The sequence below is a fragment of the Micromonospora fulviviridis genome, assembly GCF_014648395.1.
Taxonomy (GTDB): Bacteria; Actinomycetota; Actinomycetes; order Mycobacteriales; family Micromonosporaceae; genus Micromonospora; species Micromonospora fulviviridis.
Window position 1 is genome coordinate 1 of record NZ_BMRA01000002.1, and the last position, 55,394, is coordinate 55,394.

The window sequence follows — 55,394 nt, forward strand, 5'->3', positions numbered from 1 at the left end:
CGGTGTGCAGGGCGCCCAGTCGAAGATCACCCTGAACGACGAGCAGACCGCCAACGCCAAGGCGATCATCGCCGCCACGAAGAAGGCCGGCCAGCCGGAGCGGGCCGCGGTCATCTCGATCGCCACGTCGCTGCAGGAGTCGAAGCTGGAGAACCTGGGCCACCTCGGCGACCGCAATGACCACGACTCGCTGGGTCTGTTCCAGCAGCGCCCGTCCTCGGGTTGGGGCACGCCGGAGCAGATCACCGACCCCGAGTACTCCACCCTGGCGTTCCTGAAGGGTCTGAAGCAGGTTGATGGTTGGCAGGACATGCCGCTGACCGACGCCGCCCAGACCGTGCAGGTGTCGGCCTACCCGGACGCCTACGCGCAGTGGGAGCAGCAGGCCGCCGACATCGTCGCCCACCACTGGAACAGCTGACCCACACAAACGAACGCTGGCCGGCACCCCGAGGGGGTGCCGGCCAGCGGCGTCTCCGGGTCAGGCCGGGGGCAGGACGAGGGTCCAGGTCGTGGTGGTCGTGCTGGCGGCCGCACCCACCGCGGCCAGGCCGCCGTAGGTGCCCGCCGGCACGCTGCTGCCCGAGTCGGCGAGGAGCCCGGTCACCCGTCCGCCGCCGGTCTGGGAGCTGTTGCTGCGTACCTCGACGCCGGCCGGCGGGGTGAGCGCCGTGGACGCCCCGTCCCCGTGCATCCAGTACGACACGGCCCAGCTCTGGTCGGCGGTCACCGGCGCGTACGGGGTGATCCGCGTGGCGGTGCTGGCCGTGTCGGTGGCCCGGGCGAAGACCGGTGCGCTCGGCGCGACCCCCCGGTACGCGGCCACGATCAGGTTGCCCTTGGACTGGGCGTCGAGGGCGACCCTCACCGCCGATCCGGCGTCTCCGGCGGCGGCGACCTTCCACCAGGCGGTGGTGGTGGCGAAGCCACCGTCGAGCCGGTCGAGGCGGGTCCAGCCAGTGACCCCGGTCGGCTCGCCGGTGCCGGTGTGGGTGTTCTGGCTGAGCAGGAGCAGCAGCGTGTCACCCGGTTGGACGGTCGACGGCACGGTCACCGTGTGGCTGGTCCAGTTGGCGTTGGCGGTGGCCTGCCCGACGAAGGAGATCCGCTCGGGCACCGGCGCGACGGTGACGTCGAGGGTCGCGGTGCCGGTGGCGCCCCGGTCGTCGGTGACCGTGAGGGTGACCGGGTAGGTGCCGGCCGCGGCGTACGTGTGCGAGGTGGTCGGTACGGAGACGGTGTCGGCGGTGGACCCGTCGCCGAAGTCCCAGCGGTGGTCCTGGATCGCGCCGTCGGCGTCGGTGGAGCCGGCGCCGGAGAAGGTGCAGACCAGCCCGGAGCAGGACGGGGCGAGCTGGGCCACCGGCGGCTGGTTGGCGGTGCCGCCCGAGCCCTTCAGGATCTTCACGTAGTCGATGTCGCCGGCGAAGTAGTCGCAGGTGACGTCCACGCCGTCGCACTGGCTCTTGCCACCGATGGAGAGCTGCTTGGTGTTCGCGATGGTGCCGGTCGGCCCGGTCAGACGGCTCATCCGCACCCCGTCGACGTACATCTCGACGTAGGTGGATGTGCGGTTGCAGGTGACGGTGTGCCACTGGCCGTCGTTGATGGGCACGTCGGTGTAGCCGGTCCGGGAGGCGCCGTCGCCGCCGCGGAACAGGCACTTCGGCTTGCCGTTCGGCGCCTCGAACTTCCAGTAGCCGCCGACGGTCCCGCCCTGTCCCTTCTGGAGGATGTTCCCGAAGGAGTACGTGGTCCGGTAGCGGATGGTGAACGAGAAGTCCCCTGCGTCCGGGTTGAACTCGGTGCTGTGCGGCACCAGGTTCACGTGGCCCGGGACGTACTCCTGGTCGGTGGGCAGGTGGGTGGCGAACCGGTGCCCGGTGGCGCCGTTGTAGAGGGCGCCGGTCACCACCTCCGCGCCGATGGTGCCGTTGCGGCCGTTGCCGCTGCTGTCCTTGAGGACGGTCGACCCGGCCGGCTCGTCCATGCTCCAGAACGCGACGGTGCGGGTGGCGGTCGCCTGCGCGGGCGCGGCGCCGAGGGTCACCCCCGTCGCCACGAACAGGGCGGCCACGCCCAGCCGGGCGGTCGTGCGCCGCCACCGTCCCTGCCTGACTGACCGCATACGATCGCCTCCCTGATCCACGGGCCCCACCCTGTCACGCGCCGGGCCAGCGGCTCCATAACCCGTTGGGCGGATCCGTACCAGGTCCTCCGTGCGGTCGGGCGACCGATGTGGCCAGTGGCCGGCGACCCGGTGGACGCCCGCACCGGGCGACCGGCCGGGCGGGTCCACCGATGTCGGCGGGTGCCGGGCCCAAGCGAGAAGGCCCGCCACCGCCTGCGGTGACGAGCCTTCGTGTCGCTCGGAAAGCTGGTGGGCGATACTGGGTTTGAACCAGTGACCTCTTCCGTGTCAAGGAAGCGCGCTCCCACTGCGCCAATCGCCCGCGCGCTCGCCGGATGAAAGCACCGGCGACGGTCGGCCCGCGAGGGGCGGATCGCGAGCGGACGACGGGATTCGAACCCGCGACCCTCACCTTGGCAAGGTGATGCGCTACCAGCTGCGCTACGTCCGCGTTGTCGCCGGCTCGCGTCGGCGACGGGTGCAACTGTACCCGACGACAAGATCGCCGCGCGTCGGGCCCCCGTCGGGTCCGCGGCGGCGACCGGGGCAGCCGAGGGGTGACCGCCGCCACAGGCGGGTGATTGCGCTGCTCGCCGCCGGGGTACTGACTGCTGCGACAGCACAACCGTCCCCCCGAAGGAGGCTGTCGTGGGTATCGGAACGAGTATTTTCCTGATCGCGGTGGGCGCGATCCTCACCTTCGCGCTGGACGCCAGCATCGGCGGGGTCAACCTGGACGTCGTCGGCTGGATCCTGATGGCGGCAGGTGTCCTGGGCCTGATCATGACGACGCTGGTCTGGGGTCGCCGCCGCGAGGTGGTCACCACCGCCGAGCCGGTCGAGTACCGGCGGGTCGAGGAGCGTCGGGACGTGGCCCCGCCGCTCTGATCCACAACTGAAGGGGCCGACGGAGCTGATCGGTCCCCGGTCGCGTGCGAAACGGGGGCGCCGCCCGGCGCCCCCGTTTCGCGTGCCCGGTCAGCGCATCAGGTCGTTCAGCGTGCCGTAGTCGAGCGCGTCGGCCAGGGCGCCGTACGTCCCGGCGGTGAACGCCTCCTCGGCGGCCCGCCGGGCCACCGCGTACGCGGCCTCGGCGACCGAGGAGCCGAGGCTGACCCGGGCCACCCCGAGCTTCGCCAGCGCCGCCACCGGCGGGGCGCCCGGCCCGGTCAGCACGTTCAGCGGGGCCGGGATCGCGGCGACCAGGGCGGCCACGGTGTCCGGGTCGACCACCCCGGGCACGAAGATCCCGTCCGCCCCGGCGGCCAGGTACGCCCCGGCCCGCGCCACCGTCTCCTCGATCCCGCCGACGCCGCGCAGGAAGGTGTCGACGCGCGCGTTGACGTACAGCGGGATCCCGGCCCGGTCCGCGGCGGACCGGACGGCGGCCAGCCGGGCGCACTGCTCCTCGACCGGGCGCAGCGGCGCGCCACCCTCGGCGTGGCGGGCGTCCTCGACGTTCACCCCGACGGCACCCGCGGCGAGCACCGCGGCCACGGTCGCGGCGACCTCGTCGGCGGTGTCGCCGTACCCGGATTCGATGTCGGCGGTGACCGGCAGCGGCACCGCGGCGGCGACGCGGCGGATGACGTCGACGGCGGTCTCGCGGCCGAGGGCGTCACCGTCCGGGACGCCGCGGCTCCACGCGACGCCCGCGCTGGTGGTGGCCACGGCGCGGGCGCCGGCCGCGGCGACGATCCGGGCGCTCGCCGCGTCCCAGGCGTTGACCAGGACCAGCGGCTCGCCGGGGACGTGCAGGGAGCGGAAGTGCAGGGCTCGGGCGTGGTGTTCGTTCACCCGGTCAGTCTCCGGCGGCGGCGCCGGTCGCCGTAATGTTTCAGCCCTGGCTGAAACGAAGGGGGGCGGCGTGGTCGCGATCGGGCTGTCGGCGGGCGGCGTGGCGCGGGTCCGCTTCGCGCTCTCCTGCCTCTGGGAGGTGATGGCCGGCGTCCGGGTGCTGCGCGACCCGGGCCGGCACGCGATCCACCTGCCGTGGGCCAACCGGGTCCGGCCGCGGCTGGCCGAGGCGGGGCTGCTCGACCCGGACGCCGGCCTGCTCCGGCAGCTCGTCCCGCCCGCGCCGGGCTACCTGCCGGACTTCCTCACCCCGCCGCCGGCCGGCCTCGCACCGGACCTGGACCAGGAACTGGCGGTGCTCCGCGCCACCCCGCCCGAGACGGTCCGCGGCCAGCTCGATCTCTGTCCCGGCCCGCGGCCGGCGGCGGTGGCCGCCCTGTACGCCGACCCGGACGCCGGGCTGCGCCGGCTCGCGGAGGAGATCGCTACGTACTGGCGGCTGGCCGTGGCGCGCGACTGGCCCCGGATCCGGGCCGTGCTGGACGCCGAGGTGTTCCACCGGGCCCGGCGGCTGGCCGAGGACGGCGCGGCCGGGCTCCTCAACGACCTGCACGAGCGGGTCCGCTGGGAGGGCGACGCCCTGCTGATCAACCAGCGCCACTGCGCCGCCCCGGACGTGCCGGACGGCAGTGGGCTGGTCCTGGTGCCCTCGGTCTTCGTCTGGCCGTCGGTGCTCAGCATCGCGGCCGGCGACGTCCCGCAGCTGGCCTATCCGGCGCGGGGGGTCGGCGGGCTGTGGGAGTGCCCGGCGGAGGCCCCGGACGCGTTGGGCGCGGTGCTCGGCCGGGGCCGGGCGCGGCTGCTCGCCGCGCTGGACGCGCCGCGGTCGACGACTGAGCTGGCCCGGCGTACCGGGCTGTCCCCGGCCGGGGTGTCGCAGCACCTCACCGCGCTGCGGGCGGCCGGCCTCGTGGTGACGCACCGGCAGGGCCGGTCGCTGCTGAGCAGCCGGACGGCCGTGGCCGAGGCGCTGCTGGGCGCGTCGGTGTGATCGGCCCGGGAAACGCCAGAGGCCGTGTCGATGATCGACACGGCCTCTGCGCTGGTGGGCGATACTGGGTTTGAACCAGTGACCTCTTCCGTGTCAAGGAAGCGCGCTCCCACTGCGCCAATCGCCCTCGCTCAACTGCCGAGGTGGAGACGGGATTTGAACCCGTGTACACGGCTTTGCAGGCCGTTGCCTCGCCTCTCGGCCACTCCACCGAGGTTGCCCCCGACATGCGTGGCGGCAGCTCCGAGCGGACGACGGGATTCGAACCCGCGACCCTCACCTTGGCAAGGTGATGCGCTACCAGCTGCGCTACGTCCGCGTGCCCCCGGAGTTATCCGGTGACGGATGAGAACTTTAGCCGAGGCCGGGAACGGTTGCCAAATCGGGTCCCCTTTCGGGCGCGTCCGGGTGACGCGGTTCCCGGCGCCCGGAGCTTCCTAGGAGCCTGGGTGGCAGGTGAGCGGGCGTCTCGCGGCCCGCCGACCTGCGGATCCACCCTCCTGACACGCCGCTGAGGCACTGTCCGGGATCCGACTGCCGCACGACGGACCGGCCGCTTCGGTAACTCCTCGTGGTCAATCGGATGGGCTACGGTAACCAGCGTGACGAGACGTGCCGCCGAGATCCGCCTGGACGCGCTACTGCGCACGGCCTGTGAGGTGATCGCGGAACGGGGTCTCGCCAACACCCGCACGGCCGACGTGGCCGAGGCCGCCGGGGTCAGCCAGGCCCTGGTCTTCTACCACTTCGCCACCAAGGACCGGATGCTCGCGCAGGCGTTCGCCTACGCCGTCGAGCAGGACCTGAACCGGCTCGACACGGTGGTCCGCTCCAGCGCCCCGCCGCTGACCAAGCTCCGCCGGATGCTCCGCCTCTACGCCCCGGCCGGCCGGTCGACCTCCTGGTCGATGTGGATCGACGGCTGGGCGGAGTCGCTGCGCACCCCGGAGCTGGAGAAGCTCTCCCGCCGGCTGGACCTGCGGTGGCGCCGGGACCTGGCCACGGTGATCGCCGACGGTGTGGCCGACGGCACCTTCGACTGCCCCGACCCGGCCGGCGCAGCCTGGCGGATCAGCGCGGTGATGGACGGCCTCGCGGTGCAGCTCGCGGTGCACGAACGAGTGATCACCCGCCGGCAGATCGCAGAGTGGGTCCGCCTCGTCGCGGCCCGCGAGCTGGGCCTGGAACCGGCCCAGCTCGACTGAACGCCCCGGGGTCACCCGGCAAGACGCTCGGCGGCCGCGGCGCGTCGCCGGCGCTCCCGCAGCCGGTCCCGGGCCGGCGGGTGGACGTTCGCCAGCTCCAGGTCGCCGCCGTAGTGGGCGAGCACCCGGTGGTCCATCACCCGCCGCCAGACCGGCGGCAGCAGCGCGGCGACCACCATGGTGGCGTAGCCGGCGGGCAGCTGCGGGGAGGCGTCGAAGCTGCGCAGCGCCTGGTAGCGGCGCAGCGGGTTGGCGTGGTGGTCGCTGTGCCGCTGGAGCTGGAAGAGGAAGACGTTGGTGACCGTCCGGTCGCTGTTCCAGCTGTGCCGGGGATCGACCCTCTCGTAGCGGCCGGCGGCGGTGCGCTGCCGGGCCAGCCCGTAGTGCTCCAGGTAGTTGACCACCTCCAGCAGGGAGAAGCCGACCACCGCCTGGAGCGCGAGGAAGACCAGCACGCCGGGGCCGAAGGCGACCGCCAGCACGGCGTAGAGCAGCACGGTCATCGCCCAGGCGTTGAGCACGTCGTTACGCCAGGTCCAGGGGGTACGGCCACGCAGGCGCAGCCGGCTGCTCTCCAGCCGCCAGGCCGAGCGCAGGCTGCCCCAGACCGTACGCGGCCAGAACGCCCAGAACGTCTCGCCCAGCCGGGAGCTGGCCGGGTCCTCCGGGGTGGCGACCCGGGTGTGGTGACCCCGGTTGTGTTCGACGTGGAAGTGCCCGTAGCCGGTCGGCGCGAGGGCGATCCGGGAGAGCCAGCGTTCCGCCGCCTCGCGCTTGTGGCCCAGCTCGTGGGCGGTGTTGATGGCGATGCCGTCGACCACCCCGACGGTGGCGACCAGGCCGGCGGCGGCCGGCCAGGAGAGCCCGCCGTACGTCCACACGGCGCAGCAGAGCACCAGGGCGGCGTACTGGGCGGGCAGGTAGAGGTAGGTGAGCCAGCGGTAGTAGCCGTCGGCCTGGAGCGCCGGGACCACCTCCTCCGGCGGGTTCTCCCGGTCGTCCCCGATGAGCAGGTCGACCACGGGGATGACGCCGAAGACCACCGCCGGGGTGAGCCACCAGGCCCAGCCGGCGCCGGTCGCGTGCCAGAGCGACCAGGCGATGAAGGGCAGCGCGGGAACGAGCAGGGCGAGCGGCCAGAGCGGCTTGCGGGTGTCCCGCCAGGGGACGGTGTCGGTGCCCATCGGCAGCCTCCGATCCGTGAACTCCTGTCCAGACTGTGGCAGGCGTCACGCCGTTTTACAAGAGGCCAGTTTTTGTAAACCAGTCACCGACGCGGCGACGGACGTGATCCCTACCGCCGGCGCCCCCGGGCCGGTGGCCGCTCGAACGCCCATCCCGGGTCCTCCGGCGCATCGTCGACCGGGCGCAGCAGGCGCCGCATCCGCAGCAGCAGCCCGGCGCCGAGGAAGACCAGCAGCCCGCCGAGGAGGAAGGCGCCCTGGACCACGCCGAAGCCGCCCGAGGTGGACACCGGCCGGCCCGCCGCGCCGGGCGGCGGCTCGACGACCACCGCCTCGGTGGACGGGTCGTCCGCCACCGGCTCCTCGGTGGCCGGGTCGGTCGGCTCGGCGCTGGACCGCGTGGGCTCCGGCGTCGCCTCGGTCGGGTCGGCCGTCGCCTCCGGCCCCACCACCCGGCGAGCGGCGGTCTGCCGGGCCAGCAGGCGCGACTCCGGGTCGTACGCCTCGGCGGCGAAACTCACCCGCCCGCGCGCCACGTCCTCGGCGAAGGCCACCCGGTAGCGGGCCGTGACGGTGCGGCCCGGGCAGAGCAGGCCCGGGTCCAGGTCGCGGTCGGTGAGCCGGGCGGTGTCCCCGTCGGCACGGATCTCCAGCGGGAAGGAGCCACTGTCCTCCACCCGGTCCACCTTGACCTGGTCCAGCCGCAGGCCCTGCACCCGCAGCAGCATCGACCAGCGCACCTTGACGCAGCCGCCCCCGTCGGACCGGGACACCACGGCGGAGAGGGTCTCCACCCGGTTCCCGGCGGTGAACTCGTCCGGCAGGCCGCTGAGCTCGGTCGAGAAGGCGGCCGCCGCCCCGGCCGGCACGGCCGCGCCCAGCCCGGCCCCCGCCAGACTGGTCAGCACCACCCCGATCCGCAGCGCGTACCGCCACCCGCTCACCACCGTCTCCTCCCGTCGGCCGCGTCCATCCCGAAACGCTAGGAGCCCCACCGGCGCCCCGGTAGACGGGCGTGTTCGCACGAACCGCCAACACGGGGGCCGGTTGTCACCGACGGTGGTGAACCGGTCACGCCCGCGCCGCGACACGCCCGGGATCGCCCGCCGGCCCTCCTCCGCCGTACGACAGAATCACCCGGTGTCCGACCTGTCCGCGGCCTTCGTCCGGCTGCACGCCCGACTCACCCCGGTCGCCTTCGTCCCCGAGGTGCGGCTGCACCAGGCCGACGAGCCGATCGGTCTCTGGGAGCTGACCGAGGGCGAGTTCCACAGCGCCCAACCGCCGCCGTTCTGGGCGTTCGCCTGGGCGGGGGGCCAGGCCCTCGCCCGCTACGTCACCGACCACCCCGAGCTGGTCGCCGGCCGCCGGGTGCTCGACCTCGCCTCCGGCTCCGGCCTGGTCGCCATCGCCGCCGCCCGGGGCGGCGCGGCCGGCGTCCGGGCCGTCGAGGTGGACGAGCGGGCCGTCGCGGCCGTCGCGCTCAATGCCGAGGCCAACGGGGTACGCGTCGACGCCGAACTCGGCGACATCCTGGACGGCGACGCCGGGGACGCCGAGGTGGTGCTGGCCGGGGACGTCTTCTACAGCGAGGCGATGGCCCGCCGGATGCTGCGCTTCCTGCTCCGGGCCGCCCGGTCCGGCGCCCGGGTGCTGGTCGGCGACCCCGGCCGGGCCTTCCTGCCCCGCGAGCGCTTCCACGAGCTGGCCGCGTACGAGGTGCCGGTGCCCGAGGCGCTGGAGAGCGTACGGGTGAAGCGCACCACCGTGTGGGAGCTGGACCCGGCTCCGCCGGGAGCCGCCCGCTAGCGTGACGCCGTGCTGTTCCGGGGCTGGGGGGAGTCCGTCGACGGACCGTGGCCCGACGCGGCCACCGTGGTCGACCACGTCGGCGTGCCGCACCTCGTGGTGACCCGGCACGCGCTGGTCCGGCGGCTGCTCACCGACCCGGAGACGTTCCGGCCGGACAACGCCCTCGACGCGGTGACCCCGATCCCGGTTGCCGCGCTGCGGGTGCTCGCCGGGCACCGGTTCCGGCTGCCCCCGACGCTCGCGAACAACGCGGCGGCCAGCCACCCGGAGATCCGCGCGATCGTCGCCGAGGCGCTGCACCCCGACCGGGTGGCCGCCCAGCAGCCCTGGCTGACCGGCCTGGTCCGGGAGCGGGTGACCCGGCTCGCCGCCGCCCTCGCCGAGGGCGAGCCGGTCGACCTGTACGCCGAACTGGCCGCCGACCTGCCGCTGCTGGTGCTGGCCCGGCTCGTCGAGCTGCCGGACGCCCCGGTCGGCGCGGTCAAGGACTTCGCCCGGGCGGCCCTGGAGTTGTTCTGGGCGCCGCTCGACTCCGCCCGTCAGCTCGCCCTCGCCACCGAGGTCGGCCGGTTCCACACCGTGCTGCGCGCGTTCGCCGCCACCGGGGGCGGGCTGGCCGCCCGGCTGCGCGCCGCCGGGCACTCCCCCGACGTGGTGGTCGGCGCGCTCTTCTTCCTGCTGGTCGCCGGCCAGGAGACCACCTCCCAGTTCCTCACCCTGCTGCTGCACCGGCTGGCCGGCGAGCCGGCGGTGCGGGCCGGCCTGCGCGCGGGCGACATCCCGGTCGCCGACGTGGTCGAGGAGGGGCTGCGGCTGGAACCGCCGATCGTCACCTGGCGGCGCGTGGCCGCGGTGGACACCACCCTCGGCGAGGTCGAGGTGCCGGCGGGCACCAGCATCGTCGCCTGGCTGGCCCGGGCCGGCCGGGACCCCGCGGTGGTGGCCGCGCCCGGCGAGTTCCGGCCGGGGCAGCGCGGCTCCCGCCGGCACCTGGCCTTCGGGGCCGGCCCGCACCGGTGCGTCGGGGCGCAGCTGGCCCGGATGGAGGCGGCCGTGGTGGTGGCCGAGGCCGCGCCGCTGCTCGACGGGGTGACCGTGGTCCGGCCGCCGTGGTGCCCGGACAACCTCACCTTCCGGATGCCCGACGCGTTCGTGGTCCGCCGGACCTGACGAAAGTCAGGGCGGACCGGTGCCCATCGGTGGCGGTGCGCCACCCCCTCCGCTCCCTACCGTCGGCGCATGATCACACTTCGTGGGTTGACGAAACGGTTCGGCGCGGCCACCGCGGTCGACGACCTGACCGTCGAGATCGGACCGGGGCAGGTGACCGGATTCCTCGGCCCGAACGGCGCGGGCAAGTCCACCACCATGCGGATGGTGCTCGGCCTGGACCGGCCGACCGCCGGGCAGGCCCTGGTCAACGGCCGGCCGTACCGGGAGTTGCGGTACCCGCTGCACGAGGTCGGCGCGCTGCTCGACGCCACCGGCGTGCACCCGGCCCGCTCCGGCCGGGCGCACCTGCGGGCGATGGCCCGCAGCAACGGGATCCCGGACCGCCGCGTGGACGAGGTGCTCGACCTCGTCGGGCTGGACGGGCGGGCCGCCGGCAAGCCGGGGCGCGCGCTGTCGCTGGGCATGGGCCAACGGCTCGGCATCGCCGGGGCACTGCTCGGCGACCCGCCCGTACTGCTGCTCGACGAGCCGGTCAACGGGCTCGACCCGGACGGGGTGCGGTGGATCCGCCGGTTCACGCGGGGCCTCGCCGACGAGGGGCGCACCGTGCTGATCTCCAGCCACCTCATGAGCGAGATGCAGCAGACCGCCGACCGGGTGGTGGTGCTCGGCCGGGGCCGGCTGGTCGCCGACGCGCCGCTCGCCGAGCTGATCGCCGCCCGCCCGGCCAGCCCGGTCCGGGTACGCGGGCCCGAGCCGGCCGGCCTGGCGGCGCTGGGGGCGCGGCTGGCCGCCGAGGGGGCGACGGTCGACCCGGACGAGGGCGGGCTGACGGTCACCGGCGTCACCGCCGGCCGGGTCGGTGACCTCGCGTACGAGCTGGGGGTGCGGTTGCACGAGCTGACCCCGGTGGCGGCCTCCCTGGAGGAGGCGTTCCTGGAACTGACCGCCGGCAGCGTCGAGTACGCGGCCGGCCCGACCGGAGGCGAGACCCGATGACCGCGCTGCCCACCCGCACCCCGACCCGGCCGGCGTCCCGGCCCGCCCCGACCGGTGGCCCGTTCACCGGGGCGGTGGCCGCCGAGTGGACCAAGCTCTGGTCGGTCCGGTCCACCTGGTGGACGCTGCTGGCCGGCGTGCTCACCATGGCGGCCACCGCCGGCCAGCTCGCCATCTACGCGGTGAACGCCAACACCGACGACGACCCGACCGTGAACCCCGGCGTCGTCGACGTCGGCGAGGTGGTCGCCGGCGCGCTGGAGCTCACCCAGTACGTGGTGCTCGCCCTCGGCCTCTTCGCGATCACCAGCGAGTTCGCCACCGGCACGATCCGCACCACGCTGCGCTGCACCCCGTCGCGGGGGCGGGTGCTGGCGGCCAAGGCGGTCGTGGTCGGCGTGGTGACGTTCCTGGCCGGGCTGCTGCTCGGCGCCGTCGGCACGGCGGTCGCCCGGCCGGTGCTCGGCGAGTGGGGTCGCGCCCCGCTGGGCGGCACCGTGGCCGACGTGGTCGCCTCGGCCGCGTACCTCGCGCTGGTGGCCGTGCTGGCGCTGGGACTGGCGGCGGCGCTGCGCGGCGCGGTGCTCACCCTGACCGTGCTCTTCGCGCTGCTGATGATCGTGCCGGTGTCGCTCCAGGAGCCGGGGATCACCGTGCTCACCCGGATCGCCGACGCGTTCCCCGGGGTGGCCGGCAACCACTTCCTCGCCGGGGACACCGAGCCCTACCCGGCGGTGGTGGGGCTGCTGCTGCTCGCCAGCTGGGCCGGGGCCGCGCTGGCGCTGGGCCGCTGGGCGCTGCGCCGCCGGGACGCCTGAGCGGGGCGGGGCTGGTCAGCCGGTGGGCGGGACCAGCCCCGCCTCGTACGCGAGGATCGCCGCCTGCACCCGGTTGCGCACGTCCAGCCGGGTGAAGATGCTGGTCAGGTAGCTCTTCACGGTGCCCTCGACGAGGTGCAGCCGGCGGGCGATCTCGGCGTTGGACAGCCCCGCCCCGACCAGGGCGAGCACCTCCCGCTCCCGGTCGGTCAGCCCGGCCAGCCGGTCCCGGGCGTACGGGCCGCGGGCCAGCCGGCCGCCGCTCAGCTCGATGACCCGACGCGCCACCCCCGGCGACAGGTACGCCCCGCCGTCGGCCACCGCCCGGAGGCCGGCGAGCAGCTCGCGCGGGTCGCCGGACTTGAGCAGGAACCCGCTCGCCCCGTGACCGAGCGCCCGGGAGATCAGGTCGTCGTCGCCGAACGTGGTGAGCATGACGGTGGCGGTCTCCGGCACCAGCCGCCGGATCTCCGCCGCCGCGGCCAGGCCGTCCTGCCGGGGCATCCGGATGTCCAGCAGCGCCACCCGGGGCCGGTGCGCCCGCACCAACTCCACGGCCGCGTGGCCGTCGCCCGCCTCGCCGACCACCGCGATCCCCGGGTCGGCGGCCAGGATGGCCCGCACCCCGGCGCGGACCATCGCCTCGTCGTCGGCGAGCACCACCCGCAGGGGGCGCCCGTGGTCGTCGGTCATCGCGCGATCTTCTCCTTGCTGACCAGCCGGCCGTCGGCGAAGCAGAGCCGCCAGGTCGGTTCGGCGAACGGGAAGTTCCCGTCGGTGTAGTACTCACAGCCCCCCGGCGCGGCCCCGGCCGGCGGGTCGGCCTGCCGGCGGGGCAGCCCGAGGGCGTCCCGCTCCTCCCCCAACCGCAGCCGCTCGTAGCCGGACCGGTCGAGGACCGCGCCCGCCGTGGCGAGCGGGTAGTAGACCAGCGCGAGCACCAGGGCGAGGCCGGCCGGGGCGCCGAACGCCACCAGCAGGCTGCGCCGGGCCCGCCGCCGCGCCTCGCCCAGCCGCCACGCCGCCTCGCCGGGGCGGTCGACCGCGCGCCCGGTCCCGTCGCCACCCGGGAAGCCGTCGTCCCGGAGGCCGTCGTCCGGGTCGCCGGGCGACTCGGCGAGGCCGCCGGACCGACCGGCTCCTGGTCCGGCGGATCGAGCGACGCCGGGGCCGGTCGCGTCCGGCACGGCGAGTCCGTCGGAACGGCCGGCCTCGGCACCGGTCGCGGCGGGGGCGACCGCCAGCGGCAGGTGCGCCGTCACCGCGAAGCCGCCGTTCCGAGGACCCGCGTCCAGCACGCCCCCGGCCAGGCGGACCCGCTCGCGCAGGGCCAGCAGCCCCGAGCCGTGCGACGCCGGCCCGGGCAGCGGTCCGTCCGGCGCCGGCCCGTTGACGACCGACACCGCCACCTCCCCGCCTGACCGGTCGACGGTGACGGTCACCGGGGCGGCGGGGGCGTACCGTGCCGCGTTGGTCAGCGCCTCGCGGACCACCCGGTGCACGGCGTGCGCCACGAGCGGCGGCAGCTCCCCGCCGTCCGCGTCGGCGTGCAGCTCGACCGCCATCCCGGCGTCCCGCGCGCCGTCGACCAGCTCCGCCACGCTCTCGCCGGCCGGCCGCAGCGACCCGGACCGCTCCTCGCGGAGCACGCCGATGACGTCGTGCAGCCGCTCGGTCGCCGTGGCCACGCTGGCCCGCAGCTCGCCGGCCGCCGCCCGGTGCGCGGGTGGCAGGTCTGCGGCCAGTTCCAGCGCGGCGGCGCGCAGCGCGATGAGGCTCAGGTCGTGCCCGAGCGAGTCGTGCATGTCCTGGGCGATCCGGGCCCGCTCGCGCAGCCGTACCCGCTCCACCGCGGCCCGCCGCTCCCGCTCCTCGGCCTCGGCGTGCCGCGCCCCGGCCTCGGCGAGCGCCCGCTGCTGCCGGCGCAGCCGGCCGAGCAGCCAGGGGAACACCCCGGCGAAGAGCAGCACCGAGGCGAGCAGGAACCAGGTGGCCGGGTTGGTGCCGAGCAGCCCCAGGTTGACCGCGGTGCCGGCGACCGCGACGGCGGCGAAGCCGGCGGCCACCCGGCCGGCGCCGGCGCTGCGCCGCCCGGCCAGGTAGCTGAACACCGGGATGGCGAAGACGAAGTTGCCGTCGACCAGCGAGCCGAGCACCACCGCCAGCAGCGCCGCGAGGGGCCACCGGCGGCCGAACACCACCGCGAGGCCGAGCAGCGCCAGCGAGCCGGCCAGCAGCGGCACGGCGTGGCGCGGCCAGGGCGGGGTGAGCCCGGCGTACGCCACCGGGGCGGCGACCACGGCCCAGAGCAGCAGGTCACCGGCCCGGCGCCGGACCGGCGGCGGGGTTGGCTGCGCTTCCACGGCGGCCAGGCTACCCACGGCCGGAAGGGCCGGACACCGACGAAAGTCAGGTGCTCAGCTGATCTCCTCGGCCCAGGCGCGCCAGTCGTCGAGGACGCCGTAGAGAGCCGGGGTGAGCCAGCCCGGCGCGGACCGGCGGAACACCCCCGGGTCCATCCCGCCGGCGCCCATGGGCACGGCGCCCAGCAGGTTCGGCACCAGGTCGGACAGGTTGAGCCAGTGCACCAGCTCCGGCTCGGCCGGCCAGGCGCCGATCACCACGCCCGCCGGAATGGCTCGGCGTTCCAGGGCCTCCAGGGTCAGCGCGGTGTGGTTGAGCGTGCCCAGCCCGGCGCGGGCCACCACCACGGCCGGCGCGCCCAGCGACACCGCCAGGTCGGCCACCGTCCAGGGCTCACCCGACGGCCGCAGCCCCATGGGTACGAGCAGCCCGCCGGCCCCCTCGACGAGCACCAGGTCGTGCTTGTCGGCCTCCTCGCGGATGGCGTCGACCGCGGTGTAGAGCTCCAGCGGCTCCAGCTCGGCGACCCGGGCCGCGGCGAGCGGGGCGAGCGGGTCCGGGTAGCTGGCCAGGGTCCGGCCGGTGAGCGGGGCGGCCAGCCGGGTCACCGAGTCGACATCGCCGGGGTCGCCGGTGGCCGTACCCGTCTGGCCGGGCTTGACCACCGCGACCCGCAGCCCGGCGGCCTGCGCGGCGGCGGCGATCGCCGCGGTCACCACGGTCTTGCCCACCTCGGTGTCCGTGCCGGTCACCAGCACCGGCCCGGTCCAGCCGTTGCCGTTCGTCATGAGCCCTCCTCCGTTCGCGACTGCGGGGCTCGCAAACCCGGCTCACTCCTCGCGCTCACCGCGGCACAGTCCACGATCACGTCGAGGGCCCGTTCGAAGTCGGCCCGGTCGACCCCGGCGCTGATGGTCAGCCGGAGCCGGGACCGGCTGTCCGGGGTGGACGGCGGCCGGAAGCAGCCCACCGCCACACCCCGGTCCCGGCAGTCGGCCGCCCATGCGGTCGCCGCCTCCGGACCGGGGGCGGTCACCGAGACCACGGCCGCGTCCGGGGCGGAGACCTCCAGCCCCGCCCCGCCCAGCCGGCGCACCGCGAGGGCGGCCCGCTCGGCCAGGTCGGCGCGCAGTCCGTCGCCGGCCCGGGCCAGCCGCACGGCGGCGCGTACCCCGGCCACCACGGCCGGCGGCGGCGCGGTGTCGAAGATGAAGGTGCGGCCGGTCTCCACCAGGTGCCGGACGAACTCCGCCGGCCCGGCCACCACGCCGCCGGCCCCGCCGAGCGCCTTGGACAGGGTCGCGGTCACCACCACGTCCGGCTCGCCCGCCAGCCCGGCCGCGGCCACCCCACCGGCCCCGGCGGGGCCGGTGACGCCGAGCGCGTGCGCGTCGTCGACCAGCAGCAGCGCGCCGTGCCGCCGGGCCACGGCGTGCAGCGCGGCCAGCGGGGCGAGGTCGCCGTCGACGGAGAAGACCGACTCGGTCACCACCACCGCCGGGCGGCCCGGGGCGGCGGCCAGCGCGGCGGCCACCGCGTCGACGTCGCCGTGCGGGGTGACGATCGTCTCGGCGCCGGAGATCCGGCAGCCGTCGATCAGCGAGGCGTGGTTGTGGGCGTCGGAGACGAGCAGGGTACGCGGCTGCACCAGGCCCCGGACGGCCGCGAGGTTGGCCAGGTAGCCGGAGGAGAACACCAGCGCCCGGTCGACGCCGAGCCATTCGGCCAGGTCGTCCTCGAGGGCGTGGTGCAGGTCGGTGGAGCCGCGCACCAGCCGCGACCCGGTGGCGCCCAGCCCGTACGCCGACAGCGCCCGACCGGCGGCGGCGGTGACCTCCGGGTGGGTGGCCAGGCCGAGGTAGTCGTTGCCGGCCAGGTCGACCACGGCGTCGCTGGCGGCGCGCGGGCGCAGCGTGCGGGTGAGCCCGGCCTTCGCGCGCAGTTCGGCGCGGCGGTCCAGGGCCGCCAGCCAGTCCGCCACCGTCACGTCCCTTTCCCCGACCCGTCGCCCCGCCCGGCGCTTCCGCGGGGCGAAGTTACCACCCGGCCGGACGGCCCCGGCGTGGCGCGGTCCGGCTCGCCGCGCCTGCTCGCGGGGGCCGGACGCGGCCGTTTCCCGGCCCCGGAGGGGCCTTGTAGGGTACGAGCCATGCCAGAGATCCTCGACCAGGCCCGGACCCAGGTGCTGGAGAACGGCGTCGGCCTCGACGAGGCCGGCGTCCTCGCCGTGCTGAACCTGCCCGACGAGCACCTGCCCGCCGCCCTCCAGCTCGCCCACGAGGTGCGGATGCGCTGGTGCGGCCCGGAGGTCGAGGTCGAGGGCATCGTCTCGCTGAAGACCGGCGGCTGCCCGGAGGACTGCCACTTCTGCTCGCAGTCCGGCCTGTTCACCTCGCCGGTCCGCTCGGTCTGGCTGGACATCCCGGCGCTGGTCGAGGCGGCGAAGCAGACCGCGGCGACCGGGGCCACCGAGTTCTGCATCGTGGCCGCCGTGCGCGGCCCGGACGCGCGGCTCATGAAGCAGATGCGCGAGGGCGTGGCCGCCATCAAGGCGGAGGTGGACATCCAGGTCGCCGCCTCGCTCGGCATGCTCACCCAGGAGCAGGTCGACGAGCTGGTCGAGATGGGCGTGCACCGCTACAACCACAACCTGGAGACCTGCCGCTCCTACTTCCCGAACGTGGTCACCACGCACTCCTTCGAGGAGCGCTGGGAGACCCTGAGGATGGTCCGCGAGTCCGGCATGGAGGTCTGCTGCGGCGGCATCCTCGGCCTGGGCGAGACGGTGGAGCAGCGCGCCGAGTTCGCCGCGCAGCTCGCCGAGCTGGACCCGCACGAGGTGCCGCTGAACTTCCTCAACCCCCGCCCGGGCACCCCGCTCGCCGACCGCCCCGTGGTCGAGGGCAAGGACGCGCTGCGCGCCATCGCCGCGTTCCGGCTGGCCATGCCGCGCACCATCCTCCGGTACGCGGGCGGCCGGGAGCTCACCCTCGGCGACCTGGGCACCCGGGACGGCCTGCTCGGCGGCATCAACGCGGTCATCGTCGGCAACTACCTGACCACGCTGGGCCGGCCGGCGACCGACGACCTGAAGCTGCTGGACGACCTGAAGATGCCGGTGAAGGCGCTCTCCGCCACCCTGTGAGGACGACGTGACCGAGCTTGTCGAGCCCGCACCCCCCGCCGATCCCGCCGCTGGCCCGCTTGGCCCACTCGACCGGCGCGAGCCCACCGCGGCGCCGCGCTGGTGCGACCGCTGCGGCGAGTCCGTCGCGGCGGGCCCGCACGAGGCGTGCGCGGCGGCCCGGGCGCTGGAGCCGCCACGCTGGTGCGCGCACTGCCGGCGGCGGATGAAGGTGCAGGTCGTCCCTACCGGCTGGTCGGCGGTCTGCGTCGAGCACGGCGAGATCCGGGGCTGACATGCTGCGGGGGCGGGCGGTGACGTTGCGGCCGGCGACCGACGCCGACGTGCCGGCGCTCGCGGCGATCCGGGCCACCCCGGAGGTGCGCCGCTGGTGGCGCGGCGGGGAAGACCTCGCCGAGGCGGTCCGCGCCGACCTGACCGACGGCGACCTGACCGTCTACGCGATCGAGCACGACGGCCGGCTGGTCGGCGCGATCCAGTGGTACGCCGAGACCGACCCCGACTACCGCCACGCCAGCCTGGACATCTTCCTCGACCCGGAGGCCCGCGGCGCCGGCCTCGGCGGGGACGCCATCCGCACCCTGGCCCGGCACCTGGCCGACGAGTACGGCCACCACCGGTTCACCATCGACCCGGCGGCGGCGAACACCGCGGCCATCCGGGCGTACGCGAAGGTCGGGTTCCGGCCGGTGGGCATCATGCGCCGCTACGAGCGGGGCGCGGACGGCCGCTGGCACGACGCCCTGCTCATGGACCTGCTCGCCGACGAACTCCCCGACTGATCCGGCCGGCACCGCCCCCGCTCAGCGGGTCCGGATCCAGTAGCGCCGGAGACGGCCCAGCTCGGTGTCCCGCACGTCCTCCAGCACCCCGCCGTGCCGCTCGATGGTCCGCGCCGAGGCGGTGTTGTCGACGTCGCAGGTGACCAGGACCGGGTCGATGCCCCGCCGGGCCGCCTCGGCGAGCACTTCGCCGAGCGCGAAGGTCGCCAGCCCGCGCCGGCGGGCCGCAGGCCGTATCCCGTAGCCGATGTGGCCACCGGCTTGGAGCAGGAAGTCGTTGAGGCGCAGCCGCAGGGTGATGGCGCCGAGCACCTCGTCTCCCTCGACGATCCACCAGTAGAGCGCCGGGACCAGCCCCGCCGGCAGCCGGGACTCGTCCGTGCCGTCCCGGAGCTGGCGTACCCAGGTCGCGAAGCCCTCCGGTGAGTCGACGTCGTCGCTCGGCCTCAGTCCGCTGCCGTCCTGGTGGACGCCCCGTCCCCAGTCGTCCCGGGCGGCCAGCCAGGACCGGTGCAGGCGGGCGGTCGGGGTGATCAGCTCCGGCATGCGGGCAGGTTAGCGGCGTGGTCCTTGGCTGGGCCACCGAGTTCCGGGCCGTCAGCCGGCCCAGAGCAGGTGGCCGTCGGGGAGGCGGCGGGCGCCCTCGGCGGGGCGGTGCGGGGTGAGCCGGCCGTCGGGCATGAGGTGCGCCACCGGCACCCCGCGACCGAGCACCGCCACGTCGGCGATCAGCCGCCGGTGGCAGCGCCACCAGACGCTCTCGCTGCACAACACCGCGGTCGTCCGGCGCTCGGCGTCGGTGAGCAGGTCGTCCAGCGCCGCGTCGAAGTCCGGCGTCCGGGTGTACGCGGCGTACGCCCGGAAGGCGGCGACGGTCCACCAGGTGTCCGGCTCCGGTTCCCCGGCGCGGACGTGCCGACGGCCGCCGAGGCGGGGCTCCCAGCGGTAGTCGATCCCCCGCTCCGGCAGCCAGCGTTCGAGCTCCTCCCGCCGCACGTCCGGGTTGGTCCGGCTGGCCGGATACCGCCGCACGTCCACCACCAGCGCGATCTCCGCGTCGGCCAGCAACTCCCCCAGCCGCTCCCGGTCGGCCGCCCCGTGCCCCACCGTCACCAACACGCTCCCCAGGTTCCCCCAGATCTTGGACACTTACCGTTCGACGCGGACGGTAGGTGTCCAAGATCTGTGGACGGGACGGCGGAGCCGCATCGTCGGGCGGAGACTCGGGCGGGTGGTGAGGGTGCTGCCCGCCGATGAGGCGGGGCCGTTGGAGTGGCTGGCGTTCGAGCAGGCGGGGGTGCTGACGACCGGCCAGGCGAGCCGGCTGCTGACCGAGGGCGTCGTGCGCGGCCTGGTCCGCTCGGGGTGCTGGCGCTCGCTGTGTCGCGGCATCCTGCTCACCGGCAACGGCCGGCTGACCCGTGACCAGCAGTTGTGGCTCGCGGTGCTCGCCGCCGGACCGCGCGCCGTGCTGGCCGGGGTGACCGCCGCGGCCGAGGCCGGTGTCCGCGGTCTCCCGCCAGAGCCGCTGCACGTACTGGTACCGGCGGATCGGCGCGTGAGGACGCTGCCGCGCCGGCTACCGATCGACATGCCCGGGGTCGTGGTGCACCGCTCGACGGTGCTGCCCGAGGCGCATCTCCAGCGCGCCCGTCCACCCCGGACCACGACGGCACGGGCGGTGGTCGACGGCGCGAGTTGGGCGCGGAGCATGCGGGAGGCCCAGCTCGTCCTGGCGTCCGCCTGCCAGCAGCGCCGAGTGCTGCCGGAGGAGATCGAGGCCGCGCTGGCGGTGCTGCCTCGGGCACGACGCCGCGACCTCGTCCGGCGGACGGTGGCGGACATCGCGGGCGGCGCGCTGGCGCTGTCGGAGTTGGACTTCCTGGCGCTGTGCCGCCGACACCGGCTGCCCCGCCCAGACCTGCAGGAACGCCGCACGGATCTGACCGGCCGGGTCCGCTGGCTGGACGCGTACTGGCGGGAGTGGCGTTTGCACGTGGAGGTCGACGGGGCGCACCACATGGACATCCGGCACTGGGCGGACGACATGCGCCGGCAGAACGACATCTGGACCAGCGGCGACCGCATCCTCCGCTTCCCCGCCTGGCTGGTTCGCACCCATCCGGAAGAGGTCGCCGAGTCGCTCCGCCGCGCCCTCCGTGCGGCCGGCTGGCGTCCGCCGAACTGAATCTTGGACAGTTGCCGTTCGGGATGAACGGCAACTGTCCAAGATCGCAGGAACAACGTCAGGACAGGGTGCAGGGGGAGCCGTTCAGGGTGAACGTGGTGGGTCTCGGGTTGGTGCCGGTGTGGGTGCCGTTGAAGCCGAAGCTGGTCGACGCGCCCGCCGCCAGGGTGCCGTTGTAGGAGACGTTCGTCGCCGTGACCGCGGTGCCGGTCTGGGTGAAGTTCGCCGACCAGCCCTGGCCCACCTTCTGCCCGCTGCTCGGGAAGGTGAAGGCGAGCGTCCAGCCGTTGATGCCGCTGGTCCCGGTGTTGGTGATGGTGATGTTCGCGGTGAACCCGGTGTCCCAGCTGCTCGTCGTCCAGGTCACGGCGCAGCCGCCCGTGGCCGGCGGGTCCGCGGTGGTGACGGTGAGCGACGGCGAGGCCGCCGAGACGTTGCCGACCGCGTCCACGGCGACGACGGTGAAGGTGTACGCGGTGGCGGCGGTCAGCCCGGTGACCGCCAGGGTGGTCCCCGTGGCCGATCCGACGAGGACGTTCCCAGACCGGTAGACCCGGTAGCCGGTGACGCCCACGTTGTCGGTGGCCGGACCCCAGGTGAGGGTGAGCCCGGTCGGGCCGACGGCCGTGGCGGTGGGCGCGCCCGGGGCGGTGGGCGGGGTGGTGTCCGGCGCCGGGGCGGCCGGGGTGGTCACCGTCAGGGCCGGCGAGGCCGCCGACCGGTTGCCGGCGCCGTCGCGGGCGCGAACCGTGAACTGGTACGTCCGCTCGGGCAGCAGCCCGGTCACCGCGAGGGTGTTGGTGGTGGCGTTGGTCAGCACGAGCGCGTCGCTGCCGGCCTGCGCGCGGGTGACCTCGTAGCCGGCCAGGCCGCTCCCGCCCGTGTCGGTGGAGGCGGGCCAGGTCAGGGTGAGGCCGGTGGCCGTGACGGCCGAGGCGACCGGGGTGCCGGGCACGGTCGGCGCGGTGGTGTCCGGGGTGGCCGGTCTGGGCTCCTCGCCCCAGACCCGCGCCCCGTCGGCGTAGAGCGGCACCTTCCGGTTGGGGCCGGCGGTGGCCTGGTACGACGGGTCGTTGGTCGGGTCCCAGGTGCCGCCCTCCGGCACGCCGACCTTGAACTGCACCTCCATCCGGTGCTGCGACTGCCCGGCGGGCGCGATGGTGTATCCGGTGCAGTCGACCTCGACGTACCAGATGTCGCCCGAGAACTGCTTGGCCGTGGTGGGTGACGGGCAGCCCTGGGTGTAGCCGGGGGTGACCTGCACGGGCCCGGTGCCGTCGGGGCGGAAGTAGTAGCGGAACTTCGCGGTGGTGAGCGCCCGGGCCGGGAAGGCCGACTTGTTGTAGACGATCGCCTTGAGTCCGGTGGCACGGGGCTCGGCTTGCATGACCGTGGTCTCGACGGTCAGCTCGTCCAGGTCGGGCTGCTCGGCCGTCGGGAAGCCGGCGAGCGGGCTGCCGCCGTACTCCGAGGCGAGCCGGGCCAGGGCGGAGGTGAAGCCGGCGTTGTAGTCGGTGGCGACCTCGTTCATGACGTAGTCGGAGCGGCTGTCGGTGTACGCGTCGTTGGCCGAGGACGGGCCGCCGACCAGCGCGCCGTAGAGCACGTGCCGGGTCTCGGTCGGCACGGTCTGGCTGTCCCACCAGGAGCCGTGCGCGGTGCGGTGGTGCGGGTTGCGCGGCGAGTTCGCCCCGAAGCCGATCACGTAGCTGGAGCTGCGCGGGTTGTCGCCGAGCGCGTAGTTGATCTGCCGGACGGCGAAGTCGTGGTAGCGGGCCTTGCGGGTGGCGTCGGTGGTCCGGTCGCTGTAGACCAGCGCGGCGAAGGCGGTGTTGGCGGCGTAGCGCAGGGCGCCCCAGGAGTCGAGGACGGCCATGCCGCCGGGCGAGTAGTTGACCCGGGCGCCGTTGACGCCGACGGTCCACCAGTCGAGCCAGCGGTTGGCGTCGTCGACGTACTTCTGCTTGCCGGTCAGGTTGGCCAGCAGCACGTACGCGCCGAACTGCTTGTTGTCCCAGGCGATGGTCCACTTGTAGGAGCGGGTGGTGGACTGCGGCTCGGTGCCGAGCCTGTCGTACTCGCTCTCCGCCTTGGTCAGGTAGGCGGGGTCGCCGGTGGCCCGGTAGAGCCAGATCGCGCCCCAGACGAGCTCGTCCTGCCACCCGCTCCACGACCGGTAGAAGCTCGTCGCGTCGGTGATGCACTCGTGGTAGCTCTTCCGCACCGTGTCGGCGAAGGTGTAGAGCTGCTTGGCGTGGCCGAGCAGCTTGTCGGCGTAGGCGGCGTCGGTGGGGCGGAACACCATCGACGAGGCGGCCATGGCGGCGGCGGTCTCCCCCGCCAGGTCCGCGCCACCACAGCTCGCATCGATCTTGTACGCGGGCCGCGCCATCGGCAGCACCTCGGCCGGTCCCCACCACTTGTGGTCGTCGTCGCCCTTGCCGACCTGGCCGTAGAGCACGTTGGGGGCGGGGTGCGCCTTCACGAAGTAGTCGTTCACCCAGCGCAGGTTGTTCAGCAGGTGCGGCAGTTGGCCGGAGGCGGCGTAGCCGTCGCGGTACTCGACCGCGCCCCAGGCCAGCATGGTGGCGCTGAACGCCATGGGGAAGCCGAACTTCACGTGGTCGCCGGCGTCGTACCAGCCGCCGGTGAGGTCGAGGCCGGCGTCCGCGCCGTCGGTGAGCGCCGAGTCGCCCCGCCAGGAGACCCGGTTCCAGGCCGGCTTCTTCCCGGACTGCTGCGCCTCGTAGAAGAACAGGGACTTCTGCAACGCCTCCGTGTAGTTGAACGCCGGCGCGGCGGCGGCCGGTGCGGGCGGTGGGACGGTGACGGTCGCGGCCAGGCCGGCGGCCAGCGCGGCGCCGGTGGCGAGCAGCCGGCGGAGCCGGGACCGGCCACCACGGGGTGGCGGGGTCGGAAGGGGCATGGCGAGCTCCTGTGGGTGGCGCCGCGCGGCAGCCGGACCGGACGGGATCGGTGGTCCGGCTGCCGGCGGCAGTGGTGGTGGGGTGGGCCCACAGAGACGCGGGAGCGCTCCCATGGATAGTCGACAATGTAAACTCGATGTCGCGGGTTTGTGAAGACGGGACCTGTCGCCGGACCCGGCCGGCCGGAGCGCCAAGAACCCCGTTCGCGTTACGCCGACACGCCGCGCAAGTGGCTCGATCTGGCCCCAATTTCGGTCCTCTAGCGGCACATCGTCGCAGCTCAGACCGTTCGTCCGATGTCGCCGGTCGGGTGCCGGCATGCGATCATGTGCCGTCCCCTCTCCCGATCTCGGAGGATTCCTCATGCCACAGCGTCGGCACGTGGCGCGCGCGGCCCTCACTGCAGCCGCCGCCACGGCCCTCCTCTCCCTCGCCGGCCCGGCGTGGGCGTCGAGCACCATCCCGCTCAACCCGGCGCACCAGGACCAGACCGCCGCCGGCTTCCAGCAGGAGTGCGACGACGAGCGGTTCGACGACCTCGCCGACAACCAGGACGGCTGGCACTTCGTCCTGCCGGGGGGCAAGGAGTCGGGCAACTTCGAGAGCCTGACGCTGACCTACAGCGACGGCACCAACCAGGTCGAGATCAGGGTGCCGGACGCCTCCGACGCCTACCCCGACCACCTCTACTCGACCGGCGGCAACGCGCCGCGGACCATCCACGCCTACGTCTTCACGCCGGCGGGTTGGACCCTGGTCGACGGCAGTGCCGTCATCAGCGGCACGGCCACCAAGTTCAACCTGAGCCACACCTGCGCCGGCACCCCGGCGCCGTCGGAGTCGCCGTCCCCGTCCGGGTCGCCGACCGGCAGCCCGACGCCGACCCCGACCACTCCGGGCGAGGAGACCCCGACCCCGACGCCGGGCGGCTCCGAGAACCCGTCGGAGAACCCGTCGGGCACCCCGACCCCGGGCACCTCGGTCGGCGGCGGCGCGGGCGGCGGCACCGAGGGCGGCCTGCCGCTCACCGGCGTGGCCGCCACCAGCATCTCGCTCACCGGCCTCGCCCTGATCGGCGGCGGTGTCCTCCTGATGTCGCTGCGTCGCCGCCGGGACAAGATCACCTTCACCAGCTGAGCCGGACTCCGGCACGGAACCGGCCGTCGGACCTCGGTCCGGCGGCCGGTTCCGCCTTTTCCGGGGCCACCGCGGCGGTCCGCCCTCGATATGATCTTGGGGTGGACGCTCTCGACCCGACCCGCACCGCCGTCGTCCTGATCGACCTCCAGCGTCGCATCGTGGACCTGCCGACCGCCCCGCACACCGGCCCCGAGGTGGTCGAGCGCTGCCTCGCCCTCGCCGAGGCCGCCCGCGCCACCGGCGCCACCGTGGTGGTGGTCCGCGTCGACCGGCCCGGCCCCGATCCGCAGCCGGCGGGCAGCGAACTGCTTCCAGAGGTGGCGCCCCGCGAGGGTGACCTGGCGATCGTCAAGCACACCTGGGGCGCCTTCCACGAGACCGGGCTCGACGCGGCGCTGCGGGAGCGCGGGGTGGACACGCTGGTGATCGGCGGGCTGGTCACCAACTTCGGCGTCGAGCAGACGGCCCGCATCGGCGACGAGATCGGCTACCGGGTGGTACTGCCGCACGACGCGATGTCCGGGTTGGACGCGTACGCCCACGAGTTCGCGGTCGACTACGTCTTCCGCCGGCTCGGCACGTTCTGCACGACCGCGGAGGCGATCGCCGCGCTGCGCGGTTGAACCGGCCGGGGGCTTGATCCGTACTGACGGGTAACCCGGTCGACGCCGCCCGGAGCTGGATCACATAATCGACAGTTTTCTATTTAATTCCCGCGTACCCCCAGGTCAGGACCGTGCCGGTCGGGCCGCGACGTGTCGCGGCGGCGGGACGGGCGTCCTGGCATACGAGCGTACGGTTGCCCGCGCGCTCGGCAGCGCGGGACAGTACGCGACACCAGCGGTGCCATCGACGCCGCCGCTCCCCCGGACAACCCTGAGGAGATCGCGATGGCTCTCAGACTCGCCGACGGCACCTCCTGGTCCGACACCCTCGCCCGCGCGGTGGCCGCCGCACCGGAAGCCTTCGGCACCACGTCCGACGGCGCCGCCACCCTGCACAACCTCGTCGAGGGCGGGTGGCGGGCGGTCGGCACGCCGAGCCCGGTACGCACCCCGGTCGACAACACCGTGCTGGTCAACCTGGCCCGCCTCGACGCCGAGGCGGCGCGCGGCGCGGTCGCGCACGCCGCCGCCGCGCACCGGGAGTGGGCGCAGACCCCGCTCGCCGAGCGCAAGGCCCGGGTCGACGACGCCCTGGACGCCCTCACCGCCCACCGCGACCTGCTCGCCATGCTGCTGGTCTGGGAGATCGGCAAGCCGTGGCGGCTGGCCTGCGCCGACGTCGACCGCGCGCTGGACGGCGTCCGGTGGTACGTGCAGGAGATCGACCGGATGCTCGCCGACGGCCGCGAGCCGCTCCCCGGCCCGGTCAGCAACATCGCCTCCTGGAACTACCCCATGAGCGTCCTCGTCCATGCCGAGCTGGTGCAGCTGCTGGCCGGCAACGCGGTGATCGCCAAGACCCCGTCGCAGGGCGGGGCGGTCTGCCTCACCGTGGCGCACGCGCTGATGCGCCGCGCCGGGCTGCCCGCCACCCTGCTCTCCGGCAGCGGCGAGGAGCTCTCCGAGGTCCTGGTCCGCGCTCCGGAGATCGGCGCGGTGGCGTTCGTCGGCGGACGCTCCAACGGCGGCAAGGTGGCCGCCGCGCTGCTCGACTCCGACAAGCGGCACTTCATCGAGCAGGAGGGCCTCAACGCCTGGGGCATCTGGAACTTCTCCCAGTGGGACCTGCTCGCCACCCACCTGAAGAAGGGCTTCGAGTACGGCAAGCAGCGCTGCACCGCGTACCCGCGGTTCGTGGTCCAGCGCGACCTGGTCGACGAGTTCCTCGACGTGTACCTGCCGGTGGTGCGCTCCGTCCGCTTCGGACACCCGCTCGCCGTCGGCGACGACTGGTCGGCCGGGGACCCGCTGCCCGAGCTGGACTTCGGCCCGCTGATCAGCGCGGCCAAGGCCGAGGAGCTGCGCCGCAAGGTCGACGAGGCGGTCCGCGGCGGCGCGGTGCCGCTGCACCGGGGCAAGCTCGACGGCGCGCCCTTCCTCGACGGGCAGGACACCTCCGCGTACGTGGCGCCGGCGGTGCTGCTCGCCCCGCCCGGACGGTCCCGGCTGATGCACGCCGAGCCGTTCGGCCCGGTGGACACCATCGTCGTGGTGGACACCACCGACGAGCTGCTGGCCCAGATGAACGCCTCCAACGGCGCGCTGGTCGCCTCCCTGGCCTGCGACGACGAGGAGCTGGCCGGCAAGCTCGCGGTCGACCTCCAGGCGTTCAAGGTGGGCATCAACAAGCCGCGCTCCCGCGGCGACCGGGAGGAGCCGTTCGGCGGCCGGGGCGCGTCCTGGAAGGGCGCCTTCGTGGGCGGTGACCTGCTGGTGCAGGCGGTCACGGTGGGCGGCGACGGCCGGCTCTACGGCAACTTCCCGGACTACAGCAGCTACCCCGCGACCTGAACCACGCCGACCGGGCCCGGACACGGACAGGGCCCCCGCACCGGGGGCCCTGCCGTGTCACCGTCCCCCGCACCGGAGGTCGGCCCAGGTGGCGCCGGAGAATCCGGCGCCGGTGCGCGGTCGCCCGCCGGCCGTGGTCCCGTGCCGCGCCGTTGCGGCCCGGGACGCGGCGCGACGCGCCACCGTGGAGTCAGTACGACCGACGTGACCGCGCGGTCACGTCGGCCTGCCGGGGCAGCACGGCCCTGCGGGGGGCCAGCGGCACCGTGACGGTCAGCACGCTGCCGTCCCGCTCCACCGACGTGGGCCGGTCCAGCCGGCGTACGGTGCGCAGCATCGGGGTGTTCTCGGCCTGCACGTGCAGCAGCGCGGCGGCGTAGCCGGCCCGGTCGGCGTGCCCGAGCAGGCGCCGCAGCAGGGCCGAGCCGAGGCCCCGTCGCTGCCAGTCGTCCCGCACCAGCAGCGCCGCCTCCGCCTCGTCCCCCTCGCCGAGCAGGTTGGCCATCGCCACGACCGGCGCCGCCGCCCCGCCGGAGCCGTCCGTGGCGACCAGGGTCAGCCCCCGGGCCGGTTCGAGCAGCCGGCGCAGCCGGGCCGGCGCGGGGTGCCCCGCCCCGCTCAGGTAGCGCCGCTGCCGGCTCCGGTCCGAGCACCCCGCGTGCAGCTCCAGCACGCCCGGCAGGTCGTCGGCGGCGGACGGCCGGACCAGCACCTCGGAGGTGTCGGGCAGCACCAGGGTGACCCGGTCGGCGTCCCGGCGGGCCACCGTGGCGGCCAGCTCGACCAGGGCCTGCGCCCGGGCGTACTCGGCCGGGGTGAAGCTCGGCTCCCGGCGTCGCAGCTCGTACGAGCCGCCGGCCGGGTCCGCCAGCAGCATCGTGGTCCCGTCCACCCCGCCCGGCGGGGCGGCCGGCGTCGGCCGCCAGGTCACCGCGTCCGCCCCGAGCAGCACGCGCAGTGTCTCGCCGGCCGCGTCCGGGTCCCGGACCAGGCGGCCGGCCAGGCCGAGCACCCGGGTGGGCTGGTCGGCCAGCCCGCGCGCCTCGCTGCGCGCCACCCAGCAGTTCCGACCGCGCCCCCGTTCGACGGCCGCCCGCAGGTCCGCCTCCGTGAGCCGGTCGGGCGCGTCGACCAGGAAGTCGTCGACCGCACCCACCTCGGTGGTGTGCACCTGCACGGTGAGGATGTTGACCCCGCGCAACGCGAGGCTCGCCGTGAGCACCGACAGGTAGCCCGGCCGGTCGTCCACGGTGGCACGGATCCGCCACAGCGCCATGGTTCGCTCCCTTCCTCACCGTCGACCCTGCCGGCCGCCTGTTGCGCCCCCGTTGCCCACGGGTGAAACGGCGGGACCAGTCAGGTGATGGTGGTCACGGGCGGGGCGCCGACCAGGTCCAGCCGGTCGCCGAGGATCACCGCACCGGCCCGGACCAGCTGGGCGAGCCGGTCCACCTCGGTGGAGTGGAACGCGGCCGCGGCGAGCGGCTCGCTGTGGTCGCGCGCCACCACCAGCACGAGGCCGGCCCGGCCGAACGGCGCGACCGCGTAGTGGTGCCCGTCCGGGGTCGTCACGGCCCGGGCCCGCAGCGGGGTGACCTCCGGCAGCCGCGGCGGGACCGGGGCGCGCCAGCTCGCGTGCCCGACCGTCGGCTCGCCGGCGTCGCCGCTGCGCGCGGCCCAGTCCAGCGGGACCACGGCGGCCACCGCCCAGTCCGCGGCGAGCAGCCCGGGCACCGCGTCGACCAGGGTGGCCACCCCGTCGGTCGGGTTCGCCGCGACCTGGGCGAGCAGCTCGGCGTCCTGGCCCGTGGTGGTCGGCGCGCCGATCGCCCGCCACACCCCGTCCACCCGGACGCCGGGGATCGCGGCCAGGCCGGCGAGCAGGCGCTCCACCCGGGCCGCGCCCGGCCAGACCACGGTGAAGTCGTCGACCGCCCGGCCGCCGAGCCGCTCCAGCACCACCACCTGGACGATGTCGGCGCCGGAGACGCCGAGCGTCCGGGCCACCTGGCCGAGCGTGCCCGGTCGGTCCGGCAGGGTCACCCGAACTCTCAGCAGCATTTCTGGTCCCTCCGCTCGGCGGGCCGGCCGTGGCGGCCGGCAGGCTGGGGCCCAGCCTGCCGGTTGACCATTTCGCCCCCGTTGCAGCGGCATGTCCCGCCGGGAACATCCCGCCTTGACAACAAAGCTGAGCTGCCATCAACTAACCGGATGACCGATCCGGCCGTCGACGCACCGCACACCCCGACCGGTTCGGCCCCGCGCGGGCTCGACCTCGACCGGCTGGCCGGACACCTGGCCGCGCACCGGCCGGAGCTGGCCGGGCCGCTTTCCGCGCGGCTGATCGCCGGGGGCAAGTCCAACCTGACCTACCTGCTGCGCGCCGCCGACCGCGAGGTGGTGCTGCGCCGGCCGCCACTCGGGCACGTGCTGGCCACCGCGCACGACATGGCCCGGGAGTACCGGGTGATCTCCGCGCTCGCCCCCACCGCGGTGCCGGTCCCCGAGGCGCTGCTGCTCTGCACCGACCCCGACGTGATCGGCGCGCCGTTCTACCTGATGGAGAAGGTCGACGGCGAGGTCTACCGGCGCCGGGAGCAGACCGACGCGCTCACCGCCGGCCAGCGGCGCGACCTGGCCATGGCGATGATGGACACCCTCGCCGAGCTGCACATGGTCGAGCCGGCCGCGGTCGGGCTGGCCGACTTCGGCCGCCCCGAGGGCTACCTGGCCCGCCAGGTCCGACGCTGGTCCGGCCAGCTCGACCGCTCCCGCAGCCGCCCGCTGCCCGGCATCGAGGAGCTGCGCGACGCGCTGGCCGGCAGCGTGCCCGAGGGCGCGAACGCCGGCCGGATCGTGCACGGCGACTACCGGCTGGACAACCTGCTCGCGACGGTCGAGCCGGTGGCGGTACGGGCGGTGCTCGACTGGGAGATGGCCACCCTCGGCGACCCGCTCGCCGACCTGGGGCTGCTGCTGACCTACTGGGACGTGCTGGGCGACAGCGACAGCGCCGAGGGCAACCCGGTCGCCGACGGCATCGGCCCGCGGGCCGGCTTCCCCACCGGCGCCGAGCTCATCGACCGGTACGCCGGCCGCAGCGACGTCGACGTCGGGCCGCTGCACTGGCACGTGGCGCTCGGCTGCTTCAAGCTCGCGGTGATCTGCGAGGGCATCCACTACCGGCACGCGCTCGGGCAGACGCTCGGCGGGGGCTTCGACCGGATCGGCGAGATGGTGGCGCCGCTGGTCGAGCACGGCCTGCGCGCGGTGCGGGGGCGGTGATGGACTTCGCGTACGACGCCCGGACGGTCGAGCTGCGCGAGCGGGTCGAGGCGTTCCTCACCGAGTGCGTCTACCCGGCCGAGCCGGTGCACCACGAGCAGGTGCTCGCGGCCGGCGACCCGTGGGCCCGCCCGCCGGTGCTGGACGAACTGAAGGCCGAGGCCCGCCGCCGTGGCCTGTGGAACCTCTTCCTGCCCGACCCGCGCTACGGCGCCGGGCTGACCAACCTCCAGTACGCCCCGCTGGCCGAGCTGACCGGGCGCAGCCCGCACCTGGCCCCGGAGGCGCTGAACTGCGCCGCCCCGGACACCGGGAACATGGAACTGCTGGCCGAGTTCGGCTCCGCCGCGCAGCGGGACCGCTGGCTCGAACCGCTGCTGGCCGGGGAGATCCGCTCCGCGTTCTGCATGACCGAGCCGGAGGTGGCCTCCTCCGACGCGACCAACATCGCCACCCGGATCGTCCGCGACGGCGACGAGTACGTGATCGACGGCCGCAAGTGGTGGTCGTCCGGTGCGAGGGACCCGCGCTGCGAGATCTTCATCGTCATGGGCAAGACCGACCCGGACGCCGACCGGCACCGCCAGCAGAGCATGATCCTGGTCCCCCGGGACACCCCGGGTGTGACGGTGCGCCGGGGCATGACCGTCTTCGGCTACTCCGACGCCCCGCACGGCGGGCACGCCGAGATCGACTTCACCGGGGTGCGGGTGCCGGCGGAGAACCTGGTCGGTGCCGAGGGTGCCGGCTTCGCCATCGCCCAGGCCCGGCTCGGTCCCGGGCGGATCCACCACTGCATGCGGCTGATCGGCATGGCCGAGCGGGCCCTCGAACTGCTCTGCGGGCGGGCCCTGGACCGGGTCGCGTTCGGCCGCCCGCTGGCCGAGCAGGGCGTCGTCCGGGAGTGGATCGCCGAGTCCCGGGTGCGCATCGAGCAGGCCCGGCTGCTGGTGCTCAAGACCGCCTGGCTCATGGACACCGTGGGCAACCGGGGCGCGCACACCGAGATCCAGGCCATCAAGATCGCCACGCCGGCGATGGCCGAGTGGGTGATCGACAAGGCCATCCAGGGGTACGGCGCGGCCGGCGTCAGCCAGGACACGCCGCTGGCCGCCCTCTGGGCGCAGGCCCGCACCCTCCGCCTGGCCGACGGCCCCGACGAGGTGCACCGGTCGTCCCTGGCGAAGCGGGAACTCCGCCGCTGGTCCTGAGCGCCTCAGGCGGAGGCGCGGTGGATGAGCTTGGTGTCCAGCAGCACGTGCGGGCTGGGCAGCTCCTCGCCACGGATCCGCGAGACGAGCAGCCGGGCCATCTGCCGGCCCATCTCCTCCACCGGCTGGAAGACCGTGGTCAGCGGCGGCTCGGCCTGCCGGGCGATGGGGGCGTCGTCGAAGCCGATCACCGCCACGTCCTCGGGGACCCGGCGGCCGGCCTCGCGCAACGCGCGGAGGGCGCCGAAGGCCATCAGGTCGGAGGCGACGAAGACCGCGTCCAGGTCCGGGCAGACCTCCAGCAGCCGGCGCATGCAGGCCGTGCCGCTGCCCTCGCTGAAGTCCCCGTACGCGATCAGGTCCGGGTTGAGGTCGGCGCCCGCGGCCCGGACCGCCTCCTTGTAGCCGGACAACCGGGCCAGGCCGGCGCCCATGTCCTGGGTGCCGGCGATGGTGGCGACCCGCCGCCGGCCGCGGGCGAACAGGTGCTCCACCGCCTGCCGGGCGCCGCCGACGTTGTCGACGTCGACGAACCAGGCCGGCTGGGCGTTGGGGTGCAGCATCCGGGCCGGCCGGCCGCCGAGCACGGTGGGCAGGCCGCGCTCCTCCAGCAGGGTGGGCAGCGGGTCCGCGTCGTGCAGCGAGAGCAGCAGGACGCCGTCCACGTGCTGGTTGGTCAGGTGGTGCTCGACCCGTTCCCGCTCGATCTGGGACTGCGCCATGGCCAGCCAGAGCTGCATCGGGGTCTCCAGCAGCGCGGAGCTGACGCCCCGGACGATGCCGGCGAAGAACGGCTCGGTGAAGACCCGCTCCCCCGACTCGGAGACCACCAGCGCCACCGAGTCGGTCCGCTGGGTGACCAGCGCCCGCGCGGCCCGGTTGGGCACGTACCCCAGCTCGGCGATGGCCGCCTGGACGGCGGCCCGGGCCTCCGGGCTCACCTGCGGCGAGCCGTTGACCACGCGGGAGACCGTGCCGCGGCCCACGCCGGCGCGGGCCGCGACCGCGTCGAGGGTCGGGCGCCCGAGCGACCGCGTGCGCTGCGTTGTCATCGTCTGTGCTCCTCCGACATCAGGCGGGCCCGGCACCTGTTGAGGCGTCGGCGCCGGGCCGCCCGTTACTGGCTGGCCCAGCCTATTGTGCGGCCAGGCCGTTGCGTCGGATCACATCGGCGTACCACCTGGCGCTGGACTTCGGGATCCGGACCTGGCTGTCGTAGTCGACGTAGACCATGCCGAAGCGCTTCGTGTAGCCCCACGCCCACTCGAAGTTGTCCATGAGCGACCAGGCGAAGTACCCCTTCAGCGGCACCCCGGCGCTGATCGCGGCGTGCGCGGCGCGCAGGTGCGCGTCGAAGTACGCCAGCCGGTCCGGGTCGTCGACCCGGCCGTCCACCACCGCGTCGACGAACGCGGAGCCGTTCTCGGTGACGTAGAGCGGCAGGTCGGTGTAGTCCCGGTGCACCCGCTCCAGCGTCTCCACCAGGCCCGGGGCGTCGATCTCCCAGTCCATGTCGGTCACCGGGACACCCCGGGTGACGAACCGGACGTCCTCGCTGCCCGGCCAGCAGGACGGCGCCCGCCAGTACGCCTCCCGCTCGACGCCCTCGGCCGGCGCGGCGACCACGTGCCGGCTGTAGTAGTTGACGCCCACCATGTCCAGCGGGGTCGAGATGACGGCCAGGTCGCCGGTCCGGACGTGCCCGAAGTCGGTGACCTTCCGCAGGTCGGCGGTCAGGTCCGCCGGGTACGCCCCGCGCAGCACCGGGTCGAGGAAGAACCGGTTGGCCAGCCCGTCGATGCGGCGGGCGGCGTCGGCGTCCTCGGGCGAGTCGGTTGCCGGGGTGACCGGGTAGAGGTTGACCGTGATGCCGAGCTGCGCCTCCGGCCGGGCGGCCCGCAGCGCCTGCACGGCCAGCCCGTGCCCGAGCATGAGGTGGTGCCCGGCCCGGACCGCGTCCGCCCCGTCCGAGCGGCCCGGCGCGTGGACGCCGGAGCCGTAGCCGAGGAAGGCCGAGCACCACGGCTCGTTGAGGGTGGTGAAGTACTTCACCCGGTCACCGAGGGCGTCGCCGACGAGCTGGGCGTAGTCGGCGAACCGGGCGGCGGTGTCCCGGGCCGGCCAGCCGCCCGCGTCCTCCAGCGGCTGGGGCAGGTCCCAGTGGTAGAGGGTCAGCCAGGGCTCGATGCCGTGGCCCAGCAGCTCGTCGACCAGGCGCCGGTAGAAGTCCATGCCCTCGGAGTTGACCGCCCCGGCGCCGCCGGGCTGCACGCGCGGCCAGGAGACGGAGAAGCGGTACGACTTCAGCCCCAGGTCGGCCATCAGCCGCACGTCCTCGGGCATCCGGTGGTAGTGGTCGCAGGCCACGTCACCGGTGTGCCCGGCAACCGTCCGCCCCTCGGTGTGGCTGAAGGTGTCCCAGATCGACGGGGTGCGGCCGCCCTCGGTCGCCGCGCCCTCGATCTGGTACGCGGCGGTCGCCGCGCCCCAGAGGAAGCCGGGCGGGAAGTCGGCTGCCGCGTCCTGGTCGAGGACGCCGACGGCGGGCGGGCTGGCTGGGTTGCTCACGACTTGACGGCGCCTTCCATGATGCCGCCGATGATCTGGCGGCCGAAGATGATGAACACGATCAACAGTGGCAGGGTCGCCAGCGCGGTGCCGGCGAAGAGTGCCACGTAATCCGTCTGGTACAGCCCGGACGAGAGGATCTTCAGGGAGTACTGCACCGTCGGAGTGTCCGGGGTCAGCACGATGAACGGCCAGAGGAACTCGTTCCAGGTCTGCATGAAGGTCAGCAGGCCGAGCACCGCGGCCGCCGGCCGCAGCGCGGGCAGCACGACGTTCCAGTAGATCCGCCAGGTGGAGCAGCCGTCGAGCCGGGCCGCCTCGATCAGCTCGTCGCTGATCGCGGACATCGCGTACTGGCGCATCATGAACACGCCGAAGCCCTGCACCAGGAACGGCACGATGACCGCCTGCAGGGTGCCCGTCCAGCCGAGTTCCACCATCATCAGGTAGAGCGGGATGACGCCGAGTTGGGTCGGCACCATCATGGTCATGATGATGATCAGCAGCAGCGCGTTGCTGCCCCGGAACTTCAGCTTGGCGAAGGCGAAGCCGGCCAGGCTGGAGAAGAAGATCACCGAGATCGTGACGACGGTCGACACGACGGCCGAGTTGACCAGGCCGTAGACGAACGCCGCGTCCTCGTTGGCGAGCATCCGGTCGATGTTGGTGAACAGCTGGTCGCCCGGGGTCGGCGGCATCTCGTAGACCGCGCTGTTGTCCCGCGAGGCGATGATGAACGACCAGATGATCGGAAAGATCGACAGTACGCCGCCGAGGATGAGCGCGAGGTAGGTCAGCGGGCTGGCCTGCCAGAGCTGGGCGCCCGGCAGCCGGCCGCGGCGGCGGGGCGGCACCGGAGGTGGGGCGACCGAGCGCGGAAGGGTCTGCGTGGTGGTCACTTCTTGTCCCCCTTCACCGACCGGCGTACCAGCGCGAAGTTGATCAGCGCGAAGATGATGATCATCATGAAGAGCAACCAGGACATCGCGGAGCCGTACCCGTACTCGGCGTTCCCGGTGAAGGTCTTCTCGTAGATGTACATGGCCAGGGTCTGGAACTGGTGGTCCACGCCGCCGCGGATCAGCCCGTTCCCGTACATCAGGGGCTCGGTGAAGATCTGGAAGCCACCGATGGTGGAGATGATGATCGTGAAGAGGATCGTCGGCCGGATCAGCGGCACGGTGATCGCCCAGAACTGCCGCCAGGTCGAGGCGCCGTCGAGCGACGCCGACTCGTACAGGTCCTTCGGGATGGCCTGCATGGCGCCGAGGTAGATCAGCGCGTTGTAGCCGGTCCACCGCCAGTCGACCATGAAGGCGATGGCGAACCAGGAGGCGAAGCGGTTGTCCCGCCAGGCGATGGGGTCGAACCCGACGGTGCCGAGCAGCCAGTTGATGAGGCCGTACCGGTCCGCGAAGATCAGCGCGAAGATGATGCCGACCGCGGCCACCGAGGTGATGTTGGGGATGACCACACCCATCCGCAGCAGCGTGCGGGCCCGCATCTGCCGGTTCAGCAGGTTGGCGAGCATCAGCGCCACGATGAGCTGCGGCACGGTGCTGAGCACGAAGATGCCGAGGGTGTTGTAGGCCGCGTTCCAGAACTGGGCGTCCTCCATCAGGAGGCGGTAGTTCTCCAGCCCCGCGAACTCCTTGGTCCCGCTCAGCAGTTCGTAGTCGAAGAGCGAGACGTAGACCGTGTAGAGGACCGGGAAGAGGCCGAAGACCCCGAAGAGGACGAAGAACGGGGCCACGTACAGGTACGGGGAGTACTTGAGGTCCCAGCGGCCGAGCCGGTACGACCGGCGGCGGCGCGGCGGGGTGGACGGGGGTCGCGAGGCGGCGTGCGACCGCGGTGCGCCGACAGCAGAACTCATTGCAGGTCCTTCCGGGAGGTGGGGCGGCGGCGACCTCGCCGCGGCGCCCACACCCTGGGGCGGGTGTGGGCGCCGCCGCCGAGCCCACGGGCAGCGGATCCCCGTGGGCTCGGCCGGTCACCGGCGACTCAGCTGGTCGCCTTCTTGGCCTCGTCCACCGCCTTCGTCCAGGCGGCCTCCGAGCTGACCTTGCCGCGCTCGGCCGCCTGCATCTGCGGCTCGAAGACGGTCTCCCAGATCTGCTGGTGCTTGGCGCCGAGGAAGACCGGCTTCATGTTCTTGACGCTGTCACCGAAGATCTGGCCGGTGGGCGCGCCGCTGAAGTAGTCGCTCTTCTTGTCCTTGAACGCCGGGTCCTCGAGGCCGGCGAGGTCGGACGGCATCGCGCCCGCCTCCTTGAACGCCGCCAGGTGCCCCTCCTTGCTGGTCAGGTACTTGGCCAGCAGGTACGCCTCCTTCGGGTGCTTGGTCTGCGCCGGGACCGCCAGGTAGGAACCACCCCAGTTGCCGCCACCGCCGGGGATCTTGGCGATGTCCCACTTGCCGGAGTTGGCCGGGCCGGACTTCGGGGCGATGACGCCCTCGGTCATCCAGGACGGGCAGGGGAGGGTGGCGAACGCGGAGTTCTTGAAAGCCCCGTCCCAGTCGGCGCTCCACCGCTGGGTCTTGGCGGTCAGGCCGTCCTTGGCCATCTGCAGGCCCATGTCCCAGGTCTGCTTCACGACCGGGTTGGTGTCGCCGATGAACTTGTTGTCCTTGTCGAAGAAGAAGGTCTCCGAGTTCTGCATGACGTACGGCTGCATGAGGCTGGTCGCGCTGTCCAGCCAGGCGGCCTTGACCTTGCCGCTGGCCTTGAACTCCTTGCCCAGCGCGATGTAGTCCTGCCAGGTGGCCATCCGCTTCGAGACCTCGTCCCGGTCGGTGGGCAGACCGGCCTGCTGGAACAGGTCCTTGCGGTAGCACATGGCCAGGCCACCGACGTCGGTGCCGAGCGCGATCAGCTTCTTGCCGTCCGGCGTCATGGCGTTGTTCCACTTCCACTCGGGGAAGTTGGCCTTCAGCTCACCGGCGCCCAGGTCGAGCAGGTTGGCGAACTTGTCGTGGTTCTGGACGTACCCGAACAGGACGCCCTCCTCCAGGCCGACCACGTCGCCGGCACCGCTGCCGGCGGCGAGCCACTGCACCAGCTTCGGCTGGAAGTCGCGCAGCTCGCCCATCTTCTGGTGCTCGACCTTGATGTTCGGGTTGGCCGCCTCGAAGTCCTTGATGGCCTGGTCGTAGCCGAAGTTCTGGAAGGTCTGCAGGACCAGCTTGACCTGGCCGCCCTCGCCGGTCGATCCCTCGTCGTCCTTCTTGCTGCACGCCGCGCTGCCGAGAGCAACGCCCGCGGCGAGCAGGACGGCCGCGGCGGTGCGGAGCCGGCGCCTCATGACGCTCATCCCTGACCCCTCTCAGGTGGGTAACTCGTGTGGTGGTTTTGACCCGCGCCCGCCCGTCGCCGGGCAGGCGTGGCGGTGAGGCTTTGGTTCTGGGACGCCGCCGCGACGAGCGATGTGGCTTGGGACACGTCGCGCGGGAGCGCTCCCATGAGATTGCCGCCACGTGTCAGGGGTGTCAATAGACCGATGGGAGCGTTCCCAGATCGTTACCGCGCCGACCCGGGCAACCGCGGAGGGCGGCCCCGGGACGCGGTCAGCAGAAGCGACGCAACAGGGTGGTGGCCCGGTCGGGGGCGAAGAACTCCGGCTCGAAGCCGGCGCCGGCCCACTCCCGCATCATCCGGTGCTCGGCGTGCCCGGGGTCGGCCAGCGCGGCCAGCAGGACGGCGTACCCGGCCGGGCCGCCGACGTCCTCCGGCGGGCAGGCGCGCTCCCCCTCGACACAGACCGGGTAGCGCTCGTCCGGGTCCGCGGCGCAGACGTCCTCGACCACCAGGTCGTGCTCCCACCAGTCGCCGAAGTCGTAGGTGTAGCGGAACCGGTCGCCCTTGCCCACCACCGCGTCCAGCCGCACGTCCAGCTCGTCGCGGACCGCCAGCTCGCCGTCCGGATCGGGCTCACCGTACTGCCGGCCGTCGATGTCGAACGAGTGCAGGTGGCAGTCCCGCCAGCCCATCGCGTGCTGGACGACCCGGTGCAGCCGGTCCAGGGTGTAGCCGCCGGGGACCAGCACCCGCCGCCACACCGGCGGCCGTACCCCGGCGAGGGAGACCTTCAGCTGGAAGATCTGACGCGACATGCTGTCCCATCCTTCCTCGGCATAGGCTGCCTACATGATCTGCCGAGCGTGCCGGGAGCGGCGGCACGACGACTGTCCAGGCCGGAAGTGGTGCGACTGCCAGCACCGTACCCCCGAACCCACCCCTCCGGTCACCGGTCCGGCCGGCGAATGAGCGTCGGAACCCCGATCGAACGGATCTGGCCGGCGCCCGTCACCGGGCCGCTGGCCGACCCGGAACTGGCCGCGCTCTACGGCCGCGCCCCGCACCCCCACCTGCGGGTGAACTTCGTGGCCAGCGCCGACGGCGCGGTCAGCCTGGACGGCTACTCCGCCGGGCTCTCCGGCGAGCCGGACAAGCGGGTCTTCGGGCTGCTGCGGATGCTCTGCGACGGCCTCGTGGTGGCCGCCGGCACGCTGCGCCACGAGGGCTACCGGGCGGTCCGGCTCGGCGAGGCGCGCCGGGCCTGGCGCCGCGAGCAGGGCCTGGCCGAATATCCGACCCTCGTGGTCGTCTCCGGCTCGCTGGACCTCGACCCGGCCCAGGCGTGCTTCGCCGACGCGCCGGTCCGGCCGCTGGTGCTCACCGGCGCGACCGCCGAGCCGCCGCCCGGGCTCACCGAGGTGGCCGACCTCGTCCGCTGCGGCGGGGAGCGGGTCGACCTGGCCGCCGGCCTGGCCGAGCTGCGCCGGCGCGGGCTGGGCCAGCTCCTCTGCGAGGGCGGGCCGCACCTGTTCGGCGCGCTCACCGCGGCCGACCTGGTCGACGAGCTCTGCCTGACCGTCGCGCCGCTGCTCGCCGGGGCCGGCCCGGGCCGGATCACCGCCGGGGACGGCAGCGCGCCCCGGCACCTGCCGCTGCGCCACGTGCTGGCCGCCGCCGACGGGGTGCTCATGCTGCGCTACGCCCGCGACCCGGGCGGGGCGCCGCCCGCCGGCGCCGCCCCGGCCGCCTGACCGCACGGCCCGCACCGGCCGTCGAGGCCGGAAAAGGGGTACGCGGGCAGCCTCCCCGGCCAGGGCGGAGCGGACGGCCGGCGCCCAGGCGGCACGGGTCAGCGGGTCGGCGGAACGGCCGCCCCCGGCGGCAGCGCGTCCGGCAGCCCGAACGCCGCGGCGTGCTCCGCGCCCAGGAACGAGGTGATCCCGGCGATCCGGTCACCCCGCAGCGTCAGCACGTCGACCGACCACGGCAGGTAGGGGCCCGTGCCGCCCCGGCGCAGGTAGCTGGCGACCGCGGGCTGGCCGTTGGCGCCGGTCGTGAGGTGCCGCCAGCTGCCGCAGGGGCCGAGCGGCGCCGACCGGGCGAAGTCGAGCACCGCCGTGCGGCCCCGGTACCAGTGCGGCATCGGCGGCATGGACCAGGTGACGTCCTCGGTGAGCAGGGCGACCAGGGCGTCGGCGTCGCCGTTCTCCAGCGCGGTGGCGTAGCCGGTGACGACCTCCCGCAGCCGCGCGTCGTCCAGCATCCGCAGGGTGCGCTGCTGGGTGGCGGCGGGAGCCCGCTCGGCGAGCGCCCGGCGGGCCCGCGCGAGCGCCGAGTTCACCGACGTGGTCGAGGTGCCCAGCATGGCCGCGATCTCCGCGGCGGAGTACCCGAGAACGTCGAAGAGCAGCAGCGCGGCCCGCTGGTTGCCCGGCAGGTGCTGCACCGCGGCCACGAAGGCCAGCTCGACCGCCTCGCGCTGCTCGTACCGCGCGCCGGGTGGGACGGGACCGGCCGCGAGGGCGGTGTCCGGGTAGGGGCCGAGCCAGGCGACGTCGTGGTCCGGGCGGCTGTCCGGTACGGCGCGGTCGCTGGCCGGGCCGAGGTCGACCGGCAGGGCCCGCCGGGCGCGGCCGGCGATGGCGTCGAGGCAGACCCGGGTGGCCACGGTGTACAGCCACGAGCGCAGCGAGCCGCGTCCCGCGAAGGCCGGCAGCCCGCGCCACGCCCGCAGCAGCGCGTCCTGGAGGGCGTCGTCGGCGTCGTGGACCGAGCCGAGCATTCGGTAGCAGTGGGCGTGCAGCTCCCGGCGCAGCGGCGCGACGAGTGCCGTGAAGGCGGCCTCGTCGACCGGGGCCCGGTCGGGAGATCCGGCGGCGGTCGGGGAACTGACGCTCACGACCGACGATTCTGCCGCAGCGCCGGAGTCAGGAAGGTGAACGGCTCGCCCGTCACGACCCTGGAGGACCCGATGAGCAGCATGTCCACCGCACCAGTCACCACCGGCACCCTGGCGGTGCCCGACGGGCGGCTGTACTACGAGGTGCGCGGGCAGGGGCCGCTGGTGGCCCTGGTCGCCGCACCGATGGACGCGGACGCCTTCGCCCCGCTGGCCGACCTGCTGGCCGCGGAGCACACCGTGTTGACCACCGACCCGCGCGGGATCCGCCGGAGCGTCCTGCACGACCCGCACCAGGACTCGACTCCGGAGCTGCGCGCCGACGACGTCATCCGGCTCCTCACCCATCTCGACGCGGGTCCGGCCGCCGTGCTCGGGTCCAGCGGCGGCGCGGTGACCGTCCTCGCCCTGGCGCAGGCCCGTCCTCCGCACGTGCACACGGTCGTCGCGCACGAACCGCCGCTGCTCGGCCTGCTGCCGGACCGGGAGGAACTGCTCGCCCGCGAGGACGACATGATCGCCACCTACCGCGCCGGGGACCGGCTGGGCGCCGGGCGCAAGTTCCTCGCCAACGCGAACATCCAGCTGCCCGAGGAGGTGGTCCTGGGCATGTTCGGCGGCGAGCCCGACCCGCAGGCGGCCGCCGACGAGCACTTCCAGTACCTGCACATGATCCGTGGGACCACCGGGTTCCGGCCCGACGTCGCCGCCCTGCGCGACGGACCCACCCGGGTCGTCGTCGGTCTCGGGGAGCGGTCGACCGGTGAGGTCTGCGACCGCACCTCGCGGGCGCTCGCGGCGGCGCTTGGCACGTCGCCGACGATGTTCCCGGGCGGGCACATCGGCTTCGTCGAGGACCCGCCGGCCTTCGCCGCCCGGCTGCGCGACGTGCTCGCCGGCTGACCCGTCGGACGGCGACGGCGGGCGCGGGACGCCGGGTGGCGTACCCGCGCCCGCCGTCGGAGGCACGGTCGCCCGGCGTCGGCGGCGGAGAAGTCGGCCGACACCGGGCGCGGCGATCAGTTGACGCTGACGGCCGACCAGGCGGCGGCCACCGTGTTGTACTCGGCGCTGCCGCTGCCGTACAGGTCGGCGGCGGCCGACAGGGTGGCGGTGCGGGCACCGGCGTAGTTGGTCCGCGAGGTCATGTAGCGGGTGAGCGCGCGGTACCAGATGGCGCCGGCCTTGGTGTTGCCGATGCCGGTCACGGTGCTGCCGTTGCAGGTCGGGCTGTTGCCGTACGAGGACGAGCCGCTGCCCACGGCGAGCAGGTAGAAGAAGTGGTTCGCCACGCCGGAGGAGTAGTGCACGTCCAGCCGGCCCACCGAGCTGCTCCAGCAGTCGGCGGAGGAGCCGTCCTTGGAGGGCTTGTCCATGTAGCGCAGCGGGACGCCGCTGCTGCGCAGCTTCTCGCCGATCAGGTAGTCGCCCGGGTCCTTGCTGTTGGCGGCGGAGAACTCGACGAGGGTGCCGAAGATGTCGCTGGTGGCCTCGTTGAGGCCACCGGACTCACCGCTGTAGCGCAGCCCGGCGGTGTTGCTGGTGACGCCGTGGGTCATCTCGTGACCGGCCACGTCCAGCGAGGTCAGCGGGTACCAGCCGGAGCCGCCGTCGCCGTAGGTCATGCAGAAGCAGGAGTCGCTCCAGAACGCGTTGGCGTAGTTGCTGCTGTAGTGCACCCGGCTGTACGCGCCGACCCCGTCGTTGCGGATGCCGTTGCGGCCGTGCACGTTCTTGTAGTAGTCCCAGGTCTTCTGGGCGCCGTACGCGGCGTCGGCCGCGGCGGTCTGGCGGTTGGCCAGGGTGCCGTCGCCGAACACGTTCGAGGCGCTGGTGACGAGGGTGCCGGTGCCGCTGGTGCCGCCGTTGAGGTCATAGGTCTTGTGGCCGCCCCGGGTGGCGTCGGCGAGCTGGTACGTGCTGCCGGAGAGGGTGCTGCCCACGGTGACGGTGCCGGAGTGGAAGGTGTTGCCGGTGCCGTCGCGCTGCACACCCTCCCAGGAGTCGCGCACCTTCCCGGTGGTGGCGTCCACCAGGACGTGCAGCTCGCTGGGGGTGCCGTCGGCGTACGCGCCGCCCACGACGACCTCGTAGGCCAGCGTGGTGCCGGCGGCGTCCGCGTCGTGGACGAGCTGGCTGCCGTCGACGCGGCGGGTGGCGGCGGTGGAGGCGGCGAGCGCGACCCGGCCGGCGGTCGCGGCGCTGACCCGGGCCCTGGCGCCCCGGGTCGGCGCGGCCGCGAGGCTCTGGCTGGCGCCCTTCCAGGTGTTGCCCCTGCCCAGGTGGACCACGGTGTCGCCGCCGAGCACCGGCAGGCCGTCGGCGTAGCGGTTGAGCCGGACGTGCTCGGTGCCGTCGGCGTCGGTCTGCACGTTCTTGAGCGTGAAGCTCTGGCCGTCCGCGACCAGCGCGCTGCCCGAGTGGGCCTTGAGCTGGGCGACCGCCCGGGTGAACGCGTCACCGGAGACGGGGGCGGCGGAGGCCGTGGCGGGCAGCGTGCCGGCGGCGGCGAGCAGCGCCGCCGTGGCCAGCCCGCCGAGGAGAGTGGTACGACGCATGAAGTTCCTACCTTCACTAGGACTGCCGGTCGGGGGGGGTACCGACCGACGGGTGACCCGCCGTGGGAGGGCACGCCGGATCGGCCGCGTCCGTGCAGGTCACACGGCTGCGGCGACACACCAGGGATCGACGGAGGAAAGATCCTCGATGCGTTGTTGCACATTCTTGCCGCAGGCGACCCTTGTCTGTCACGACTTTCGGCCAAGATTTTTTCCACGACTTTTCGCGTCCCGTTCACCACCCGGCGGCGCCACCGTGCCGCCGGCGCCGGGACCCGCGCCCGCCGGGTCGGGCTACGCCGTCTCGCGAACCCGTGCACGGTCAGCGCCGTAACCTCGGGGAATGCGTTCTCCGCAGGCGGCCGGGGCGGCCCCGGACCGGGTCGGTCGTCCGCTGCTCGCCGGTGGGCTGCTGGTCGCCACCGGCCTGTCCGACGTGCTGACCGCGTACGGCGTGCTCCGGTCCGGGACGTTCATGGTGCTGAGCGAGGACGGCCTCTACCCGGTCGACGTCACGGGCTGGGCCTGGCTGCGCCTGGCGGTCGGTACGGCGGTGGCGCTCGCCGGGCTGGCGGCGGTCACCGGCCGGCGGGACGCGGCCACCGTGGCGATCGGCTGCGCCGTGCTGGCGCTCGCCGTGGACCTGCTCATGCTGCCGTACGCCCCGATCCTGGTGGTCCTGGTGGCCGCCGTCGACGCGGCGGCGATCCGGCTGCTGCTCCGGCACCGCCGGGCGACCGCCCGGGCGGGGTGAGGTTGCCGGTCAGCGGGGCTCGCAGATCCGGCCGGTGAGGGCGGGGTCGCCCTCCCGGTCGGCCGCCCACACCGGGTTGAGTGCCAGCGGGAGCGGCGGGGCCTGCCAGGCGGCGCCCAGCCGCTGGAGCAGGCGGTACTCCCGGCGCGGCTCGTCGACCCGGTCGCCGGCCAGGAAGTCGACCACCCGCTCCTGGGCCTGCCGCTGGCCGATCAGCCCGCCGTGCAGGGCGGGCATCTGGAACACCGGGATCCGGCTGTACTCGCCGGGCGGCGCCTCCGCCGCGCTGACCGTCGGCAGGAAGGCGATCATGCGGACCCCGGCCACCGGGCAGAGCGTGCGGTTGCGATAGAAGGGCGCGTTGACCAGCACCGAGCGGACGAAGGGTTCGTCCGGGGCGCTCTTCACCCGGCGGCCCAGGTTGGCCAGCCAGAAGATCCCACGCAGCTCCCAGCCGGCGGCCACGCCCCACCCGCTGTAGCCGGGGGGCGGATAGTAGGCCCGGCCGGGCTGGATGAGCGGGCTGAACAGGAGCACCGCCTCCACGGGCAGGGGCTGCGCCCACTTGTCCAGGTAGGTCCGCGCCACCATGGCCCCCTCGCTGAACCCGAGCAGGGCGATCGGCCGGCCGGTACGGCGGTGCAACTCGTCGACCTGCGCGGCGAGCAGCACCGCGCTCGAGTCCAGGGACTGGTGGGTCGCCTCGGGCCCGTACGGCAGCGGCCGGCCCTGCCCGTCGAGGCCCACGTAGGAGAAGCGCTCCACCCGGGGGTCCGCCGGTTGGCGACCGTTCCACTGCGAGTCGTGCCCCGCGATGGCGATCAGGGCATGCGGCACCCGGTCGGGCAACCGCTGGGTGAGCACCGGAGGCAGCCACTCCGCCGGCGGGCCCGTCGCCAGGCCGACGAGCGACTGCGACCCGACCGCGGCGGCCATGGTGAGGACGATCGCCACCGGGGCGACCGGGGTCCGGGCCAGGCGGATCCGGGCCGGCAGCACGGCCGCCGCCACGGTGTGCTGCCAGAGCAGGCCGTTGGCCAGGCCGGCCAGCGCCGCCACCGGGACGCCCCACCAGCCGGACGTGCTGGAGATGACCGCGCCCGCGACGGTGAGCACGATGAAGTTGAGCACCGACCAGCCGAGCAGCTCGATCGTGGGCAGGCCCCGCCACCAGTACCGGACCACGCCGGCGCGCTGGAGGAACGGGGCGAGCACCAGCATCGGGGCGAGCGAGGCGAACAGGTAGAGGGAGAGCGCGACCGCCGAGAAGGCGACCGAGATCGCGGCCCACGGCGAGATGATCACCAGCGCGAGGGCGGCCACCTCCAGGTTCCGCCGCGCCAGCCAGCCGAACGAGGGACGGGCCGCCCGCGCGGGCCAGGCCAGCGCCGTCAGCCCGGCGGTGAGCAGCCCGCGGAACACGGTGAGCAGCACCAGCCCGAGCAGGAAGTTCCACCAGGAGTCGTGGAAGACGAGCAGCCACCGCAGGTCGTGGAACGAGTCGTACGGCCACACCGCGGTCACCTGCGGCGCCAGCCCGCGGGCGCCGTGGAAGCCGATGCCCACCAGCACCGTCTCCTGCACCACCGGCGGCAGCACGGCGAGCAGCAGCAGCATCGCCGTCCGGTTGCGGACTGCCTCCACCGCCGCTCCTCGTGCCTCGCGTCCTCGGGCCCCTTGCAGGATCTCCCGGGAGCCGGGCCGGCGGTGCCGGAATGGCCGACCAGGGAGCACGAAGAGTCAGCGGCCCGTACCGCTGCGCAAGGTCGGCGGACCCGCGAGGTGGCGTCCGCCGCGTCGCGTGGCAACCTGTCGCATACCTCGGGCAGGATGCACGACGTGCGCCGCGAACGGGACGACCAGCCGACCGGAGACCGCCGATGACCGACGACCTGCTCGACGGCCCCGGCGACGGGGTCGGCCGGGTGCTCGGCACCGCCGACGCCACCCCGCTCACCTTCTGGACCGCCGTCGCCCCCGGCAGCTACCTCCAGCTCGACGACGTGGTGGTGACCCGCCGCGAGCTGCCCGACCGGGAGCCGGTCACCATCGCCGGCGTGGTCACCCAGGTGCGCGCCCGGCACGAGGGGGCGCAGTTCGACTCGGACGTGTTCGCCATCGCCGACGGCACCCTGCCGGCCCAGGTGCAGGAGGCCGCCGAGATCACCACCACCCGGGTCGACCCGGAGTTCTACGTGCCGCCCACCCCGGGCGCGGTGGTGCACCGGGCCGAGGGCGACGCCCGCGCCCGGGCGCTGCACTTCGACCGGATGGAGCGGCGCATCCCGATGGGCATGGGCCGCGACGGCGTACCGGTCTACCTCAACGCCGACTTCCTCGACGGCACCCGGGGCGCGCACGTCTCCATCTCCGGCATCTCCGGCGTGGCCACCAAGACCAGCTTCGCCACCTTCCTGCTCTACTCGGTCTTCCGTTCCGGGGTGCTCGGCGGCGACGCGGTCAACGCCAAGGCGCTGATCTTCAACGTCAAGGGCGAGGACCTGCTCTTCCTCGACCACCCCAACACCCGGCTCGACGACCCCACCCGGGCCGGCTACGCGAAACTCGGGCTCGACGCGGGCGCCTTCCCCGACGTCCGGGTCTACGCCCCGCCGCGGGTCGGCGACTCCTCCGGCACGCCCGACGTGAGCAGCCGGCTCACCGGGGTGGACAGCTTCTACTGGACCCTGAGCGAGTTCTGCGCCGACCGCCTGCTGCCGTACGTCTTCGCCGACGCCGACGACGAGCGGCAGCAGTACACGATGGTGGTGCACTCGGTCGCCGCCCACCTGGCCAGACACGCCCAGCCCGCCGACGGCGGGGTGAGCATCGACGGAGTCCGGCTGGGGTCCTACGCCGACCTGGTCGACCACGTCGTCGAGCAGCTCAACGACGACGAGACCCGCAGCGACTGGGCGGGCAGCGCGGTCGGCCTCGGCACGGTCAACGCGTTCGCCCGCCGGCTGATCGGCAGCAAGAAGGACCTGGGCCGGCTGATCCGGGGCGACCTGGCCACCCGCCGCCCGCACTCGATCAACACCGCGGAGTCCGCCCAGGTCACCGTGGTCGACCTGCACAACCTGCCGGACCGCGCGCAGCGTTTCGTGGTCGGCGTGACGCTCAAGAGCGAGTTCGAGCGCAAGGAGAAGGCCGGCACCGCCAAGCCGCTGCTCTTCGTCGTCCTCGACGAGCTGAACAAGTACGCCCCCCGAGAGGGCTCCTCCCCCATCAAGGAGGTGCTGCTCGACATCGCCGAGCGGGGCCGCTCGCTCGGGGTGATCCTGGTCGGCGCCCAGCAGACCGCCAGCGAGGTGGAGCGGCGGATCGTCACCAACTCGGCGATCCGGGTGGTCGGCCGGCTCGACCCGGCCGAGGCGTCCCGCCCGGAATACGGCTTCCTCCCGCCCGCCCAGCGCCAGCGCGCCCTGCTGGCCAAGCCGGGCACCATGTTCGTCAACCAGCCCGACATCCCGGTCCCGCTCTGCCTGGAGTTCCCCTTCCCGGCCTGGGCCACCCGGGTCTCCGAGGCCGGCCGGGCACCCTCGGAGACGCTGCGCTCGATCACCCAGGCGGCCGACCCCTTCGCGGTGGTCGGCTCGGGCACCGCCGACGACGACATCCCGTTCTAGAGGGCGGACCATGAAGATCCTGCACACCTCCGACTGGCACGTCGGCAAGGTCCTCAAGGGGCAGTCCCGGGCCGACGAGCACAAGCAGGTGCTCGCCCAGGTGATCGAGATCGCCCGGGTCGAGCGGCCCGACCTGGTCATCGTGGCCGGCGACCTCTACGACACCGCGGCGCCCACCCCGGAGGCGACCCGACTGGTCACCCGGGCGCTGACCGCGCTGCGCCGCACCGGCGCCGACGTGGTGGCGATCGGCGGCAACCACGACAACGGCGCCGCGCTCGACGCGCTGCGCCCCTGGGCCGAGGCCGCCGGCATCACGCTGCGCGGCAGCGTCCGCGACAACCCGGCCGAGCACGTCATCGACGGCGTCACCCGCGACGGCGAGCGCTGGCAGGTCGCCGCGCTGCCCTTCCTCTCCCAGCGCTACGCCGTACGCGCCGTGGAGATGTACGAGCTGACCCCGGCCGAGGCCAACCAGACCTACGCCGACCACCTCGGGCGGGTGCTCGCCCGGCTGGCCGAGGGATTCACCGAGCCGGACCGGGTGCACCTGGTCACCGCCCACCTCACCGTGGTCGGGGCGAGCACCGGCGGCGGCGAGCGGGACGCGCACACCGTGCTCGGCTACGCGGTGCCGGCCACCGTCTTCCCGGGCAACGCGCACTACGTGGCCCTCGGCCACCTGCACCGCTCGCAGCGGGTGATCGGCCCCTGCCCGGTCCGCTACAGCGGCAGCCCGCTCGCCGTCGACTTCGGCGAGCAGGAAAACGTCGGGTCGGTGACGATCGTCGAGGTGACCGCGACGACCGCCGCGCAGATCCGGGAGGTGCCGGTGCCCGGCGCCGTCCCGCTGCGCACGGTCCGCGGCACCCTGGCGCAGCTCGCCGAGATCGACGCGCCCGACGGCTGGCTGCGGGTCTACGTCCGCGAGCAGCCCCGCGCCGGCCTGCGCGAGGAAGTGCAGGAGCTGCTCCCCCGGGCGCTGGAGATCCGGATCGACCCGGAGCTGGTGCCGGCGCCGGGCAGCGGCACCCGCACCGCCCAGCGGGCCGGCCGCTCGCCGCGCGAGCTGTTCGCCGACTACCTGGGCAGCCGGGGCCACGCCGACGAGGACGTCCGGGAACTCTTCGACGAGCTGCTCGAGGAGGTGGATCACTGATGCGGCCCATGCGGCTGGACATGGCGGGCTTCACCGTCTTCCGCGAGGAGACCACCGTCGACTTCACCGACGCGGACTTCTTCGCGCTGGTCGGGCCGACCGGCTCGGGCAAGTCGACGGTGCTCGACGCGATCTGCTTCGCCCTCTACGGCACGGTCCCCCGCTGGGGTGGCGCGCGGGGACTGGCCAACGCCCTCGCCCCGTCGGCCACCGAGGCGCGGGTGCGGCTGGTCTTCGAGTCCGCCGGCGACCGCTACGTGGCCACCCGGGTGGTCCGCCGGGACGGCCGGGGCACGGTGAAGACCGCCAACGCCGGTCTCCAGCTCATGCCGCCCGGGTTCGACGTCACGAAGCTCGACACCGGGCTCAGCCCGGAGGACCTGGGCGAGGTGGTGGCCGGCACCCCGGCCGAGATGGAGCAGGCGGTGCTCGACGCGGTCGGGCTGCCGTACGAGCAGTTCACCAGCTGCGTGGTGCTGCCGCAGGGGCAGTTCGCCGACTTCCTGCACGCCAAGCCGGCCACCCGGCAGCAGATCCTGGTGAACCTCCTCGGGCTGGGCGTCTACGAGGAGGTGCAGAAGAAGGCCACCGAGCGCGCCGGGCAGGCCGAGGCGAAGCTGGAGGCGGTCGACAAGATGCTCGGCGGCCTCGCCGACGTCGACGAGGCGAGCCTGGCCGACGCACGGGACCGGGTCGACCGGATGCGCGAGCTGGCCGGGGCCGTCGCGGCGGCCGTACCCGAGCTGGAGCGGGCCCGCGCGACGGCGCGCGAGCAGGCGGCGGCGCTCGGGGCGCTCGACGCCGAGCTGACCGTGCTGGCCGGGGTCCGGCCGCCGGACGGGATCGCCGAGCTGGCCCGGGCGGTGGCCGCCGCGCGGACGGCCGCCGACGAGGCGGTCACCGCGGTCGGCCTCGCCGAGGAGCGCGAGGAGAAGCTGCGCGGCGAGCTGGCCGCGGCCGGCGACGAGAGCGCGCTGCGCGTGCAGCTCAAGGCGTACGCCGACCGGGAGCGGCTGGCCGGTGACGCGGCGGCGGTCCGCGCGGCGGTGGACGCGGCGCAGGCCGAGCACGACACGGCGGCCGGGGCGCTCGCCGCGGCCCGGGCGGCCGCCGAGCAGGCCGAGGTGGAGCTGGAGGCGGCGTTCCGGGCGCACGAGGAGGCGAAGGCCACCGACCAGGCGGTGGCGCTGCGGGCGCACCTGGTCGAAGGCGGCCCCTGCCCGGTCTGCGAACAGCCGGTGCCCCGGATGCCGGCGGTGCCGAAGGGCTCGGCGGTGGCCCGGGCGCTCGCGGCCGGCAAGGCGGCCCGGGCGGCCAGCGACGCCGCCAAGCGGGTGGTGCAGGAGCGCGACGCGGCCGCCCGGGAGCTCGACCGGGTGCTGCTGCGCGCCCGCGCCGAGCACGACCAGCTGGCGGCCCGGCTGGCCGAGCTGGACGGGCAGCTCGCTGGCGCCGCCACGCCGGAGGCGCTGCGCGGGTCGCTGGCCGAGCACGCCCGGCTGCGCCGGGCGCTGGAGGAGGCGGCGGGGGCGGTGCGCGCCGGCCGGGACGCCGCGCGCCGGGCCCGCGGCAGCCTGGACGGCGCGCAGGAGCGGCTGCGCCGGGCCTGGCGGGACTTCGACACGGCCCGCGACGGGCTGGCCCGGTTCGGCCCGCCGGCCACCGACCGCGACGACGTGGCCGCCGCCTGGACGGCCCTCGCCGACTGGGCCGGCGAGCAGGCCGGGCGGCGGCGCGCCGACCGGGCCGGGCTGGCCGCCGCCGTCGACGCCGCGGAGGCCGCGGCGGGCGAGGTGGCGGAGCGGATCGGCGGGCTCTTCGAGGCGGCCGGGCTGACCGCGCCGGAGGACCCGCAGCGCGACGCCGCGGTGGCGGTGGAGCGGGCGGAGGCGGAGCTGCGCCGGCTGGAGGAGCGCCGCGAGCAGGCCGCGGAGCTGCGCGAGCAGCGGGCCGGCCACGAGCGGCAGGCCCGGGTGGCCCGCGCCCTCGCGGGGCACCTGCGCGCCAACAACTTCGAGCGCTGGCTGCTGGCCGAGGCGCTGGACCTGCTGGTCGACGGCGCCTCGCGGATCCTGCGCGAGCTGTCCGGCGGCCAGTACGACCTGGTGCACGACAAGGGTGAGTTCTTCGTGGTCGACCACCACGACGCCGGGCTGCGGCGCGGGGTGCGCACCCTCTCCGGCGGGGAGACGTTCCAGGCGTCGCTGGCCCTGGCGCTGGCGCTCTCCGAGCAGCTCGCCGGGATGTCGACGAGCGCGGCCAGCCTGGAGTCGATCGTCCTCGACGAGGGCTTCGGCACGCTGGACGCGGCCACCCTCGACACGGTCGCGGCCACCCTGGAGAACCTGGCCGCCCGGGGCGACCGGATGGTCGGCGTGGTCACCCACGTGCCGGCGCTCGCCGAGCGGATCCCGGTCCGCTTCGAGGTCCGCAAGGACGCACGCACCGCCCGCGTGGAACGGACCGGCCTGTGAGCGCGAGGAGTGCAGCGCAGCGGAGCCCCGCAGTCGCGAACGAAGGGCTGGCACCGTGAGCGCGAGGAGTGCAGCGCAGCGGAGCCCCGCAGTCGCGAACGAAGGGCTGGCACCGTGAGGAGCGCCGCGTGACGGGACCGTCGAGGGCGGGGGCCCGGTTCTTCGTCGACGCGTGGGACCCGGCGTACGGGGCGTCGTTCGAGGCGGCCGGCGGGGGCGGGCCGGCGGCGCCGAGCAGCGCCCAGGTCGACGCCGACGTCGAGCTGCCCGCCACCGACTGGCGGGCCGTCGACGTCCGGCGCGACGTCGCGGCCCCGGACGTGGTGCTGCTGGTCGACGGGGTGCGCCGGATCGACGCCAGCGTCTGGACGGCCGAGGACGACGGCGGCTCCTTCCCCGGCATCGCGGCCTCGTACGCCGCCGGGGTGGTCCGCTGCGACCTGGAGCGGGGCGCGGCGGAGCTGGCCGGGACCCGGGTGGGCCGGGGGCTGTTCACCGCCAGCCCCTCGGCGCAGGACGTGGTGGCCGGCGCGATCCGCTACCCGGTGCACCGGGTGAGCGGCACCGGCGAGCTGAGCAAGCTCCCGGCCGCCGTGCAGGGCCCGCTGACCGCGCTGGAGGTGGCGGTCTCCGACGCGGTGCGCACCGACGGCGACCTGCTCGTGGTGGACGGGCCGCTGCGCAGCCGGCGCAACCTGCCCCGCACCCTCGGCTACATCAAGACCCAGCACAGCCAGTACCTGGACGGCCGGCTCACCGCGGTGGTCACGGGGCTGGCCCCGGGGCAGCGCTGCCCGGTGTTCCGGCTGGGCACCGCGTGGGGCGGCTACTCCTGGTACCTGCGGCTGCCGGTGGCCGGCGGCGCGCCCTGGGCGGGCGTCGTGCGGGTGGAGTGCTCCGCCGAGCTGACCGAGGCCGAGGCGATCGAGCTGGCCGACCTGTCCCTGGTCACGCTGCCCCGGTTCGCCTCCACCCCGTACAAGGACCCGCGCGCCCCGCAGAACCTGATCCCGATCGCCGGCCTGGAGCGCCGGCTGCGCGGGATGCTCGGCGACGCCCGACTGCTGCACCGGGTGCTCACCGCGGCGGCCCGGGGGATCCGGCGCTGATGGGCCGGCGACGCGGCGCGGACCGGGTGGTCACGCAGGTCGACACCGGGCAGGCCGAGCTGGCGCCCGACCCGGACCGGCCGGGTTCCTGGACGCTGCTGCTCGACGGCGCGCCGCAGTCCCATGTGGACCTCGCCGACCCCACCCACCTGGAGTTCGAGTACGTCCGGCGGCTGGCCGCCGCCCTCGACCTGGTGGCACCGGCCGGCGCGCCGCTGCGGGTGCTGCACCTGGGCGGCGGCGCGCTCACCCTGCCCCGCTACGTCCAGGCCACCCGCCCCGGCTCCACCCAGCGGGTGTCCGAGGTGGACGGCGCGCTGGTGGAGCTGGTCCGCCGGGAGCTGCCCTGGCCGGCCGACCCCCGGTTGCGGGTCCGGGTGGCCGACGCCCGGGCCACCCTCACGTCGAGCCGGGACGGCAGCTACGACGTGGTGGTCGCGGACGTCTTCGCCGGCGCCCGCACCCCCGCCCACCTGACCTCGGTCGAGTACGCCGCCGAGGTGGCCCGGGTGCTCCGGCCCGACGGTTACTACCTGGCGAACGTCGCCGACGGCCCGCCGTTGCGGCACGTCCGCGGGCAGGTCGCCACGGTACGCACCGTGCTGCCCCGGGCCTGCCTGGTCGCCGACGCGGCGGTGCTGCGCGGCCGGCGCTACGGCAACCTGGTGCTGGTCGCGTCCCGTGTGGAGCCGCCGGTGCCGGAGCTGACCCGGCGGGCCGCCGGCGACTGGTTCCCGGGCCGGGTGCTGGCCGGCGCCGAGCTGGACCGGTTCGCCGCGGGCGCGCCGGTGGTCCACGACGCCGATGCCACCGACTCCACCCCGCCTCCGCCCGGAATTTTTTCCGTCCGGCGTTGATCCGCTCGGCGGGCCGCTCCGTATCACCGGGCGGCCATGCCCGTGGGGGGTCGGCTGATGTCATTGGACACCGGAGGTCTTGCATGCACGCGGTGGCGGCCGGCTGGCACGGCGAGGTGGCGAGGCCCGAGTGGATGTTCGCCCGGGCACAGCCCCGGTCGCGCGAGTCGCGCTCGGGCCGGGGGGTCGACGCCCGTCCCTCGGATCGCCAGAATGACCCGGTGACGCCGCGACCGGCGCCCGGACGCCACCAGGCGACGTCCACCGAGGCGAGCCACTCCGACCAGCTGATCCGGCTGCTCTACGCCGAGCACGCCGGGCCGCTGCTGATGTTCGTGATGCGGCTGACCGGCGGGGACCGGCAGCGCGCCGAGGACATCGTGCAGGAGACGCTGCTGCGGGCCTGGCGCAACGCGCACCGGCTGGGCGTCCAGGGGCAGGGCTCGCTGCGCCCCTGGCTGGTCACGGTGGCCCGGCGGATCGCCATCGACGAGCACCGCAGCGAGCAGGCCCGCCCGGCGGAGACGTACGACCGGGACCTGACCGCGTTCGCCGAGGCGGACAGCACCGACCGGGTGCTGCGCACGATGACCGTGGCCGACGCGCTGCGTACGCTGAGCCAGTCGCACCGGGAGATCCTGGTGGCGACGTACTTCCGGGGGCGTACCGTGCCCGAGGCGGCCGAGGAGCTGGGCCTTCCGCTCGGCACCGCGAAGTCGCGGGTCTACTACGCGCTGCGCGCGCTGCGCACGGCTCTGCAGGAGAGGGGGGTGACGGAATGAGCCGGGCCGACCACATGGACGTGGCCGCGTACGCGCTCGGCGTGCTGGACCCGCAGGACGCGGAACGGTTCGAGGAGCACCTCGCCACCTGCTGGGCGTGCGCGGCCGAGCTGGAGACCATGGTCCCGGTGGTGGGGCTGCTCTCCGGCATCGACGGCGAGGCGATGGCCGCGCTGGAGCAGACGCACACCGATCCCGCGCTGCTGGACCGTACCCTCATGGCGGTCCGCCGGGACCGGCGGCGGACCCGGATGCGGCAGGTCTTCGCCACCGCGGCGGCCGTGGTGGTGTTCGGCGGCCTGAGTGGCGCCGGCATGGCCGGGCTGTTCGGCGGCGGGGACGACAAGCCGCTCCCGCAGGCCGGGCCGACCCTCACGGCGCCCGTCACCGCTCCGCCGGCCAGCAAGCCGTCGGACCCCAACGACCCGAACGTCGGCGGTAACGAGCAGGAGGGCGACCAGCACAACGCCGTCGACCCCGGCACCGGCGTGAAGACCACCATGTGGCTGGCGTCGAAGGAGTACGGCACCCAGATCGACCTTCAGCTCACCCGCCTGCCCGGGCCGCGCACGTGCCGGCTGGTCGTGGTGCGGAAGAACGCCACGAGCGAGGTGGTCTCCACCTGGTCGGTGCCGGGCGGCGGCTACGGCACGAACACCAACCAGCTTCCGCTGGAGCTGAGCGCGTCCACCTCGGCCCCGATCAAGGACATCGAGAAGATCCAGGTGCAGTCGGTCGACGTCAACGGCGTCGCCAGCCCGCTGGTGACGGTGGCCGACCTCTGATCCCGCCGGGACGCCGGCGCCGGGCAGCGACACCGCCCGGCGCCGTTCCGTCGTGCCCGGGGCCGTCACCCCGACGTGCTCCCCCCACGCGCCGCCGGCCGGATCGGTTCAACGGATCCACTGTGAAATGGAGCACCCTTTTCTCTTCAACCTTGACAGCGCACCGCCCGTACTACTCGGCGAACTGCCAAGAACGAGGAGGGCACGTGGCACACCTGAAGCGGACGACCGTCATCGTCGCGAGCGCGATGGTCGCACTAACGGCCTGCGCCCCCGCGGGCTACGACGGGGCGAACTCGAGCGCGGCCGAGCCGGTCGCCGTCGCCGCGGCCGAACCCACCGCGTCGGCCGAACCGGAAGCCTCCGCGTCCCCGGACGCGCCCGCCGACGACAAGGCGCCCCCGTCCGACGTGAAGCTCACCGACGAACTGGTCGGCAAGAAGCTGCCCCGGATGGGCCAGGTCGTCACCGACCAGGACGGCTGGGTGCTGTACCGGTTCGACAAGGACTCGGCCGACCCGCCGCAGTCCAACTGCGTGGACAAGTGCGCCCAGGTCTGGCCGCCCGCGCTGACCGACGGCAACCCGCAGCTCCAGGGCGTCTCCGACGACAAGGTCGGCACCGTCACCCGCCAGGACGGCACCCGGCAGATCACCATCGGGGGCTGGCCGGTCTACCGCTACATCGGCGACAAGAAGCCGGGCCAGTGGAAGGGCCAGGGCGTCGGCGGCACCTGGTTCGTCGTCGACCCGAACGGCAAGAAGAACCTCACCTGCCTGCCCACCGGCACCCCCAAGGCGGTCGCCCCGCCGGCGTCGGGCGACTCGGGCGGCGACTCGGGCTACTCGTACTG

50 protein-coding genes and 5 tRNA genes (1 of these 55 running past the window's edge) are annotated in these 55,394 nt (G+C 74.4%); 28 read left to right on the forward strand and 27 right to left on the reverse strand.

Annotated features, from left to right (window positions below; genetic code table 11):
- The coding region (locus IEY96_RS04985; RefSeq protein WP_189193630.1) for a hypothetical protein at positions 1–421 on the forward strand (421 nt) is incomplete at its 5' end.
- A gap of 60 nt (positions 422–481) precedes the next feature.
- Here the strand turns inward: IEY96_RS04985 and IEY96_RS04990 are convergent.
- From IEY96_RS04990 to IEY96_RS05000, 3 genes are all read right to left on the reverse strand, one after another.
- On the reverse strand, positions 482–2,128 hold the full coding sequence (locus tag IEY96_RS04990) for a PKD domain-containing protein (protein WP_189193631.1): 1,647 nt from the start codon (positions 2,126–2,128) through the stop codon (positions 482–484).
- A gap of 250 nt (positions 2,129–2,378) precedes the next feature.
- A tRNA-Val gene (locus IEY96_RS04995) sits at positions 2,379–2,453 on the reverse strand.
- Positions 2,454–2,509: 56 nt separating this feature from the next.
- A tRNA-Gly gene (locus IEY96_RS05000) sits at positions 2,510–2,582 on the reverse strand.
- A 197-nt stretch (positions 2,583–2,779) separates the two neighbouring features.
- On the opposite strand from IEY96_RS05000, the gene IEY96_RS05005 reads away from it, so the two are divergent.
- Positions 2,780–3,019, forward strand: a complete 240-nt coding sequence (locus tag IEY96_RS05005; RefSeq protein ID WP_091655772.1) for a DUF6458 family protein — start codon at positions 2,780–2,782, stop codon at positions 3,017–3,019.
- 90 nt (positions 3,020–3,109) lie between these two features.
- On the opposite strand, the gene IEY96_RS05010 is transcribed toward IEY96_RS05005, so the two are convergent.
- Positions 3,110–3,928, reverse strand: coding sequence for an isocitrate lyase/PEP mutase family protein (locus tag IEY96_RS05010; protein ID WP_189193632.1), 819 nt, complete (start codon positions 3,926–3,928; stop codon positions 3,110–3,112).
- Between the two features lie 70 nt (positions 3,929–3,998).
- Between IEY96_RS05010 and IEY96_RS05015 the strand changes: the two genes are divergently transcribed.
- A complete protein-coding gene (locus tag IEY96_RS05015; protein WP_229791402.1) occupies positions 3,999–4,979 on the forward strand; it encodes an ArsR/SmtB family transcription factor in 981 nt (326 codons plus the stop codon).
- 52 nt (positions 4,980–5,031) lie between these two features.
- On the opposite strand, the gene IEY96_RS05020 is transcribed toward IEY96_RS05015, so the two are convergent.
- The 3 genes from IEY96_RS05020 to IEY96_RS05030 all read right to left on the reverse strand — a co-directional run bounded on the left by IEY96_RS05020 (position 5,032) and on the right by IEY96_RS05030 (position 5,298).
- Positions 5,032–5,106 (reverse strand) — tRNA-Val (locus IEY96_RS05020).
- Positions 5,107–5,120: 14 nt separating this feature from the next.
- A tRNA-Cys gene (locus IEY96_RS05025) sits at positions 5,121–5,191 on the reverse strand.
- A 34-nt stretch (positions 5,192–5,225) separates the two neighbouring features.
- A tRNA-Gly gene (locus tag IEY96_RS05030) sits at positions 5,226–5,298 on the reverse strand.
- 283 nt (positions 5,299–5,581) lie between these two features.
- Between IEY96_RS05030 and IEY96_RS05035 the strand changes: the two genes are divergently transcribed.
- Positions 5,582–6,184 carry a TetR/AcrR family transcriptional regulator gene (locus IEY96_RS05035; RefSeq protein WP_189193633.1) on the forward strand — a complete coding sequence of 201 codons (603 nt, stop codon included), beginning with the start codon at positions 5,582–5,584 and terminating at the stop codon, positions 6,182–6,184.
- An 11-nt stretch (positions 6,185–6,195) separates the two neighbouring features.
- Here IEY96_RS05035 and IEY96_RS05040 read toward each other — a convergent pair whose 3' ends face one another.
- Together IEY96_RS05040 and IEY96_RS05045 are read right to left on the reverse strand one after the other, a co-directional pair.
- A complete protein-coding gene (locus IEY96_RS05040; RefSeq protein WP_189193634.1) occupies positions 6,196–7,368 on the reverse strand; it encodes an alkane 1-monooxygenase in 1,173 nt (390 codons plus the stop codon).
- Positions 7,369–7,478: 110 nt separating this feature from the next.
- A complete protein-coding gene (locus tag IEY96_RS05045; RefSeq protein ID WP_229791403.1) occupies positions 7,479–8,312 on the reverse strand; it encodes a hypothetical protein in 834 nt (277 codons plus the stop codon).
- A gap of 196 nt (positions 8,313–8,508) precedes the next feature.
- On the opposite strand from IEY96_RS05045, the gene IEY96_RS05050 reads away from it, so the two are divergent.
- From IEY96_RS05050 to IEY96_RS05065, 4 genes are all read left to right on the forward strand, one after another.
- A complete protein-coding gene (locus tag IEY96_RS05050; RefSeq protein ID WP_189193636.1) occupies positions 8,509–9,177 on the forward strand; it encodes a class I SAM-dependent methyltransferase in 669 nt (222 codons plus the stop codon).
- A 9-nt stretch (positions 9,178–9,186) separates the two neighbouring features.
- Positions 9,187–10,350 (forward strand): cytochrome P450, encoded by a 1,164-nt coding sequence (locus IEY96_RS05055; RefSeq protein ID WP_189193637.1) that lies wholly within the window; start codon positions 9,187–9,189, stop codon positions 10,348–10,350.
- Positions 10,351–10,419: 69 nt separating this feature from the next.
- Positions 10,420–11,352, forward strand: coding sequence for an ABC transporter ATP-binding protein (locus IEY96_RS05060; protein ID WP_189193638.1), 933 nt, complete (start codon positions 10,420–10,422; stop codon positions 11,350–11,352).
- The gene (locus tag IEY96_RS05065; protein WP_189193639.1) at positions 11,349–12,170 is read left to right on the forward strand and encodes an ABC transporter permease; all 822 of its coding nucleotides are present in this window, start codon (positions 11,349–11,351) and stop codon (positions 12,168–12,170) included. Before IEY96_RS05060 ends, IEY96_RS05065 begins: the two co-directional genes overlap by 4 nt.
- A 15-nt stretch (positions 12,171–12,185) precedes the next feature.
- On the opposite strand, the gene IEY96_RS05070 is transcribed toward IEY96_RS05065, so the two are convergent.
- The 4 genes from IEY96_RS05070 to IEY96_RS05085 are packed head-to-tail and all read right to left on the reverse strand — an operon-like array spanning position 12,186 to position 16,515.
- On the reverse strand, positions 12,186–12,863 hold the full coding sequence (locus IEY96_RS05070) for a response regulator (RefSeq protein WP_189193640.1): 678 nt from the start codon (positions 12,861–12,863) through the stop codon (positions 12,186–12,188).
- Positions 12,860–14,533: a sensor histidine kinase gene (locus tag IEY96_RS05075; protein WP_189193641.1), complete on the reverse strand. Its 1,674-nt coding sequence runs from the start codon at positions 14,531–14,533 to the stop codon at positions 12,860–12,862. The genes IEY96_RS05070 and IEY96_RS05075 overlap by 4 nt, the downstream gene beginning before the upstream one ends.
- Positions 14,534–14,587: 54 nt before the next feature.
- On the reverse strand, positions 14,588–15,322 hold the full coding sequence (gene bioD / locus IEY96_RS05080) for a dethiobiotin synthase (protein ID WP_189193642.1): 735 nt from the start codon (positions 15,320–15,322) through the stop codon (positions 14,588–14,590).
- The gene (locus tag IEY96_RS05085; RefSeq protein ID WP_229791404.1) at positions 15,319–16,515 is read right to left on the reverse strand and encodes an 8-amino-7-oxononanoate synthase; all 1,197 of its coding nucleotides are present in this window, start codon (positions 16,513–16,515) and stop codon (positions 15,319–15,321) included. Before IEY96_RS05085 ends, bioD begins: the two co-directional genes overlap by 4 nt.
- 168 nt (positions 16,516–16,683) lie before the next feature.
- Between IEY96_RS05085 and bioB the strand changes: the two genes are divergently transcribed.
- From bioB to IEY96_RS05100, 3 genes are read left to right on the forward strand one after another with little or no spacing between them, the layout of a single operon-like run.
- Positions 16,684–17,679 carry a biotin synthase BioB gene (gene bioB / locus IEY96_RS05090; RefSeq protein ID WP_189193643.1) on the forward strand — a complete coding sequence of 332 codons (996 nt, stop codon included), beginning with the start codon at positions 16,684–16,686 and terminating at the stop codon, positions 17,677–17,679.
- Positions 17,680–17,686: 7 nt separating this feature from the next.
- Positions 17,687–17,953, forward strand: coding sequence for a biotin synthase auxiliary protein BsaP (bsaP, locus tag IEY96_RS05095; RefSeq protein WP_189194286.1), 267 nt, complete (start codon positions 17,687–17,689; stop codon positions 17,951–17,953).
- Position 17,954: 1 nt separating this feature from the next.
- On the forward strand, positions 17,955–18,461 hold the full coding sequence (locus IEY96_RS05100) for a GNAT family N-acetyltransferase (RefSeq protein ID WP_189193644.1): 507 nt from the start codon (positions 17,955–17,957) through the stop codon (positions 18,459–18,461).
- Positions 18,462–18,482: 21 nt separating this feature from the next.
- Here the strand turns inward: IEY96_RS05100 and IEY96_RS05105 are convergent, their stop codons facing one another.
- On the reverse strand, positions 18,483–19,007 hold the full coding sequence (locus IEY96_RS05105; protein WP_189193645.1) for a GNAT family N-acetyltransferase: 525 nt from the start codon (positions 19,005–19,007) through the stop codon (positions 18,483–18,485).
- Positions 19,008–19,058: 51 nt separating this feature from the next.
- Positions 19,059–19,580, reverse strand: a complete 522-nt coding sequence (locus IEY96_RS05110; protein WP_229791405.1) for a DUF488 domain-containing protein — start codon at positions 19,578–19,580, stop codon at positions 19,059–19,061.
- Positions 19,581–19,692: 112 nt separating this feature from the next.
- On the opposite strand from IEY96_RS05110, the gene IEY96_RS05115 reads away from it, so the two are divergent.
- Positions 19,693–20,649 (forward strand): hypothetical protein, encoded by a 957-nt coding sequence (locus IEY96_RS05115; RefSeq protein WP_308429886.1) that lies wholly within the window; start codon positions 19,693–19,695, stop codon positions 20,647–20,649.
- A gap of 58 nt (positions 20,650–20,707) precedes the next feature.
- On the opposite strand, the gene IEY96_RS05120 is transcribed toward IEY96_RS05115, so the two are convergent.
- Entirely contained in the window at positions 20,708–23,575 is a 2,868-nt protein-coding gene (locus IEY96_RS05120) for a glycoside hydrolase family 9 protein (protein WP_189193646.1), read from the reverse strand.
- Positions 23,576–23,939: 364 nt separating this feature from the next.
- Here IEY96_RS05120 and IEY96_RS05125 point away from each other — a divergent pair, with 364 nt between their 5' ends.
- The 3 genes from IEY96_RS05125 to IEY96_RS05135 all read left to right on the forward strand — a co-directional run bounded on the left by IEY96_RS05125 (position 23,940) and on the right by IEY96_RS05135 (position 27,172).
- Positions 23,940–24,713: an LPXTG cell wall anchor domain-containing protein gene (locus tag IEY96_RS05125; protein WP_189193647.1), complete on the forward strand. Its 774-nt coding sequence runs from the start codon at positions 23,940–23,942 to the stop codon at positions 24,711–24,713.
- A gap of 101 nt (positions 24,714–24,814) precedes the next feature.
- Complete coding sequence (locus IEY96_RS05130) at positions 24,815–25,339, forward strand: isochorismatase family protein (protein WP_189193648.1); 525 nt, start codon at positions 24,815–24,817, stop codon at positions 25,337–25,339.
- A 267-nt stretch (positions 25,340–25,606) separates the two neighbouring features.
- Entirely contained in the window at positions 25,607–27,172 is a 1,566-nt protein-coding gene (locus IEY96_RS05135; RefSeq protein WP_189193649.1) for an aldehyde dehydrogenase family protein, read from the forward strand.
- Between the two features lie 190 nt (positions 27,173–27,362).
- On the opposite strand, the gene IEY96_RS05140 is transcribed toward IEY96_RS05135, so the two are convergent.
- Together IEY96_RS05140 and IEY96_RS05145 are read right to left on the reverse strand one after the other, a co-directional pair.
- The gene (locus IEY96_RS05140; protein ID WP_189193650.1) at positions 27,363–28,448 is read right to left on the reverse strand and encodes a GNAT family N-acetyltransferase; all 1,086 of its coding nucleotides are present in this window, start codon (positions 28,446–28,448) and stop codon (positions 27,363–27,365) included.
- Between the two features lie 80 nt (positions 28,449–28,528).
- Positions 28,529–29,233: an ACT domain-containing protein gene (locus tag IEY96_RS05145; RefSeq protein WP_189193651.1), complete on the reverse strand. Its 705-nt coding sequence runs from the start codon at positions 29,231–29,233 to the stop codon at positions 28,529–28,531.
- 150 nt (positions 29,234–29,383) lie between these two features.
- Between IEY96_RS05145 and IEY96_RS05150 the strand changes: the two genes are divergently transcribed.
- Positions 29,384–30,457: a phosphotransferase family protein gene (locus IEY96_RS05150; RefSeq protein WP_189193652.1), complete on the forward strand. Its 1,074-nt coding sequence runs from the start codon at positions 29,384–29,386 to the stop codon at positions 30,455–30,457.
- Positions 30,457–31,668 (forward strand): acyl-CoA dehydrogenase family protein, encoded by a 1,212-nt coding sequence (locus tag IEY96_RS05155; RefSeq protein ID WP_189193653.1) that lies wholly within the window; start codon positions 30,457–30,459, stop codon positions 31,666–31,668. Before IEY96_RS05150 ends, IEY96_RS05155 begins: the two co-directional genes overlap by 1 nt.
- Before the next feature lie 5 nt (positions 31,669–31,673).
- Here the strand turns inward: IEY96_RS05155 and IEY96_RS05160 are convergent, their stop codons facing one another.
- The 6 genes from IEY96_RS05160 to IEY96_RS05185 form a co-directional block, all read right to left on the reverse strand.
- On the reverse strand, positions 31,674–32,720 hold the full coding sequence (locus IEY96_RS05160) for a LacI family DNA-binding transcriptional regulator (protein ID WP_189193654.1): 1,047 nt from the start codon (positions 32,718–32,720) through the stop codon (positions 31,674–31,676).
- A gap of 82 nt (positions 32,721–32,802) precedes the next feature.
- Complete coding sequence (locus IEY96_RS05165) at positions 32,803–34,236, reverse strand: GH1 family beta-glucosidase (RefSeq protein WP_189193655.1); 1,434 nt, start codon at positions 34,234–34,236, stop codon at positions 32,803–32,805.
- Positions 34,233–35,090 carry a carbohydrate ABC transporter permease gene (locus IEY96_RS05170; protein WP_373293524.1) on the reverse strand — a complete coding sequence of 286 codons (858 nt, stop codon included), beginning with the start codon at positions 35,088–35,090 and terminating at the stop codon, positions 34,233–34,235. The genes IEY96_RS05165 and IEY96_RS05170 overlap by 4 nt, the downstream gene beginning before the upstream one ends.
- A 41-nt stretch (positions 35,091–35,131) precedes the next feature.
- On the reverse strand, positions 35,132–36,112 hold the full coding sequence (locus IEY96_RS05175; protein ID WP_189193657.1) for a carbohydrate ABC transporter permease: 981 nt from the start codon (positions 36,110–36,112) through the stop codon (positions 35,132–35,134).
- A gap of 128 nt (positions 36,113–36,240) precedes the next feature.
- Positions 36,241–37,551, reverse strand: a complete 1,311-nt coding sequence (locus IEY96_RS05180; RefSeq protein ID WP_189193658.1) for an extracellular solute-binding protein — start codon at positions 37,549–37,551, stop codon at positions 36,241–36,243.
- A 253-nt stretch (positions 37,552–37,804) separates the two neighbouring features.
- Positions 37,805–38,350, reverse strand: coding sequence for a plasmid pRiA4b ORF-3 family protein (locus tag IEY96_RS05185; RefSeq protein ID WP_189193659.1), 546 nt, complete (start codon positions 38,348–38,350; stop codon positions 37,805–37,807).
- Positions 38,351–38,500: 150 nt separating this feature from the next.
- On the opposite strand from IEY96_RS05185, the gene IEY96_RS05190 reads away from it, so the two are divergent.
- The gene (locus IEY96_RS05190) at positions 38,501–39,286 is read left to right on the forward strand and encodes a pyrimidine reductase family protein (protein WP_189193660.1); all 786 of its coding nucleotides are present in this window, start codon (positions 38,501–38,503) and stop codon (positions 39,284–39,286) included.
- Between the two features lie 98 nt (positions 39,287–39,384).
- Here IEY96_RS05190 and IEY96_RS05195 read toward each other — a convergent pair whose 3' ends face one another.
- Positions 39,385–40,434, reverse strand: a complete 1,050-nt coding sequence (locus IEY96_RS05195; RefSeq protein WP_189193661.1) for a sigma-70 family RNA polymerase sigma factor — start codon at positions 40,432–40,434, stop codon at positions 39,385–39,387.
- 81 nt (positions 40,435–40,515) lie between these two features.
- On the opposite strand from IEY96_RS05195, the gene IEY96_RS05200 reads away from it, so the two are divergent.
- Positions 40,516–41,337, forward strand: coding sequence for an alpha/beta fold hydrolase (locus IEY96_RS05200; RefSeq protein WP_229791406.1), 822 nt, complete (start codon positions 40,516–40,518; stop codon positions 41,335–41,337).
- A gap of 116 nt (positions 41,338–41,453) precedes the next feature.
- On the opposite strand, the gene IEY96_RS05205 is transcribed toward IEY96_RS05200, so the two are convergent.
- Positions 41,454–42,992: a M4 family metallopeptidase gene (locus IEY96_RS05205; RefSeq protein WP_189193663.1), complete on the reverse strand. Its 1,539-nt coding sequence runs from the start codon at positions 42,990–42,992 to the stop codon at positions 41,454–41,456.
- Positions 42,993–43,335: 343 nt separating this feature from the next.
- On the opposite strand from IEY96_RS05205, the gene IEY96_RS05210 reads away from it, so the two are divergent.
- Positions 43,336–43,746 carry a DUF7144 family membrane protein gene (locus IEY96_RS05210; RefSeq protein WP_189193664.1) on the forward strand — a complete coding sequence of 137 codons (411 nt, stop codon included), beginning with the start codon at positions 43,336–43,338 and terminating at the stop codon, positions 43,744–43,746.
- A gap of 9 nt (positions 43,747–43,755) precedes the next feature.
- On the opposite strand, the gene IEY96_RS05215 is transcribed toward IEY96_RS05210, so the two are convergent.
- Positions 43,756–45,363, reverse strand: coding sequence for a lipase family protein (locus tag IEY96_RS05215; RefSeq protein ID WP_189194240.1), 1,608 nt, complete (start codon positions 45,361–45,363; stop codon positions 43,756–43,758).
- A gap of 263 nt (positions 45,364–45,626) precedes the next feature.
- Between IEY96_RS05215 and IEY96_RS05220 the strand changes: the two genes are divergently transcribed.
- The 8 genes from IEY96_RS05220 to IEY96_RS05255 form a co-directional block, all read left to right on the forward strand.
- The gene (locus IEY96_RS05220; RefSeq protein WP_189193665.1) at positions 45,627–47,375 is read left to right on the forward strand and encodes an ATP-binding protein; all 1,749 of its coding nucleotides are present in this window, start codon (positions 45,627–45,629) and stop codon (positions 47,373–47,375) included.
- Between the two features lie 10 nt (positions 47,376–47,385).
- The gene (locus IEY96_RS05225; protein ID WP_189193666.1) at positions 47,386–48,534 is read left to right on the forward strand and encodes an exonuclease SbcCD subunit D; all 1,149 of its coding nucleotides are present in this window, start codon (positions 47,386–47,388) and stop codon (positions 48,532–48,534) included.
- A complete protein-coding gene (locus IEY96_RS05230; protein WP_189193667.1) occupies positions 48,534–51,008 on the forward strand; it encodes an AAA family ATPase in 2,475 nt (824 codons plus the stop codon). Before IEY96_RS05225 ends, IEY96_RS05230 begins: the two co-directional genes overlap by 1 nt.
- A gap of 128 nt (positions 51,009–51,136) precedes the next feature.
- Positions 51,137–52,117: a hypothetical protein gene (locus IEY96_RS05235; RefSeq protein WP_189193668.1), complete on the forward strand. Its 981-nt coding sequence runs from the start codon at positions 51,137–51,139 to the stop codon at positions 52,115–52,117.
- The gene (locus tag IEY96_RS05240; RefSeq protein ID WP_189193669.1) at positions 52,117–52,974 is read left to right on the forward strand and encodes a spermidine synthase; all 858 of its coding nucleotides are present in this window, start codon (positions 52,117–52,119) and stop codon (positions 52,972–52,974) included. The genes IEY96_RS05235 and IEY96_RS05240 overlap by 1 nt, the downstream gene beginning before the upstream one ends.
- Positions 52,975–53,057: 83 nt before the next feature.
- Positions 53,058–53,756: a sigma-70 family RNA polymerase sigma factor gene (locus tag IEY96_RS05245; RefSeq protein ID WP_091311627.1), complete on the forward strand. Its 699-nt coding sequence runs from the start codon at positions 53,058–53,060 to the stop codon at positions 53,754–53,756.
- Positions 53,753–54,541 (forward strand): anti-sigma factor family protein, encoded by a 789-nt coding sequence (locus IEY96_RS05250; RefSeq protein ID WP_189193670.1) that lies wholly within the window; start codon positions 53,753–53,755, stop codon positions 54,539–54,541. The genes IEY96_RS05245 and IEY96_RS05250 overlap by 4 nt, the downstream gene beginning before the upstream one ends.
- A 206-nt stretch (positions 54,542–54,747) precedes the next feature.
- A protein-coding gene (locus IEY96_RS05255; RefSeq protein WP_189193671.1) for a COG4315 family predicted lipoprotein crosses the window boundary here: on the forward strand, positions 54,748–55,394 show its 5' portion. It continues 1 nt past the right edge of the window; 647 of the gene's 648 nt are visible here — the first part of the coding sequence; the start codon lies at positions 54,748–54,750; the stop codon is cut by the window's right edge — 2 of its three bases fall inside, at positions 55,393–55,394.

Excerpts from the sequence above, each read along its gene's own strand:
- IEY96_RS05040 (WP_189193634.1), bottom strand. The coding sequence starts at position 7,368 with ATGGGCACCGACACCGTCCCCTGGCGGGACACCCGCAAGCCGCTCTGG.
- IEY96_RS05220 (WP_189193665.1), top strand. The coding sequence starts at position 45,627 with ATGACCGACGACCTGCTCGACGGCCCCGGCGACGGGGTCGGCCGGGTG.
- IEY96_RS05230 (WP_189193667.1), top strand. The coding sequence starts at position 48,534 with ATGCGGCCCATGCGGCTGGACATGGCGGGCTTCACCGTCTTCCGCGAG.
- IEY96_RS05145 (WP_189193651.1), bottom strand. The coding sequence starts at position 29,233 with ATGCTGCTGAGAGTTCGGGTGACCCTGCCGGACCGACCGGGCACGCTC.
- IEY96_RS05065 (WP_189193639.1), top strand. The coding sequence starts at position 11,349 with ATGACCGCGCTGCCCACCCGCACCCCGACCCGGCCGGCGTCCCGGCCC.
- IEY96_RS05180 (WP_189193658.1), bottom strand. The coding sequence starts at position 37,551 with ATGAGCGTCATGAGGCGCCGGCTCCGCACCGCCGCGGCCGTCCTGCTC.
- bioD (WP_189193642.1), bottom strand. The coding sequence starts at position 15,322 with ATGACGAACGGCAACGGCTGGACCGGGCCGGTGCTGGTGACCGGCACG.
- bioB (WP_189193643.1), top strand. The coding sequence starts at position 16,684 with ATGCCAGAGATCCTCGACCAGGCCCGGACCCAGGTGCTGGAGAACGGC.
- IEY96_RS05200 (WP_229791406.1), top strand. The coding sequence starts at position 40,516 with ATGTCCACCGCACCAGTCACCACCGGCACCCTGGCGGTGCCCGACGGG.
- IEY96_RS05150 (WP_189193652.1), top strand. The coding sequence starts at position 29,384 with ATGACCGATCCGGCCGTCGACGCACCGCACACCCCGACCGGTTCGGCC.
- IEY96_RS05240 (WP_189193669.1), top strand. The coding sequence starts at position 52,117 with ATGGGCCGGCGACGCGGCGCGGACCGGGTGGTCACGCAGGTCGACACC.
- IEY96_RS05250 (WP_189193670.1), top strand. The coding sequence starts at position 53,753 with ATGAGCCGGGCCGACCACATGGACGTGGCCGCGTACGCGCTCGGCGTG.
- IEY96_RS05190 (WP_189193660.1), top strand. The coding sequence starts at position 38,501 with ATGAGCGTCGGAACCCCGATCGAACGGATCTGGCCGGCGCCCGTCACC.
- IEY96_RS05245 (WP_091311627.1), top strand. The coding sequence starts at position 53,058 with ATGCACGCGGTGGCGGCCGGCTGGCACGGCGAGGTGGCGAGGCCCGAG.
- IEY96_RS05155 (WP_189193653.1), top strand. The coding sequence starts at position 30,457 with ATGGACTTCGCGTACGACGCCCGGACGGTCGAGCTGCGCGAGCGGGTC.
- IEY96_RS05100 (WP_189193644.1), top strand. The coding sequence starts at position 17,955 with ATGCTGCGGGGGCGGGCGGTGACGTTGCGGCCGGCGACCGACGCCGAC.
- IEY96_RS05060 (WP_189193638.1), top strand. The coding sequence starts at position 10,420 with ATGATCACACTTCGTGGGTTGACGAAACGGTTCGGCGCGGCCACCGCG.
- IEY96_RS05225 (WP_189193666.1), top strand. The coding sequence starts at position 47,386 with ATGAAGATCCTGCACACCTCCGACTGGCACGTCGGCAAGGTCCTCAAG.
- IEY96_RS05105 (WP_189193645.1), bottom strand. The coding sequence starts at position 19,007 with ATGCCGGAGCTGATCACCCCGACCGCCCGCCTGCACCGGTCCTGGCTG.
- IEY96_RS05120 (WP_189193646.1), bottom strand. The coding sequence starts at position 23,575 with ATGCCCCTTCCGACCCCGCCACCCCGTGGTGGCCGGTCCCGGCTCCGC.
- IEY96_RS04990 (WP_189193631.1), bottom strand. The coding sequence starts at position 2,128 with ATGCGGTCAGTCAGGCAGGGACGGTGGCGGCGCACGACCGCCCGGCTG.
- IEY96_RS05205 (WP_189193663.1), bottom strand. The coding sequence starts at position 42,992 with ATGCGTCGTACCACTCTCCTCGGCGGGCTGGCCACGGCGGCGCTGCTC.
- IEY96_RS05140 (WP_189193650.1), bottom strand. The coding sequence starts at position 28,448 with ATGGCGCTGTGGCGGATCCGTGCCACCGTGGACGACCGGCCGGGCTAC.
- IEY96_RS05135 (WP_189193649.1), top strand. The coding sequence starts at position 25,607 with ATGGCTCTCAGACTCGCCGACGGCACCTCCTGGTCCGACACCCTCGCC.
- IEY96_RS05210 (WP_189193664.1), top strand. The coding sequence starts at position 43,336 with ATGCGTTCTCCGCAGGCGGCCGGGGCGGCCCCGGACCGGGTCGGTCGT.
- IEY96_RS05160 (WP_189193654.1), bottom strand. The coding sequence starts at position 32,720 with ATGACAACGCAGCGCACGCGGTCGCTCGGGCGCCCGACCCTCGACGCG.
- IEY96_RS05185 (WP_189193659.1), bottom strand. The coding sequence starts at position 38,350 with ATGTCGCGTCAGATCTTCCAGCTGAAGGTCTCCCTCGCCGGGGTACGG.
- IEY96_RS05125 (WP_189193647.1), top strand. The coding sequence starts at position 23,940 with ATGCCACAGCGTCGGCACGTGGCGCGCGCGGCCCTCACTGCAGCCGCC.
- IEY96_RS05175 (WP_189193657.1), bottom strand. The coding sequence starts at position 36,112 with ATGAGTTCTGCTGTCGGCGCACCGCGGTCGCACGCCGCCTCGCGACCC.
- IEY96_RS05215 (WP_189194240.1), bottom strand. The coding sequence starts at position 45,363 with ATGCTGCTGCTGCTCGCCGTGCTGCCGCCGGTGGTGCAGGAGACGGTG.
- IEY96_RS05070 (WP_189193640.1), bottom strand. The coding sequence starts at position 12,863 with ATGACCGACGACCACGGGCGCCCCCTGCGGGTGGTGCTCGCCGACGAC.